The organism is Leptospira barantonii (genome assembly GCF_002811925.1).
Lineage (GTDB): Bacteria > Spirochaetota > Leptospiria > Leptospirales > Leptospiraceae > Leptospira > Leptospira barantonii.
Map to the genome: position 1 here is coordinate 223,015 of NZ_NPDS01000005.1, position 56,884 is coordinate 279,898.

The window sequence follows — 56,884 nt, forward strand, 5'->3', positions numbered from 1 at the left end:
TACGCGCGGGGGACAAACTTCCTTCCTTAAGAAAGATTTCTTTGGAAAAGAAGGTGAGCATTTCTACCGTATTGCAGGCTTACGAACTTTTGGAAAACGAAGGTTATATAGAATCGAAACCGAAATCGGGTTATGTCGTTCTCGCAAGAAAGGGAACTTCTAAAATTCCTACCATGCCCAAAAAACCGAAACTCGTTTCATCGTTCGGAATCGACGAACGGATTTCTTCGCTCATTGATTCATTACAAAATCCTGATATTCTTCCCTTAGGAACCGGAATCCCCGAAAAGGAATATCTTCCGATTCCATCGCTTCATAAAAATTTGAAGAAAGCGATTCTTATGGCGGACAGTCATAACTATCAAAATTCTCAGGGATATCCCGGCTTGAGAAAACAATTGTCCCTTCGTTCCTCGTTGCAGGGAGTTGCCACTCACGAATCCGAAATCATCGTGACCAACGGATGTCAGGATGCGCTCAATCTTTGCATTCAGGTTCTTACAAAACCCGGCGACTTGATCGCGGTTGAATCTCCCGTTTACTTCGGAATTTTACAAAGCGTTCAAAGACTCGGAAGAAAGCTGATCGAAATTCCGGTCAATCCGATTCATGGAATGAGTCTTTCCCATTTCGAGGAAGCTCTCAATCGTTATCCGATCCAATGTGTGATCATCAATCCGAACTTTCAAAACCCGACGGGCAGTCTTCTTTCCAACGAAAACAAAAAGATCTTAGTCGATCTTTGTGCGGGTAAAAATATTCCGATCATCGAAGACGATATTTACGGCGATCTATACTTCACGGCTTCGAGACCTCTTTCGTTGAAGTCCTTTGATAAAAAGGAAAACGTATATAAGATTTCTTCTTATTCTAAGATCATTTCACCCGATCTGAGAATCGGTTGGATCGTTCCCGGAAAAAAAGGTCCCGAACTTCAAAAAGAAATCAAACTTTCAAGACTTGCGCTTCCTAGCATTCCTCAAATCGCGTTGAGCGAATACTTAAAGACTTCTTACGAAAGAAATTTAAAAACCTTGAGAAGAAATCTTTCTTCCAATCTTGCAAAGATCCGAGAATCCGTTCTGAAACATTTTCCGGAATCGACTTACATCTCGAATCCGCAAGGTGGTCTTGTGTTTTGGATAGAACTTCCGGATAAGATCGACAGTCTTCTTTTGCAAAACGAAGCGTGGAAACACAACGTATCGATCGCACCCGGCCCGATTTTTTCGGGAACTGGAAATTTTAGAAATTTCCTAAGACTCAGCGGTGGGGTTCGATTGACTTCCAAGGTCGAGGAAAAAATCAAAACGTTAGGAAAGTTGGCGTCCAAACTCCGTGTTTAACGTATTATACCGAATCGACGGAGAATTTCAAAGAAGTTTCCAAGTTGACAGTGATACTCATAACAGTCATCAAGGTGGAGCTTTAAAAAGAATTAACGGACGTTCGATCCGAATCACAAAAACACAAATGAAGACTAAGATTCTAGATTATTTTTTCGGCGTATTTAAAAAAGATCCCAAAGAGATCGAATCATTAAACGGACTAAGAGCCTTTTCGATCTTAATCGTTCTCTTCTTCCATTTATGGGAGAACAACACGCATCGTTTTTTGGAAAACGGACTCGTTACCAAAACGACTCTGGAGTCGATCCTGAGTATGCGTCACTTTATGGATTTATTTTTTCTTTTGAGCGGGCTCCTGATCTACGCGGGTTTATTTCGCGTTTATGAAAAGTATTCCACGATCAACATCCGTGAATTTTATCTCAAAAGAATTTTAAGAATTTATCCCGCTTATTACACGGTCTTGATCATCACGTTTTTATTCTCGCTTGTGATCTACAACGAAATGAAAGTGAAAACGAATCCGAACGAAGTGGAATTGTTCGTGTTAAATCGCGCGGCCGAAGCGATCGCGAATCCTTGGTCCGATATTTTTCTTTTTTCCAATTACAACCCGAATCGTATGTTCGAATTCGGTTGGTCCCTTTCCCTCGAACAACATTTTTATATCGTTCTCCCGTTTCTTTGTTCGTTTCTGCTTTTTAAACTTCCGTTTCAAAAAAGAATTTTGGTGTTATTGGCGATCTACATTGTCCCTATATTCTTTCGGATCTACCATTTCTACAACGGACCGATCGGCGGAATTTATTACGCGACACATACTCGTTTCGACGCGCTTTTCGTGGGAATCATCGCATTCGAAATCTTCAATCAAAGATACTTCGATAAGTGGAACGGGTTACACGCGTTTCTTCTTTTTATAGGTTCTGTAGTTTTGTTTTTTATCGGAGTTCAAATCCGTAAGAACGAACTCTTGTCTCATACTCTGAGTTACAACGTGTACCACGTGGTTTTTATTCTTCTTACATTCTCGGCGATGATTCCATCGAGTCCGGTTTATAAATTTTTCGCATCGATCGTGTTCAGACCGATTTCAAGATTGAGTTATACGATTTATCTTTGGCACGGAGTTTTGGCGATTCGATTCGTTAGAAAGGAAATGGGATTGGACAGTCTTTCTTGGACTGGTTTCTTTTCGATCTACGTGATCGTTTGCCTAAAAATCTTTTTGGTTTGTTGGATTCTTTATTTGATTATCGAAAGACCGTTTCACAACATGAAAATCAAAATCGACAAGGTGCATCCGACCGGCGATAAGATTTAAAAATGTAGGAACTCATACAAAAACCGGATGAAGAGAAATCATCCGGAAATTTGTAAACGCACCCAAGAAACAGAATTTGTAGGAACTACTTCGTTTCGTCTTCCGAAGTTCGGTAAAAATCTCGACCGAATCAGTTAAGCCGTTTATCAATAAACGGCTCTTTCTTCCACCTGATATTCTTTGAATAAACTTTTCTGATTTCCGATTTCACTCTGAAACTCGACGGGATATTGAGCCGTAAAACAAGCGTTGCAGAATCCGCCGCCTTTGTGATCCAGAACCGCACGGTTCATAGATTCCACGGAGAGATACGCGATGCTATCCACTCTTAGATATTTGCGAATCTCTTCGATGGTATGTGTTGCGGCGATCAGTTCGTTGTGAGTCGGAATGTCGATTCCGTAGTAGCAAGGAGAAATGGTAGGAGGAGCGGAAACTCTGAGATGGATTTCTTTAGCGCCTGCGTTTCGAATCATCTTAATGATCTTTCGGCTCGTAGTCCCTCTCATGATGGAATCGTCGACCACGATCACTCGTTTTCCTTCGACGACGTTTCGAACCACGTTGTATTTGATCTTGGCTCCGAAGTCTCGAATCTTTTGGTCGGGTTCGATAAAGGTTCTTCCGATGTAATGCGAACGGATCAAACCGGATTGATAAGAAATTCCGGATTCTTCCGCATAACCCAAGGCCGCGATACTCGCGGAGTCGGGAACGGGAATCACAACGTCGGCTTCTACCGGCAATTCTCTGGCTAAGAATCTTCCCAAGTTCTTACGAACCTTGTAAACGGATTCGCCGAAGATATTGGAATCGGGTCTTGCAAAATAAATATATTCGAAAATACAAAGACTAGGAGTCGCTTTCGGGAACGGGTAATAAGAATTCACTCCGTTCTTATCCACGACGATCATCTCGCCCGGCTCCACGTCTCTTTCATATTTCGTATCCGTAATATCGAATGCACAAGTCTCGGAAGCGAATACGATCGCACCGTCTTCACGGCGGCCCATCACCAAAGGACGGAATCCGTTCGGATCGCGCACCGCGATCAGCTGGGATTTAGTAAGAATGACGAGCGAGTAAGCGCCCCTCACTTTTTTGAGCGCAGAAGAAAGCGCCGAGAGGAAATCGGATTCTCCCGAACGAGCCATCAAGTGAACGATTACTTCGGAATCGATCGTAGTTTGGAAGATACTTCCTTCTTTTTCGAGTTGGCTTCTGAGCTCCCAGGAATTGACCAAATTTCCGTTGTGGGCCAGGGAAACGGCCCCGAGATGGGACTCGACCCGAAGCGGTTGGGCGTTTCTTAAAAAGCTCGCTCCGGTGGTAGAATAACGATTGTGGCCGATCGCGGAATTGCCCTGAAGTTCTTTGAGCTTGGTTTCGGTAAAGATATTGGCGACCAAACCCATTCCGGCGTAGCGGTAGAGGTGCTCCCCGTCGGAGGAAACGATTCCGCTCGATTCCTGGCCCCGATGTTGCATCGAGTAAAGACCTAAATATGTGAAATTGGATGCTTCCGGAGAATTAAATATACCAAAAATCGCACATTCATCTTTTGGTTTGTCATCCTGGGCTTGTCTTCTTACTCTGGATTTATCGGGAATTCGACTCATTCTCTGCCTTCTTAAGCTTAAAATCTCAGGTCGCGTTTTTCATGCAAATAAATTCCGATTACATAGTCGTAGATACAATTCGAAGCCTACAACTCGTTCTCATTAATTTGAGCCAGGCAGACTCCATATCCATAGATACCGAGTCCTCCGGTTATTATACGTATTTTTCCAAGGTCTGTCTGATTCAAATTTCGGCTAAGGGAAAAAATTACATCATCGATCCGTTAAAGCTACAAAACTTAGATGGTCTTGGAACCCTATTTGAAGATAAAAAAATTCTAAAAATATTCCATTCCGCCATTGATGATATAAAAGCGCTCAAAAAAGACTTCGGTTTTAAATTCGTGAATATCGCCGATACCGGATTCAGTTCCCGTCTTTTGGATCACGAGCAATATTCTCTCACGTATCTCGTGGATTATTATCATAAAATTAAACTTTCGAAGAAAGAACAGAAGTCTAATTGGGAAAAGCGCCCACTTGAAAAAAGCCAGCTTCAATACGCGGCTTTGGACACGGTTTATTTAGAAACGATTTGGGAAAAGATGAAGGAAGAACTCACCAAGAGAAACCTCTACGAGGAAGCTCTTTCCGAGTTCGACAAAATCGCATCCGAAGAACCGGGCGGAGAAGGGAATTCCATTTCGATGGATAAATTCCCCGAGATTTTGGAATACAGCGCGGACGAAAGAAGATTCATCTATGACACTTTGGTTTTTCGGGACGATAAATCCAGAAAGTTGAATAAGGCTCCCTTTCGAGTATTCAATAACGAGAAAGTGGTTCTTCTCGTAAAGTCGAGAAGAGACATGGCGAAGTTAACCGAAATTCTCGGCAAAAAAGACGCGGAAACCCTGTTTCAGATTTACGCAAATCCGAGCGGGCCTCCGATTCAAAAGTCCGAACTTTTTAAAAAGCCGGGCGAGAATCTGACGAACGAAGAAGGCGAACGTTTCAAACGTTTGAGAATTTGGAGAGAGACGATCATGTCCATCAGAAGAATGAGTCATCAGATGATGCCTTCGAATAAAATGATCGCGGAGCTTGCGCAAAAAAATCCGAAGACTCTCGAAGAGTTAGGTGGAATGAATCTTTTTTCGGAATGGAAAGTGGTTCATTACGGTCCTTCGATCCTCGCGGCTTTGGAAAACGTACCTTACGAATCGAATATCAAAGGATTGATTCCGATTAATAAAAAATTCGAATAAGGATAGATTCAATATTTTGAATGCAGTTTAAGAATGAGATTTGATTTTCAATCGCTCAAAGATCGACTTGCAGTTCCTCAGGAAATTTTTACCGGAATTCCCACACCGCCGTTAGGAGAGGAAAAATCCAGAGCCTCTTCCGTAATTCTTCCCATCTACGAAAAATCGGATAACGAACAGGGAATCATTCTTCAAAAAAGGAATTCCAATTTAAAAGCACACCCCGGACAAATTTCTTTTCCAGGTGGAGCTCATTCCAAAACGGATAAGAATCTTTTGGATACTGCCTTAAGAGAATGGGAAGAGGAAATGGGAGAATCCAGTTCCGTTCTCGAAGTTTTGGGAGAATACGACGGCCTTTTTACACATACAGGATTTCATATTTCTCCGTTCATCGCGCGTTACAACGGATCCTTTTCCTTCAACACGAACCCGGAAGAAGTAGAACGTTCTATCCTACTCGATCTCAATCGACTGGAAACGGCTCCATTTTATTCGATAAAAATCCGAAGATCGGGTGCGAGAGAAATCGAAATTTATTATTTCGATCTGGAAGAAGGATTACTCTGGGGAGCCACCGGAAGAATTATCGTAAACTTTTTACGCGAATACGCTGGCTTTGAAAGAGAAGCAACCCTTGTAGAGCCGAATTTAGGAAGCCCTCCTTTTTTTGATCCGATCCGAAAATTCTCTAAAAAAAATTAAAAAGACATTTTTTTCTTCAGCTAGTTTGCCGTCTGAAAATTGTGGATAAGATTCTGTCGCTAAACATCGATCGACTGAATTTTGATTTTCTTATTTTGAAAAAATAGAACGAGAAACGAAAAGAAATTATACCGCGGATTTTTTGAGTCTGCCGATAATTATATAAGACATAATATTTTATAGGAGGTAAAGCTATGAAGATCATCAAAAACTTGTTTCAAACCGAAATGCGCAATTCATTCTTAAAAGAAAGTTTTCAAGAAGAAGAATGGTATCAATCCTTGATCAACCGTCCCGGCATCGAAGAAAGAATTCCTTACTTCAGGACCAAAGCGGAAAATAAAAAAACTACAGCCATTGTACGATGAACCCAGAAGAAAAAGCAAAATTATTAGAAACGCTGGATTTGATTCTGAAACACCTTCAGAATCAAAGCTCCAACTCCGGATCCGACTACAAAGTGGTTCTTTATTTAGTGCCCATCTTTGGAATCGTATTCGGTTGTTCTCTGTTGTTTTTCGTTTTTTACTGGTGGTACAGACAAAGAATCGAGATCATCAAAGCCGGGCTTTATAAAAAAGAAACCTTCGATCTTAGAACGTATTCCTTCTTTTTAGGTTTGATTCTTACCTTTGTCGGAATCGCACTTTCCATCGGATTCATTTCCGTACTAGGACAATCACTCGCAATGCTCGGCGGACTCGTTCCACTCGGAACCGGTTTGGGATTGCTCTGTTATTATAAATTCTCCAGATCTCGATGAGGGAAAACCTTCCCATTGTATGCAACCCGGAAGACTGGGAGTGCATTCAAAAAGTTTTACACGGCGACTTCAATTCCTTCGAACAATTGATGAACCGGTATCAGGGATTGGTTTATTCTCAGGCGATCAAAGCCTTTCGTAACGAAACCGAAGCCGAAGACTTCACCCAAGATATTTTCTTAAAGGCATTCGAAAGTTTATCCACGTTCCAAGGGCGATCCCAATTCTCCACTTGGTTGTTCGTAATCGCAAGAAACGAAATCATCCGAAGATACCGAAAGGAACACCCGGAAGTCGCCGGACTCGACGTTCTTCTTCTCGCCGAAAACGAAAAAGAAAAGAAATCGGAAATCTCCTCCGAACAGGAAACAAAACTCTTAAAACAGGAAAGTTACGAGAAGATTCGAAAGCTCGTAGAAAGTCTGCCGGAACTCTATCGAAAGCCGATCGCTCTCCACTATTTTGAGAATATGTCCTATAAAGAAATTTCTAAAAAATTAAACTTGAAAATGAACACTTTGAAGAGTTATATTTTCAGGGGTAAGGAAATCATGAGAGATTGGTTAAACAAGGAAGAGAATGAAAAACAAGAATGATTCCCCTTCCCATTCCGCGGCGATCGATTCAGTTCCTGCCGAACTCGAGGAAAAACTTCACTTTTTCGAAGAGGAAACGCTGAATCCGCGGGAAAACACGCCCGTTCCTCCCGATTTAAAACGAAGAGTGATGTTGCACATCGTTCCGGTTCGACACATTAAGATTATCTTATCCGGTTTGTTTCTTTTGGGATTTTCTCCTTTGTCCGTTTTATTCTTTTTAGATCTGGATTTTTTGATCGAGACCGGGATTCTTCCCTTTATTTTAGTCACGAGTAGCATTCTCTTTTGTGTTTTCGCTATTTTAGCGGGAATCTACCTTGTCCATTATAGAAACCCTTACACTAAAGAATGGAAAAATAAATTAGGTTTTTTTGAATGAATTCGAATATTTTTAAAACTTCTCTCCTTTCCCTTTTGATTCTTTTTACTTTGACGTCGACAAACAGCGTGTTTGCGGATAAGAATTCTTCCTCGACCGATTCCGGTTCAAAACCCGCGATGAGCGCGAAGGATTATCTAAACGCGGACTTGGATAAGATATTCCCGGTCATCCAAAAGATGAAAAAGGAAGAAGCGTCGATCCTAATCACTCAAATTAGGGAAGAATCCAAGAAAGAATGGCCTAACGCGGACAAATTTTATTTTTTAATTTCTCATTTGGAAAGTATCAAGGCGATCGAAGAAGAACACGAAAGATTAAAAAGTTTGAATGAAGTTTACCTCATCGGGGCTTTGTTACTTTCAGGTTTCTTAATCTTTTCCATTTTCCGTCAACGCGTTCTGATTCGTAAGATCAATTCGCAATTGGGCGATAAAGAATAACGTTTGTTTTCTCTCTGTCATTTTGTTTGAGAAGGGAGAATCGAATTTCTGTAGTTTGTAATTTTTTCGTATTCTAATTGTAACGAATTTCTGGAATATTATGGATTATAAACTTTGTCCGGTCGAAATATAAACCCGGAAAGATGAATAGGACTCATGAAAAACCAATCAGGGAACCCAGGGCAAAAAGTCCTCGTCGTTGACGATGAAGAAGACATAGCCGAGCTGATCCGATTCCACCTCGAAGAAAACGGCTACCAAGTCGACACTTGCCAAAACGGATTGGAAGTACTTCCGAAACTCGAAAAGAATACTCCGGACCTCGTCATTTTAGATCTTATGCTTCCGGGAATCGGCGGTATGGATCTTTGCAAGAAAATCAAGGAAAAGTATTCCATGCCGATCATTATGGTCACCGCCAAATCCGGGGAGACCGAAGCCGTTCTCGGACTCGAACTCGGCGCGGACGATTATGTTCGTAAACCTTTCAGCACAAGAGAATTGATCGCGAGAGTTCGTTCCGTTTTAAGAAGAACGAAAGAAGGCGAAGAAGAGGAACAATTCGAGGGAAACATCACCATCGGAAACATCTTTCTCAACTTGAAAGCGCATAAAGCATTTATAAGCAACTCCGAAGTCGATTTAACGTTGATCGAATATAAAATCCTGAATCTTTTCATGACCAACCCCGGCGTGGCGTTTACTCGGGACAAGTTATTGGATCGGGTTTGGGGAAAAGATATTTACGTTACCGACAGAGCTGTCGACGTAAATATTAAGAGATTGCGCGATAAACTCGGAGATGAAAAGGAAAGACTCGAGACTATACGCGGAATCGGCTATAGATTCAATGAGGCGTAGCTTATTTTCAAAACTTCTTCTTAGCAACTGGTTACTCTTGCTAGTTCTCCTCGTGGCCGCAGGTGCGGTTCTTTTTGTGGAGAAGTTCGTTCATTCCGATTTCAAAATTCTTCTGTTTTCGTTTTACGTTCTTTTTGCGATGTTCGGGACGTTCTATATGTCCTATTCGATCGCAAAAAGAGTGGCCGAACCCCTCGATCGAATCGAAAAAAAAACGAGCGACATCAACGCGGGTGACTTCGGTTCCGAACTCGCGTTATCCGATATTCGAGAACTCGCCGACCTCGCCTCTTCGATCAACTTAATGTCCGCAAGACTTAAGAACCAATTCGTGGATCTCACGATCGAAAAGGAAAAGTTTGATTCGGTTTTACAGAACTTAAAGGAAGGAGTTTTTGCGATCAATCCCGAAAATTCCTCCATTCTTTTTCAGAACAAAAGTATTCCGGGTTCTTTGATAGAACCGAACTCAAGATCGAGAAAGGTCGCCGACGCGACGAGAGATCCGAGACTTTTGGAATTTGTATCGAGCCATCTCAAAGGTTCCGGCGATTCCAAAATGGAATTGGATCTCGGGCATAATTTTTACACGATCAAGATGTATCCGTTGAAGACGAACGGCAAAACGTTGATGTATATCGGGGTAATTCGAAACATCACCGAAGAAAAACAATCTCATATCATCCGAGAACAATTCGTTCAAAACGCATCTCACGAACTCAAAACTCCGATCACATCGATTAAGGGATACACCGAAACGTTACTCGATCGTCTTCGTCTTTCTCCCGAAAGTCATGAAAAAAGATTCTTGGACGCGATCTCGAGAAACACGGATCGTATGGTCCGTATCGTCGAAGACATGCTAACGATCACTCGAATCGAAAACCAAACCAAGATTTCGGGCGATGAAGAATTCTCCCTCAAATCTCTTGTGGAGAATTTAAGTTACACCGTGGAAGGAGTCGTGTCTTCCAAGGGTCAAAAATTCGCCGTGGAGATGCCGGAACCTTTGATGATCGCGGCCGACTGGGTTCTTTTGGAACATATGCTTCTGAACTTGATCTCGAACGCTTCGTCTTATTCTCCCGAAGGAAAAACAATCACCCTGAAAATTCTTCCGGTAAAAACGGATCAGGTTCAGTTCCAAGTGATCGATCAGGGAATCGGAATTCAAGACGAGGACAAGAGCAGAATTTTTGAAAGATTTTTCCGGGTTGATAAGAACCGTTCTCGCAAAGAAGGCGGAACCGGTTTGGGACTTTCCATCGTAAAACATATCGTGCGTCTGCATCACGGTTCCGTAAAGGTTTACGACAATCCCGAAGGCGGAACCATTTTCGCAGTGACCATTCCCATCCGTTATCAACCCGAAGCGTCCTGAATTCTTCTTTTCGGCTGAGATAATTTTCCAAACATAGATCCAATCGACTCGAGAAAGGATCAACTTCATGGACATGCCTAAAGGCTTTTCATCTTTCGGAATCAACATCGGTATCAAAGACGACACAAAAGACTTCGGAGTCATTTATTCCGAAGTTCCCTGCAAAGCGACCGCGGTATTCACCAAAAACAATTATCCAGGCGCACCCGTGATCGTCGGAAAGGAACACGTCCAATCTGGAGTTCTACAAGCCGTCGTAATCAACTCCAAAAACTCGAATGTCGCAACCGGTGAAAAAGGAATTCAAAACTCAAAAGAGATCTGTAAGGCCATCGGAGAATCGTTAGGCATCTCCGAGACGTTAGTTCTTCCCTCGTCGACCGGAGTGATCGGCGTTCCTTTGAAGATGGAAGTCATTCTTCCGGCTTGTAAAAAAGCGAAATCGCTTTTGAAACCCGGAAACTTGGAAGAAGTCGCAGAAGCGATCATGACCACGGACACGAGAAAGAAAATTTCTTTCCGAAAAATTAAAACGAAATCGGGAGAAGGTACGATTTACGGGATCGCAAAAGGCGCAGGGATGATCGAACCGAATATGGCGACGATGCTTTGTTATATTCTTTCGGACGTTTCTCTTCCGGAAGGAACGGATCTTTATTCCGTTTTAAAAACTTCGGTCGATCAGAGTTTCAACTGTTTGACGATCGATTCCGATACTTCCACTTCGGACACGGTCGCGTTGTTATGCAACGGACTCGCCGGAGAAAGTTCCGTAGAAGATTTTTCAAAAGCTCTTACGGAAATCAGCGTCGATCTTACCAAACTCATCGCGATCGACGGCGAAGGCGCGACTAAACTGATCGAACTTACGATCACAAATGCGAAAAACGAAACTCAGGCAAGAAAGATAGGCAAGTCGATTCTCAATTCTCCTCTTGTAAAAACCGCGATCTACGGCGGAGATCCGAACTGGGGACGATTGGTGATGGCGGTCGGCAAGGTTTTCGACGAACCGATTCCGTTCGAAGGTCTTCAGATTTTTTTCGGGAGCCTTCCGGTTAAGGAAGCGAATCCCGAAACCTTGAAAAAGCTTTCCGAATATCTAAAAAATAATACTGAAATTTCCTTAAATGTAGTATTGAATGTTGGGACCGTTTCCATGAAATTTTGGGGTTGCGATTTTACGGAAAAATATATCGAAGAGAATGCTTACTACACTACCTGAAAACGAGGATACCCAACCCGGTTTTAAAGAATCGTTCCGTTCGCTTGTAACGGATTACTATCTTATCTCCGGGATCATCAATCTGTTCGCAAAGGGAATTTCGATTCTCATTGCGCTGGGTCTTTATTTTTTCGTTCTCACCGTAATTCCGACTGCGATCGAATACTACATGGAAGTAAGTCTTCTTTCCACTTTGATCTTCGCGGTGTTCATTCTTTTTCCTCTTCAGGAAAAACTCAGCGGTAAACTCAAGTCCATTCTAATTTCTGAATATTTAAGCGACGATCCGCGTTCCTCGAGATTGGCGTATCGAAAGTTCGATCACGAAGGTTTAATCAGAAACGTTTTTCCCGATTTAGTTCGTTTGACCGAAAGTAATTACGGAAAACTCGCGCTTCTCAACAACGACCTAAGAACGTTCGAACTCTACACATACGCGAAGAAAAAACAAAGAAAGGTGATCATACACGACGGGATCAACCCGGACGCAAAACTTTTAGAATACATTCTGAATAAAAAGAACGGAGCGATGATCGGAGAACCGGATCAGAACCACGAGATCAACGAGGACTTCGTAAGTCTCAGAGCGAATTTCATATTGCCCTTCGTATATCGAGAAACCTTGTTCGGTTTTCTCGCGGTCTCCAACATCCCGAAAGATTCCGTAAGACAGGACTTGAGTTTTCTATCCGGCAAATGCGGAATCGCAGTTCACAACCATATTCTTTCCTCGCAGGTTGCGGAGAATAAAAAGTATAGAAAGGAATTGGAAACCGCAGGAAAGATCCGCAAGTTTCTCGAAGCGGCCGAACCTCCGATGATCGGAAACATCCGCATCGAAGTTCTTTCCAGAGAACCGGGTGAACTCGTCGAATTTCTCAACTCGGACGGAGAAGAAACCTACTTCGTCATTCTTAAACTGGGAGTTACGAACCAGATTTCAGTATTAGTTCTTTGTTATATATTGGGAATTTTATATTCCGCGAGAACGTCCAGGTCCGTTCAGAGTTTGAATTACGTAAAAAATCTCGTGGAATCCTATCTTAAGGAAATTTCATGGAACGAAGACTACGATCTTCTGGTCGGAGTCATTCGAAGAACGGAGAATACGATATCTCTCAAAACTTCCGGAAAAAACTTCAAGGTCCACCGCAACTCTAACTTCGGTAAAAATCTTCTTTCTACGGGTTGGGAAGTGGAAGAGAACATCGAAAACGATCCGTTGATTCTTACTTGGAAAAGCAGGCCGATGATTTCCATTCATGATCTGAGGTTTCCTTCGTGAGAAACATACTTTTATTATTCATCTCGCTGATTCTTCTCAGCATCGCTTTACTTGTCGGAGTTTTACAATCTTCGTCGGAAACGTTGCGACCTCCATTCTATTATTATCCGAACGGAACGATCATCCAAAGTAACGAAGAGTTTCCGGGCATTCTCGGTAAAAAAGTGGATCTTTTGGAATTGGAAATCGCGGTAAAGATGGCGGAGTCCGGACAATCTTACGAAAACGGAATACACGTTTACGACAAGGGAGTCAGCGAAACCATTCCTGTGATTCTTGCGCCCAAATCCGATTACGCCGTCATTCAGGATTTCACAAGAGACATTCTGATTTCGCTTTTGTATCTTTCGGTCGCGATTTGGTTTTTCTTTTACACAAGAGATCTTTATATGCTCTTGCTGTTCGGATCCTTATCGTGTCTTAGCTTGTTCAACTTTTTCCTAGTCGGCTTTCACGAGTTTCACTTCCTATTTTTCTTTTTTCTCTATTTTACGGCATTCGTAATCTTGAATATTTCATTCCGTCTTCGAGGAAAGGAACTTCCAACGCGCTGGTTCGCACCGGAGATCATCTTTTCTTTGATCGCGGGTTTTGTGGGTAAATCTCAGAAAGCGGATCCGCATATTTTCGGAATCATCGCGACCAACGGAGTTTACTTTATTCTTTTTTGCTCCGTGATTTGTATCTTCTTTCTAGTTTTGGATTCGATACGGAATCTTTTTCCTCTTCAGAGTTTATTCAAGAAGTTCAGTTTGATCGTCGCCTTCAGCGCGATTTCGATTCTTCCTTTCGTTTCCGTGGAATTTTCGGAACTGATCTCCCCCGATCTTTCCAAACTTTTGATCTTGTCCGCATTTTTGATTTTTCCGGCGCTGATCATCTACGGAACGTTTACGTATTCGATCGTTCCGGTTCAGATCGCGTTCAGTTCTTCCCTTACTTCGATTTATCTGATTCTGATCTTGGCGGGCGGTTATCTTTTTCTGCTCGGAGCGTTTTTTAAATTCAATCCGATCGCCGCGGATAAGTATTTAGAGGAATTCAACATTCTCTTTTTATGTTCGAGCGTTTATACGGTGAGTTCGATCAACAGACGTCTTTCCAATCTTGTGGATACGTGGAGTTTTAAACGGAATCAAAAATTACATTCCGCTTTGGAGGAGATATCGGCGATGATCAGCGCTCCGATTTCGATGAGAGCTACGATCAACAGCTTGATGAGAAAGGTTTCCGAAGCGTTGGACATCACTAAAATTCTCGTTTTGATTCCTGCGGATAAGTTTCCGAGAACCGATCTGAAAAATATCAACTTTATCAGAATCTCCTCCAATTCCGAGATCTGGCAACATTTTGCGGCCAATACGGAGGTGATCGTTACCACACACCTCGCGTACGGACTCGGAATCCGCGAATCGGTCTATAAATTTTTGCATAACTCGGGAGTGCAACTAACGTATCCGATCTTCAATTATTCCAAGGGAAAAGAGGTTTTGGGCGTGTTTCTCGTGGGGGAAAAGAACAACAGAAAGAACTTCAACCTCGGAGAACTTCACTTTTTGAAGGAATGCACCCGAATGGCTTCGATGTTGTTGCAGAATTACGCGTTATTAGCGGAGGAAGTGGAGAAAAAAAGAATCGTACGCGATCTCAATATGGCTTCGATCATCGATAAAACTCTTCACGTTGCGGAAGGAGAACCGATCAAAGGAATTAAAATAGAATTCTTTTCGATTCCCGCAGTCGGAATCTCCGGAGACTACTTAGATCTTCAAAAATTAAATTCAAATACGATGTTGTTGGCTTTAGGAGACGTTTCCGGTCACGGATTGGGAACCGGATACCTAGTAAGTGCGATCAGAGGCATCATACAGAATCAAATTCGAAAAAAATCGGACTTATCCACGATCTTTAGAGTGATCAACTCGTTTCTTATCGAGAGATATAGAGGAAGCGAGTTCATGACTTTCATCTGCGGAGAATATAATTCTCAGGAAGAAACGTTTAAATACATCAACGCGGGTCATTCTTCTCCGATTTGTATTCGAAAAAACGGAAAAATAGAATTAAGAACCGAAACTCAAAGAGTTTTAGGCGTGTTACCTACCGAGTATAAACACTTAACGATACCGATTTATCCGGGTGATAAGTTGATATTATTCACCGATGGAGTCACTGAAACGTTCAATGATAACGAAGAAATCTTCGGTGATGAGAATTTTTTAAATCTTTTGAAGAACAATCACCAATTAAATCCGCAAGATCTAACGGATCTTGTACTAAAAACGATTCAAGACTATCGTGGAAAGAAAGATCCTAGTGATGATATATCATTTATCTGTCTTGAAGTGAACGAGAAGACTAACGATTTAAAAAGAAATCAGTCTTAGAAATAAATTTTAAAAAAAAATGTAAAAATTTATTAAAACACTTTACATTTTTATCTTGATCCATTAATTATGTCCCTAATCACGGCGTTAAGCTCTGAAAAAAATTCAGAACTTAATGTTAGTAACACGGAGGAAGAGTCAATGGTTGCAAAAAAGAAAGCAGCAAAGAAGGCAGCTAAGAAAAAAGTTGCTAAGAAAAAAGCAGCTAAAAAGAAAGTTGCGAAGAAGAAATAACTTTTCTCGCAATACACTTTCATTCTAAGAAGGGATGAAACTTTAAAACCCGCTTTTCGAAGCGGGTTTTTTCTTTTAAGGACACTCTTTCAATCGTTTTGAATCGCTCATCGATCGTAATTCGCGTTAAATTCCTAAAAATCCGGTAAGAAAACCCATCTCATCCTTCATCTCAGGCAAAATATCGCCGTAAGTCTTGATCTGTTTGGATTCTCCGTCCGAATTGATCTCGTAAAGACGATATTCTTGGTTTGTAGCGGATGATTTTTCCAACTTAAAGAAGCGAGTCGCCTTCTTAGAGAAACGATTGTATAAGGTGAATTTATGATAATAGAAGCCGTCTTTGTTCGTGTTGATCGGATAAGGAATAAAATATTCCGCGCCGATGAGCAATGAATCCGACTTCACGATCACCATTCTTGTCCAAGTGGCGAGATTGATCGGATAATTCTCGTCTATAAAGGATTTCTTGTACTTACTTTCCCATATAGAAAGAACTTTCTTACGAATTTCATTCGCTTGTTTGTGTCTCTGAAGTCCGTTTAAAGAAATTTCAAGCAGTGATAAGAGAGGAATCGTCTCATTTTTACCACTACGAGCGATTTCAAGTTGAACCATCTTCTTGGAAGAATGAAAGTCCTGATTGTATATCTCTTGCCAGATCTTTTCCTGAGCTTGTGCGCTCAATGGATCCGTACTTTCCGATAACAAGGATAACGGAAGTGTAATCCACAACGTTGCAGTGCAGATCAACGCCAATAAAAAGGCGGAATGGTCCGCATAACGTCTGATGGATCTTGTTATTTCTTCTAAAAGAATCATTTTAGATCAGAGTTTGTCTTTCCGCGTCGTGATACCAAGGATATTGTCTTTCGTTCCAGATTTGAAAGAAAGAATCGATCCCGCCTTTTTGAGCGTATTCTTTTTCCTCTTCCGAAGTCGGTAATAAGGTTAAGAATTTAACTTGTTTTCCGTTTTCGGAAACAAGTCCCGATAGATCCGGCGCATCGGATAAGGAAGTAAAACTTTCCATATCTCTGAAAAGAACGGAAGTAAAGTTCAAATACAATGCTTCCGGATCTTTGCGCGACATCGTAATCGTATGTCCGTGACCGAACCACTTCGCCATGTTCCATGGAAAACGAATCAATTCTCCGATTAAATGCGGAACCCAAGACTCCGATCTTTCCAATCCTTCCGAACCGATTTTAACCGCGAGAATCAATTCGATTCTCGAGTGATCCTCGTAGTCCTTATGAAAAAGTTCAACAGTAGGCATGTTCTGAGCGCTCATTCCGATTGTGGAATAGATTAAGATTCCCGGATATTTGTCGGATTGAAAACGTGCGATCCCTAGCTGAGGATATTTTCCTCCGTCTGCGGACCAATATTTATCATGTTTTCCGAATTTAGATTCTAAGAATGAAAGACGTTTCTCTTGAATTTCTTTCCAAGCGCCTTGTTTGGATCGAGCTTCCCAAAAATCGCGTGAAACACGCACTCGATCGGGAATAATTCCGTATTCCGAGTTTCCAAGAGGATATGCGGTGATCGATTCCACTTTTGCATGAAGAGAATAACCGTGAAACCCTTTGATACCGGACCAAGGAGGAAGAAACGCGATCAAATTCTCCTTATAAAAAAGAGCCACTCCGTCCCCTTCTTCGGTCCAGATAAAATAAAGATCCTTTTCCTCCAAAGGCGGATGAGGTTTTGTTTCGTTCACTTCGGAACGAACTAAAACGGGCGCGAGTCCGTTGGAAAGATCTTCGGCGCTTCTTTTTTCCGGAGCTTCTATACGATTACAAACCCATACGGACTTGATTCCGAATTCCGGATTTTGTTCTCCCTGAAGATAAAGATAAACGGATCTTCCGTCGTCTTCTAAATATCCCGTAAAGGTTCCGTACGGGTTCGCTTCTTGATAAATTACTTTCGGTTCGGTTGAATGAGTCATTGTCATTGAATGGGAATTTCCACGATTCTCTGTTTGAATTTTTCGAGAAGGAATCGAATCGCTTCTGCGGTTCTATGTTCGTTTAATATTTCAGGATAATAAAAAGAAGCGTTGAGAAGACCCGTAAGTTCGATCTCGTTCCAAATCTGAAAAGAATCCAATACCAACGTAACTTCGTCCGAGATCGGTTCCCGGTTTTTTTTACATCGAATGAAAGTTTCGACTGCGCGAGTGGGAGTCATCGGTTTTTTATACATGCTTTCCTCGGTCTTTAGACAAGGTTCCAGCGGAATGAGAATGTTTCAACTCTCTAAAGAAAGGAACGAATACGAGGAAACGGAAAAAGGAGGGTGGAAAAATAAAAAAACCGGGAGCGATACGGCTTTCCCGGTTTCAATGGGCTCGAAAATTAACGGTGAACGTATTGTTTCAGAGCGCGAATAGGAATTCTTTCCCGGGAAACCCTGGTTTTGTACTGCTCAAACAGAATTAAGAATAGTAGTGTTATCAGAAATAAGTTTTCCATACATACAGTTGACTATAAATCCCACGAAAAATCGATTCATTTTGGAAATTTTTTTCCAAAGTTTTCGAGAATCGTTTCGGTCATTTTGGAAAAAAATTGACTGAATTTAAAACGGATGTTTTGAAAGAGGACGAAACCGATATCAATCCTTTAGAATACTCTTTGCGGCGGCCTTAATTGAATTCTTAAGTTTCGTTCTGCTTCCCGCGCTGAGCTTTGTCATGATCTCGATCGTTTTTACGAATTCTTCCGCCGCAAGATCCACCATATCCGCAAGACGGATATCGTTTTTTTTAACGGAAGAATTTACGGGCTTTGTATTTTTTTTCGGAGCCGCTTTCTGGACTTTGGTCTTTTTCTTTTGGACCATGTTTGAATTCCCCTAGGAAAAGAATGCTGAAGACGGATTCTAACTTCGGTTCGGTTCGAATCCAGCAGAAAGTGATTCTTATTCTAAAAATATTCCCATCACTCGATAACAGTCCATTTTGTTTTCCGAGATTTCGAAAACGGATCCATCGGGTCCGACTTCCTGCAATTTAATCGTATCCGGAAAACCGGTTTTAGAGACAGAATCAGAAACTACGAAGAAGGTGGAATATTTTCTAAGATTGAGACAATTTTCGACCCTTCTTCCGTGAAGGAACATCGTTCCTTCCTGTTCGTTGGAAGTATCGGAATCCGGGATCAAAATCAAATCGGAACCGTTAAAAATCCGAACCTGACCCGTTTGAACGTTCTCAGCCTTTATGTGCATATCGATCCATTCCCTAGAGAATTTCTCTCATCTTAGAATCCACAAGAGCCCTTCATTACTTTGACTCGGATAAAACTTCGAACTCTTGGAAAATGTACTGACTTATGATCGTGGAAATTTCTTTCAGTTCAAGATAAAATTCCTTTCAAAAAACCGTTTTCATTTACGATTTTTAATTTCGAACGATCGATTTGCAGGGCCTGATCGGTTTTTAGAAGTTCTCCCTTGGAATCGAACACGTTTACCATCACATATCTTCCCGGTTTCATTTTTACGAGCGCCAAAGAATAAGGAGCCCTCGTAAAAGAACCCGGATTCATGTTTACGGTCGTGGAAGAATAAACGGTTCCGATTTCGTTTTCCTTTGCCCCGTTGTTGTTTAGAAAAAGACGTCTCGGCTTTACCTTCTTCGGTTTTAACTTGGAAGGTGTGGAAGAAAAGATCGCGACCGAATTGATGCTATCCACTCCGCCGTTTCCACCCACCAAGGATTTTCCGGGACGAGTGACTTGCACGTTCGGAACCGGACGAGAATACAATCCGTAATGCGCGGCGACGTCGATCAAACCCGTGGCCGCGGACATGGACATAGCCGCTTGGTAATTTAAAATTCCGCCCATTTCGTTTATGGAAATCGTTTTACCGTTTTTGAATGTTAATTTTCCGTTTTTTAAACTTTCGGCCGCTTCCTTTTTGGACATTCCGAAATATTCGGCGGATTGTAGAATCACCATTCCCGTAAAACAATCGTAGATCCATGCGTAATCGATGTCTTCTCTTGCGATTCCCGAAGAAGCGAATGCAATATCGCCCGCTCTTCCAGCCGGTGTCGCAAAGTCACCCTTGAGCATAAAGTATTCCGCATGTGCCGCGTGACCCGCTCCGATCAGATACATAGGATCGATTTCTTTTTTGATCTTTCCTTGCGATTGCAATTTTTTAGCCTTCTTCTCGGACATAAGAAGAGTGGCAAAGCCGTGATCGGTTACGATTGCGATCATAGGGGCCGGGTAAGGATCGGCGATCGTTCTTGAAAGTTGTTTTTCCGTGATCTCTTGTTGATAAACGCTCGCTCTTGGATTTACGATCGCGTTCGCTCTGAATTTTTTCGTGATCGTCTCCAGATCCTTTTGTGTGATTTCGTTTTCGAACATCATTCTTTTCATCAAAAGTCCGTACATCGCGATCAGAGTCGCTCCGTAGTTGAGTTCGTAAACGGGATGACAAACGGTTTCGTTCAAACGTTTCATATCGGATACTTGTTTGAACGCGGACTTCGGTATGTCGGCCGCGGCGATCAACACTACCGCTTCCGGATCGGACTGAAGAATGGTTCTCGCTTGTCCCAAGGCTCCAGTCACACTCGCTCCGCCTAGGTCCACAAGATGAGAACGAAAGCCGGTATATCCGAGCTCGTTCGCGATCCGAACGCTATGTCCGTATCCGCTTTTACCCAAGGACGCAGGTTCTATGCTCACAAAATCAGTGATGATGTCCTTGAGAGTTTCCGGTTTCATTTCCAGAAAACCGAGTAGATCCGATATTGATTTTTTATAATGTTCTAATACTTTTCTTTCTCCGGACCATTCTTTGTATTCTTCGCCAAAGTCGGAAGCGACGGAGTCGCTTATTCCCAGTAAAACAGGATTCATGAATCTTCCTTATGATTTTGAATTTTTTGAAATCGATTTCTAAGTTTATAAACTTCGTTTGCGCATACGCGGATCGACGTCGATACGAACGTTCTTATTTTTTTAAAGAATCAATTGGAACTCGGAGGAAGAACCTTACATTCTCCCTTTCCGATCGTATCCCCTTTTTGATTGGTCCAGAGAATTTTCATCTCCACCATCTTCATCTTGGGAACCTTATTCTTCACTTCGACCGTACAAGTCACCGTATCTCCGGGATAAACGGGTTTCCGAAACTTAGTCACCGTTTCCAATGCGACGGTGCCGAGTCCCGGAAGTTTCATCCCAAGAACGGGAGCGAGCAAGGAAGCCGCAAGACCTCCGTGTGCGATCCGAGTTCCGAACATCGTGGTTTTTGCATATTCTTCGTCGACGTGAAGCGGATTAAAATCTCCGCTGATTCCCGCGAAAAGATAGATATCCGTTTCCGTAATCGTTTTTGAAAAACTCGCCTTATCTCCGATTTCTATTTCTTCGTAGGATTTCCCTTTTTGATACATTCGAATTTTCTCCGTTCTGTTAAGCCGACACCGCGTTGCCTAAGATTCCTTCTTTCAGGAATTCTATACAACTTTCTATTTCTTTTTCAGGCGCGTTTAAGCTTCCGAACGCACGAAGAAGTTCGTTTACACCATTCTCATCCAATTCTTTGAGATATGCAATTCCTCGAATATACCGAGCGGTAAGATAATATGCGAGAATGTTGAGATCCCTTTCCTTATCGGAGGTTTTGTAGTGATTGCTGTCCGCAATCAAATCCCAAACACTGAGTTTTAAAATCGTTGTGGTCGTCAAAAGATCCGCGAAACCGAACTCAAGGGCCTGTCTTTTTTTTCGTTCCGGATTTTCTCCAACCGATTTAACCAAAGAATCCAAACAACGAACTAGATCTCCGATCGCGGTTCCTTTGATTTTTTGTTCGGTTGCGTTTCGAACTTCGTCGGACGCCGCGCTTTCGATGATGTTTTTAAATTTATCGTATCCGCCGTAACTTGCGGAGATGATACTTCTTTGAACTTCGGAAGTCCCTCCTCCGATCGTTCCCAACTTTACGTCTCGGAATAAACGACTTACATGAACTTCTCTCATGTAACCCATTCCTCCGTGAATCTGAACCGCATCGGACGCGATCTCTTCGCTCACTTCGGACGCGAAAAGTTTTAGAATGGAGCTTTCCATAGGAAGACTTACATCGGGTTCGTTGTCTTTTTTACGGGCAACGAAGTATAACGTTCTTCTAGAAGCGCAGAGATAAGTCCAAACCCTCGCAATTTTTTCCTTCATCGCAAAAAAGGAAAGAATGGGTTTTCCGAATTGTTGTCTTTGCCACGCGTATTGAATACAACTTTCGACCGCGTTTTCCATTCCGCCCATCAAAGCCGCGAGAAGAACGGTTCTTTCCCATTCCAAGGTCGCTTTACCGATTCTTAAAAAGCCCGAGTTCAAAGGTCCTAAAAGATTTTCATCGGGTATAAACATATCCTCGAACGAAAGTTCCGCCGTTGTCGATGTGTTGTGCCCTAACTTTTTTAAAACCTTGGAAACACGAAAACCTTTACGATGAGATTCTACGATAAACGCGGAAACACCCATCGGCCCGCGGGACTTCGTAGTGCGAGCCATGATGATGAAAATTTGGCCGATCGGTCCGTTCGTGATGAACATCTTACTTCCGTTGAGAATAAAACCGCCTTCGGTTTTTTCGGCGTAGGTTCTCATACCGGCGGCGTCGGAACCCGAATCGGGTTCGGTCAAACCAAGACCGGCGATCCATTCTCCCGAAGCAAGCTTAGGCAAATATTTATTTTTTTGCGCTTCGGTTCCTTGAAACAAAATCGGAAGAGTTCCGATGATCATGTGCGCGCCCCAGGAAAGTCCGAAACCGGAGTCCAACGAACCCGAGTTAAACGCTTCCTGTGCAAGACAACATTGAAAACAAGAACCGCCTTGTCCTCCGTATTGTTCGGGAAGAGGGATTCCTAAAAGCCCCATGGAACCCATTTCTTTCCAGAGTTCGTCGTCCCAAGTGCAATCCTCGTCCCTTTGTTCCACGGAAGGAAGCGCCTTTTCTTTTGCGAAATCCTTTACCGTGTTGTAAAAATCCTTGTCTTCGCTTTCCAAATATGGGTTTAAAAACAACATATTACTTGATTAACTCCGTTACTTCTTTTTTAAAATTTTCTAATATTTCATTTCGTTTTATCTTTAAGGTTCGCGTCATTTCACGATCGGGATCGAAAGGACGAGGAACGATATAAAACGCGTTTTGAGGAATCAACTCGAACGCCTTAAAGCCTCCTTTGCGTGAAACGCGCGAAGAGATTTCGTTCTTAAAAATTTCACGCACCTTCGAATTTTGATTCCAGAGTTTCGGATCTTCGGGAAGACCTTCGATCTCGTTTTTCATTCTATCAAAATCCGGAACGATTAAAACCACAAGATGTTTGCTTTCATGTCCCGTAACCATCACCTGATTGATAAACGGAGAATTTAACAACTGATCCTCGATCGGAACCGGTTCGACGTTCTCACCACCGGCAAGTACGATCGTGTCTTTCGCTCGGCCCGCAAAGGAAAGTTCTCCCCTGTAGTTGATACGCATGATATCGCCCGTGTCGAAAAAACCTTCCTTATCGAAAACGACTTCGTTGAGTTCTGGTCGTTTGTAATAACCCATCAAAATTTGTTTCGACTTTAGCCAAAGAGTCCCCTTTTGAGAATGTCCGTTTAAAACTATACTTCCTTTTTCGTCCTTCAAACGATATTCGTATCCTTCCACGGGAATTCCCACGGTTCCGGAAGAAGGTCGATTCGGATCTCGAATTGAAGTAACGGCGGAAGTCTCCGTCATTCCGTAACCTTCCAACACGATCAAACCGATTGCGGATAAGAATTTATCTACCACACTCGGAAGCGCGCTCCCCGCAGAAACAGAAACTCTGAGTTTTCCTCCGAGAGCTTTGTGAACGGATTGAAAAATTCCGATCGCGCCTAACTTTAAAGGAGATAACAAAATGAGTTTTATCAAGGCGATCTTTCTTTTGAAAAGTTGAGAGAACCAGGAAGGTTTTTCCAATTGAAAGTCGTAACCGAACAGAATCGATTTGTTATGCGACCAGATCATTCCTACTTTTAAAAAGAAATGGAATAAGTTTCGTTTGAACGCGGATTCTTTCGAAACCTTTGTCATGATCCCGTTGTAGAGAGATTCCCAAATTCTCGGGACGGATGGAAACAGAGTCGGACGGAACTCCTTCAGATCATCTCTCAAAGACGTAATATTAGAAACTAAGAATGTAACTCCCAGTGCGACTGTGCAGTATTCGATAGCTCGTTCGAACGCGTGCCAAGGGGGAAGCAAACTTACGCCGGAATCTTTCGAAGTCAATCCGACGAAACCGATCACCTTTTCCACAGCGGAGATCCAACCGGATTGATTGAGCATAACTCCCTTCGGGGCGCCGGTCGTTCCCGATGTATAGATCAAAGTCGCGAGTTCATCCGGGGATTTTTCGTTCAAACGAGTACGAATCGCGTTCGGATTTTTTTTGAGATATTCTCTTCCCGATTGAATCAAACTCGAAACACTTTCAGGTCCCGATTTTAATTCTCCCTGATCGTCCTCCAATACGAATATTTTTTGGATGCTTGGAATTTTAGAAGCAAGCGCGACGAGCTTTTGTTTATCTTTTTCTTTTTGAACGACCGCGTATCTGCTTTCGGAATGATTTACGATGTATAAAATATCCTCGTCGACTACATCAGTGCCTCGAGGAACACAAACCGCGCCGGAACTGATGATCGCCAAATCCGCTAAGAACCAGTTCACGCTCGAATCGCACAAATAAAGAATCTTATCTTCTTTCGTAATTCCTTCTTCGATCAAACCCGCGGTCATCTCGTCGACTTGTTCTTTCAACCTTGCGAAGGTTCTTCCCTGAATTCCGTTTTCCGTTCGTTTGCAAAAAGTTTCCTTTTCCGGAAATCGTTTCGCTGAACTTTCTAAAAAGTCGTATAAATACTTAAACTCGGCTTTCAAATGCTTTCCTCAAAAGAAACATCTCTTTCGGCAGAAAGAATAGAATCGGAATTCACTCGATCAAGTTATTTTTAGAATGTTGGATTAAATCGAAAAGAAATGAATCTTCGTTCATCGCAAATAAATAAACATTTGTTCATAATTAAACGACGTTCGTTGAAGAAAAAGGAAAGGTCGAAGCAGAACGGCAAAGAGTTATAAGTCGAATATAAGTAATCTGGATCCTATGGCTGTGTTGGGCCAAGAATACGATTCGATTGATACGTAGTTGGGGGATTCAAAAAATTCTAAATCGGATTTTTAAAATCGATCTTGAAAGACTTCAACAAATCCAAGAATTGTTTTTCGTCATAGACGGCGATTCCAAGTTCATTCGCTTTTTCTAATTTAGATCCTGCACCCGGTCCCGCCAACAAATGAGTCGTTTTGGAACTTACCGCGCTCACCTTTCTGCCGCCGTAATAAACGATCAGATCCATAGCCTTGTCTCTGGGTTGAAAGTTTTCAAACGAACCCGTAACACACCAAGATTGATCGGCGAAGGGTTGTTGATCCGCGACTTTTACCGGATCGGCTTTCATCTTGAGTCCGGATTTTTTAAGACGATCGATGAGTTTTAGAATTCTCTTATCGGAAAAATTCTCCTGAAACGCCTGAACCGTGGAAGGTCCGATTCCCGGAATTTCCAAAAGAGAATCGATTTTGTTTTTATCCTTGGATATGGAAAGAATCTCGTCCATCGAATCGATGCCGTGTTCGATTAACAATTCGGTGACCTTATGTCCGAGTTCGGAAAGCCCGATCGAAGGAAGAACAAAACGAAAATCCTTTTGTTTGGATTGTTCGATTCCTCCGAGAATGATCGCTACGCTTTTTTCTCCGAAACCTTCTTCTTCCATCAGCTTATCTTTTTTGTTTTTGAGTTCATAAAGATCGGCTACGGATTTTATATAATCGTGATCGTATAAGAATTCGATTTGTTTATCTCCGAGTCCTTCGATGTCCATTTGTTTTCTTTGGCAATAGAAGATGATTCCGTTCTTAACTCGATCGGGACAATCCGGGTTCGGACAAAATAAATCCACAAGACTTTCTTTTTTGATCGTCTTCGTTTTGCACGAAGGACAACGATCGGGAATTTGAAACACGTCTTTACCGGGCGTAACAACTTCTTCCACTGCAGGAATGATTTCTCCCCGCTTAGCGACTCTTACGATCGCTCCGATTCCGACTCCGAGTTCGTCTATGTAATCCTGATTGTGAAGAGTCGCAAACGTTACGGTGGTTCCCGCAAGACTTACCGGTTCTATCTCCGCTCTTGGAGTGATCTTTCCCGTACGACCGACCGCATACGTGATGTCTACGATCTTACTTTCCTTCATCACCGCGTCGAACTTATACGCTCTCGCCCAACGAGGAGAATGAGAAGTATAACCGAGCGCGTCCCGTTTGGAAACGTCGTTGAGTTTGATGACGAGTCCGTCCGTGGGAAATCCGAGCTTATCCTTTTTCTTTTTAAAATCCTGGATCGTCTTTGCGATCTTAGGTCCGGTCGCAAAAACGGTGTCAGGCGGGACCGGGAAGGTAAGTTTTTCGAGCTTGTTTAGAATTTCCTGATGTGTTTTGAACTTTTTGGCCACATCGGGAAACGTCGCGTCGTATGTAAAAATTCGAAGAGGACGTTTTGCCGTATCCGTAGAATTTTTTTGTTTGATCGATCCCGCCGACAAGTTGCGCGGATTGGCATATTTCCCCGAAGAAAGTTCGTTGAATTCTTCGAAGTCCTTAAAGGTCATAAAAACCTCGCCTCGAAGATACACGGTGATCGGTTCCGGCAAACGCAAAGGTATATTACGAATCGTGCGAATATTATCGGTTACGTCGTCCCCGATTCCCCCGGACCCGCGTGTGACCCCGTTTTGGAGTATTCCATTTTCATAATACAATACGATGGAGGCTCCGTCGATTTTCCATTCCACGGAATAAAGCCCTTCGGGATCGGTCTTATTGACCCAATCCAAGAGTTCGTCGTCGTTGTACGTGTTGATCAAAGACAATACGGGAAGTTTATGTTGGAATTTTTCGAAGTCCTTGTCCAAATCCGAACCGACAACCAACGTAGGACTGGCCGGGTCCTTAAACTTCGGAAATTCTTCCTCTAAATCCTGAAGTTTCCGAAACAACTGATCGAAGTCGTAATCGGAGATCTTCGCCTGATTTTTAACGTAGTATAAATACTGATGATTGCGGATCTCGTCGGAGAGTTTGGCGATTGCTTCCTTAGCCTCTTTCTCCGAAAGAGTTTTTTTAGAATCGTCTTTTTTCTTTGGCATATCGACTCCGGATTGAAATCAATAAACGGGGACTTTGAGATAGTCCATCGGATCGGTTCGATTGGATTCTCCGATCCAAACTTCATAGTGCAAGTGAGGGCCGGTTACGTTTCCGGTGGAACCTACGGTCGCGATCAGATTTCCTTTTCGAATCTGTTGTCCGTCCCTTACGAAAATTTTCGTACAGTGACCGAAAAGGGAAAAGTAACCGTTCGCGTGTTGGATCACGATATGATTTCCATAACCGCGATTGGAATAAATCACACGATGAATTCTTCCGTTACCCGTCGCATAGATCGGAGTTCCGGGAACGTTCGCAAGATCGATACCGTCGTGGTATTCCATATAACCGGTCGTAGGCGAACGTCTCGTTCCGAAGTAAGACGTGAGATTGTAAGAATACAAAGGCTCCCCGAAAGGAATCGCATCCATCACGTCGTATCTGAGATTTAGAAAATCATAAACGCTATCCATCAACGGACGATGTTTGTCCATATAAACGCGGGCAGTACGATAACCGTAAATTTCGGAAAGATAACTTCTTCCCAACATCAAATCCTTATCGGCCGCTTCTTCGGTTTTGAGTTCCGTGAGCGCGATCGTTTCTATGTCGGATTCGTCCGGAAGTTTCAACATCTCGTCGCCTTGTCCGTCGATGAGAGAATAGATCTCCTCTAAATTCTCCGTTAACGCGAGAAAATCATCCTGAACACCTTCGAGTTGTTCGGAGTATTCGATATACTCGTCGAAATACTTTCCGTAAACCTGAGCCAAAGCGTTGATCTGCTTTCTTGTATTGTTGTATTTTACGATTCCGAAAACCGCGATTCCTAAAATGGAAGCCAGAAGCCCGAATAAAAAGACGATCGTAAAAACAGAAATTTGAAAATGAAAAGATTTATCAAAACCGTGAGGAATGAGAAGAACGGTCAGGCGCTGGTGACCCTTCTCCTTAACTTTATCTATACGTTTGCGGATTTCTTTTTCCATGGGAATAGACTCCAAATAAAGAGTCTATTCCAGTGAAGTATAGGTCAAGTGGAAACCAGATCCATTAACATTCCGTACTTGGGTCTTAATGTGACTAAAGGTTCCAATTCGACCTTATGACCAGGGACGGGCTTTAAATCGTATTTTCGAGCGATCATACTTAGGATTAGAATTCCTTCGGTCATCGCAAATACGTTTCCGATGCAGATTCTCGGACCGCCTCCGAAAGGAATGTATGCATACTTCGGTCTATCTTTTGAGTTTTCTTCGGAGAATCGTTCCGGCCAAAACTTTTCCGGTTCCTTCCAAAATCTCGGGTCCCTGTGAATCGAATAGATACAAATCGAAACGTTGGTTCCGGTTGGAACGTGATAGCCACCGACCGTATCCGGTCCGAGCGCGGAACGTTCCACCGTCCAAGCGGGAGGGAACAAACGCATCGATTCTTCCAAAACCATTCTTGAATAGGTGAGCGAACCTACGTCCTCAAGGGAAGGAATTTTATCTCCGAGAACCCTCTTCGATTCCTCTTTGAGTTTGGAATAGATTTCAGGGTGATTGGATAAAAGATGAAAGGCCCAAGTCAACGCGTTAGCCGTCGTCTCATGACCCGCGAGCAAAAGAGTGATCGCTTCGTCTCTCACTTGTTCGAGACTCATCTTCTCGCCTGTTTCTTCGTCTTGAATTTCCAACAACATACTGATCAAATCATTGGAAGAATTTTTTCTTCTCTGCTCGATGAGTTCGTAGATGACCTCGTTCATCGCGTCGATCGAATTTAAAAGTCTTCGATTTCCGGGCAAAGGCCAATGAACCGGAGGAGGAAAAACCATCGTCAATCGTTTGGTCAATTCTTCCATCGCAGTTTCCACGTTCTTCGCTATGATTTCGGAATATTCTTTTACATCGGATCGAAAGAGGGTTTTTCCCACGATCGCGAACGTAAGTTTCATCATCTCTTCCGAAAGATCGACTCGAAGAGTTTTGTTCTTTTCTTTCGAATCCCATTCCTTGAAAAGATTGGCGGTTTCGTCGGCCATAATATGAGTAAATTCTGATATTCTTTGTCTATGAAACGCGGGTTGAATCAGTCTTCTTTGTTTTTTCCAAAAGTCGCCCTCGGAAGTCAAAAGACCTTTTCCCAAAACACGTTTGAGTTCGCGGTAGAATACGCTCTTATGATAATTGGAACTGTTCTCCTGAAGAACGTGACGCACGTCTTCCGGGCTTTGAATCATAAAGATTCTGGTTCTTCGGATTCCGAAAAGAACCACGTCTCCGTGTTTCTTTTTCATGTCCTCGAAAAATCCGATGATATCTCTGCGCATTCTCGGCAAATGACGAAGCGCAAAAAAACCGTAAGAACCGGGAGGGGTTTTGATTTTAGGGGCGTCCTTTTTAGGGGAACGACTGGAATTCAAGGTAAACATTGGGATTCTACAAGTTTAGTTTTATTTCCGGAAAACCGGATATTCCAGCCGAGACACTCGAATGCGGAACGGCAAAATCGCGTTCCGCTTTATTTATAGGTTTGAACGAAGAATTTTAGAATTCTTTAATATACCGTTTTATCTCCGATCCAGAGAAGCCTCGATCAAAGTATCCACATCCAAGGACACTGGATCGTTCGACATAGATTCTTCTTTGTAGAAGGAATTTTGCAATACCTTGGTTTGAGCTTCCACGGTCGCTCCGTAAATTTGTTCCTGTACCCAGGAATGCAATTCGTTACGCGCGATCGCGGATCCTTGATTTTCAAAAAAAGTCAACCAAACGATGGAGCTGGAAAAGAACGCGGATAAGAAAGTGATCAGCGCTAATTGAACCATTCTCCAGCGACGTTTTTTATAAACCGCGTCGCAGATCTTAGAACTCCAAACCTTACTGCAAAGTCTGTCCGAGATATCTTTGTCGAATCCGTTCGATTTCATACTGGCTTGATCCTATCTCTCACTTATCTACGAAAATTTTCTTTAACATTTGTTTTCCTCGGAAGGCCCTAGACTTTACGGTCCCCTCGGGAATACTCAGCTTTTCGGCGATCTGTTGTTCCTTGTAGCCTTCGCCCACAAGACTCAAAACCGATTTGTACTTCCAAGGAAGCATAGCCAATAGATCTTTCAATTCAAAATCGGTGAAACTGACGGAGACCGCCTCTTTTTCTTGAATCGAGTTGTCCAAGATGACCTTCTCTTTCAGCTTGCTTGCAAGCGCGGTTTGTCTGGATCTTTTTTGATTCATTCTCAAAGATTCGTTTCTTGCGATCGTATAAAGCCAAGTGCTTACGGAAGAATCTCCGCGGAACTTATTCGCGGATAAACTTTTGTACGCTCGGAAATACGTTTCTTGCACCACGTCGTCGATGGAATCGTGAAATTCCTCGAATAAATTCTTTTTAATCGCCGAAAGTACGATGTGTTTTGTCGAATCGATCAATTCGGTAAATTCTTTCTGGTCCATTGATACCTCAGTGTAAGATTCCTTGTATAGGAAGGATGATTCTCTCCGGAGAAAAAAGATTCACGGGGAATCCGGGCTCCGGTGGAGCGGAAGGTTCTTTGATTTTGGATTTTTGATCCTGGGTCAGTATTTTTTCGATAGCAAGACGATGTGAAATTTGATTGATCCGAATTTCGGCGGTGTATTTTCCGATCTCGACCAAAAGCCTGCGGATTTTCGTCAAATCAACGTTAGGTTCCATCAAAAGTCCTTCGAGTTCGATCTCGATCGGGGAAATTTTTTGAAGCCATCTAAAATGTTCGTGTTTGTGTTTCTCGTTGATCTTGGAAATTTCATCCAATTGTTTTTCGGAAAGAGAAAAACGTTCTCGGACTACGTCCACGTTTCCGAATACGAGACCGAAACTTCTGAGCTGGCGAATGGGCGCCAACTGTCGCATCGGTGGCGGATTGTTAGAATCTGCGCCGGAACGAAGCCCCATCAATTCCTGGGAAAAAATACCCGCCGGAGCTAGGACGCAACCGGCGACAGTAATTCTGACAAATGAATTCAGGAGATTCATGAGGTATTTGCTCAATCGATAAGACCCGTACTGCAATGGTTTGTTTCCTATTTCTAAAAATTTTCCCGATTCCGATTCGTTGGAAAGAAAAAAAGGACTTTCTCGTTTGAATTTGGCTTGTAAGCCGGAAAAAAAACCTTCCTGATTTTGACGGATTCCGGATTTCGTGTTTAGCCTAAATTTTCTCAAAAAATCGAAATTTTATACCCGAGCTTTTTTAATTCTTTGTTTGATTCTCGCGGCGCCGATCGCGATCGATTTTAGCTTCGAAGAATCGTATCTCCACACCGAAAAATATCAGAATTATAGATCCGCGAGACCTGCAATGGTCGCGGTCGTTCCAGGCGCCTCGGTTTATAAAAACGAACCTTCCGCCGTCTTAAAGGACCGTTTGGATTGCGCTCTGGAATTGTATCATCAAGGCAAAGTAAGAAAAATTCTCCTATCGGGCGACAACGGTTCCATTTACTACAACGAAGTGAAGCCGATGTTGCTCTACATTCTTAAGAATGAAGTAAACGAAAAAGACATCTTCGTCGATCACGCAGGTTTCAGAACGTTAGACACATTGGTAAGAGCGAAGGAAATCTTTCAGGTCAAGGATTTGATCTTTGTCAGCCAAAGAGTGTATCAACCCCGTGCCGCGTTTTTGGCGAAAAAGATCGGTTTGAAATTTCAGGCCTTCGAATCCGATCGAAGAATTTATACAAGCGGACCGTTCAGTCGATTCCGAGAATTTTTTGCGCGGACCCTGGCTTGGGTTGATATGAATCTTTTCAAAACCAATCCGAAATATTTGGGCGATCCGTTTCCGATCGAAGGAAGCGGGGTTAAAACTTGGAAAGGTTCGGTGCTTTAGAGTTTTATTATATTCGGAGATTGTAGGAGTTACGACAAAGATTGTGGGTCAGGATTTTACTTGCGTAAAGTATGATTTTCTGATATGGAGGATTTGTCTGGGTCTTCCCACCACCCACCCCTCCACCCTAAACGCGGGCGGGGCCGCAAAAGTTTTACTACAAAGTTGTAGGAGTTACGACAAAGTTGAAATCCACTTGTAAACGTCGCGAACCGTATCGGTTAAACCGAACTGCGGCTCCCAACCGAGTTGTCTAAGTTTTCCGCTGTCTCCGAAAAGACGTTTCATCTCGGCCGGACGAAAACGAGAAGGATCCACTTCAACCGGAATCGTTTGACCCGAAACGGAAATGATATTATCCAACACATCTCGGATCACAACTTCTTTACCGGAGCAGATATTGTAAATTTCTCCGGGTTTTCCCTTTTCGGAAAGGATTCGATAAGCGCGCACAACGTCTCTCACATCCAAAAAATCTCTCGTGGAAGAAAGATCCCCGACTAAAATTCTTCTTTCCGATTCGGATTTTTTAAGAGCTTCCAAAACCTGAGAACAAAAATTAGGAATTACAAAATTAGGATTTTGTTTCGGACCCGTGTGATTGAACGGTCTTGCAATCACAACTTCGAGTTCGGGAATCCATCGATGATACTGAAGGCAATAAATTTCCGCGCAGGACTTCGAGGAAGAATACGGATTTAAAGGAGCAGGAACGACCGATTCTTGAACTGGAAGAACCGATTCGGGAACGTTACCGTAAACATCCGAAGAGGAGATGTAAACAAAACGAACCTTCTTTTTCAAAGAACGCAAAGATTCTAATATATTCAACGTTCCGTGTACGTTGATGTCCAAGGTTTCGCCCGGATCTTCCACGGCTCTGGGAACGAATGGTTGTGCCGCGAGATGGAAAACCGTATCGGGCGCGAATTCATGAATGATCTTTCGGACCTGCTCAAGATCGCGTATGTCGCATACGGAAGAACGATACGATTTAGGAAGTTCGGAATCTTCTTCTACATTCGGTCCGGGCACGACTCCGATTCCTAAAAATTCGGTATAGGATTGTTTCAGTTCCTTCAGAAGGTAACCGCCTACGAACCCCGCCGCCCCCGTTATCAAACACTTCATAGAATTCTTTGTTTTCCGTAAAAATACTGTTGTTTTAGAAAATGAATAAAAAACAATCGAATAAAATTCTCTCCCCTTTTGAGCATGGAAGATAAATTTCAGGAACTATTCGAAATCAGAGATTCTCGGATCAACATCCGCGAGATCATGGAAGAAATCGAAGCCAAGCTCAAAAAAAATCCTTCCACAAAAGAAGATATAGAGAAACGCACTCATTGGAAATTTTCACCGCCGAGCCCGGAAGGTTATCGGGATTTTGATCCGGCGGAAATCGCGCATCTTTTCGAGAAAGGGATTTCTCCTCCCAAGTTTTCCAATCCGAAACTTTGGTTCGTACGCGGACCTCTCAAATGGCTTTTGATTCGGTTCTCCGAATTCTATTCTTTTTTGGATAAGAAACTTTCCGAAAACAGAACTCGCGCCTTCTACAGCGTGTTGCACGAACTCATTTTGATCCGTTCCGAAAATCAAAATCTAAAACGAAAGATGGAATCCTTTTATTCCGAATTTTTGGAATGGAACCAAGCCATCGGAAAAGAAGTCAGACCCGAATTTCTTTGGGCCAACGAAAATCTTTACTCGGAAAATTCCATAGAGGAAAGCGAGAACTTCCTGTTGGAGTCGATCAATCCTTCCGAAAAAGTTTTGGTTTTATCTCCGGGTTGGGGAAGAATTCTCAAACAACTTCTGAAGTTGGGTTCTCAGTTCGATTCGATCAGTTGGAATCGATCCTGCGTCGAATTCATTTCCGGTTCCGTGACGACGAACATTCGTCTGGAAGAACCCGGAGCGATCCCGAAGGATTGTTCAGAATATTCTAAAATTATAATATCCGAAAATTTATCGATCCATCCTCATTGGCTGATTGAAAAAGCCCTTCGAACTTTGAGCCTTCGAGCGTCTTCGGGAACCGAAATCCGTTTTCGTTTTTCCAACGAGAATTCGAATTACCCTTCTCCGTTTTTGCCTTTGAGACTTACGAAAATCCAAGAGCCGTTGATCCGAGATTATCTCAAACAACTGGGTTTTAGAAACATCATAGAAAAAAAATCGGAAGACGGTTTCACCGTTCTTTCTTTTCGAAAATGAAAGTGTATCAGCACGTCACCGAATTTAGGGACGGCGACGGAATCGGAAACGACATCAAAGGAATTCGAAACGTTCTCGAAAACTTGGGAGTTGCAAACTCCGTCGTCTGTTTAAAAAATTTTTCAAAAGAATCGTTTTCGATCGAAACACATCCCGATGTTTCCAACTTTTCAAAAAACGACGTGCACATTCTCAACTACGGCGGTTGCGGTTATCCTCTGGATTGGTTTCGCGATCTTCCCGGAAAAAAAATCGTTCGTTATCAGAGTTTTACGCCGTCGATCTACTTTAAGAATTTCGTAAGTTCCGAAATATACAACACTCTTCAGCTCGAAGAAAAACGATCCTTGCTCGAATTGTATTCCCTTAAAAACGAAACCGATTTGTTTTTGCCTTCTTCCGAATTCAACGCGAACTTTTTGCAGTCGCTCGGAATTTCGAACGCGCTCGTTCTTCCCATCGTAAAAAAATATTCGATCCGGGAAAAAAGCATAAAAGACAAACGCGAATTCACGATCGGATTTATCGGAAGAGTTTCTCCGAATAAAAAGATGGAAGACCTTCTTTCTTTACTCGAGTCGGTTTTGAAATTCAGACAAAACGTCCAGCTTCTGATCTGCGGAAGTGTTCCTTCCGTTTTCGAAGAATATTATAATTTCCTAAAGAAGACCATTCTTCGCAAACGTTTGACCGGAAACGTTCAAATTCGTTTGAACGCGAACGATTCCGAAATGGAGAATTTTCTAAACTCAATGGATCTTTACGTTTGTATGAGCGAACACGAAGGATTCAACATTCCCGTTTTGGAGGCGTTCGGCGCCGGTATTCCCACGATTTCGTATCACGCGGGTGCGACGCCGGAAACCATGAAAACCGGAGGAATTCTTTTTAAGAACAAATCCGATTCGGCAATGAATCTACTCGCAGGTTTGATCGACAACCTTCTTGAAAAGAAAACGTTACGCGAACAGATTTCCGAAAACGAAAAGGAAATCGTAAAACAATACAATGCGTATCCGTTCGAGAATCTTTTTAAAGAGAAAATTCTGGCATGAGACAGATTCAACAATTTTCGGCGGGCTTTAATCCGGGCGACGCGATCAGCAACGAAATGTTGGAGATTCGCAATCACTTAAAGGATTTAGAATATAAAGGAGATATATTTTCCGAAAACATAGGCGCGTCGAAACTTCCTTTCGTAAAAAAATACAAGGCCTACGGCAAATCCTCAAAGGACGTTTTATTCTATCATCATTCGATCCATTCGGGGGTTTTCAACTTTTTGAGAAGTTTCAGATCGCCTCGAATATTAATTTATCATAATGTTACTCCGCATCATTTTTTCGAACCCTACGACTTAAAGATGAGCTATCTTTTGAAAAAGGGAAGGGAAGAATTGACGGAGATGAGAGACAGATTCGATCTCGTCTTTGCCGTTTCAAAATTCAATCAAAAAGAATTGGAAGAATTAGGATTTCAGAATGTGGGAATTCTTCCCATCACGTATCAATTGTCCGAAAATTTTCCTAAGATTGAAAAAACCGAAACGCCGATCAAAAAGATTCTTTTCGTGGGAAGAATCACTCCGAACAAAAGACAAGACGATTTGATTCGACTTGCTTACGCGTATAAATCCATGTTCTCGGACGAGTTTCAGTTTTATCTGGCGGGTTTCAATTCGAGGGAACTGTATCTTTATCGCGAAGAACTCGAAAGGATGTTGGATTTTTACGATCTTAGAAAGAACGTTTTGATCACAGGTTTTCTTTCGGACAACGAACTCAACAATCTCTATCAAGAGGCGGACGTATTCGTTTCAATGAGCGAACACGAGGGCTTCGGCGTTCCTTTGATCGAAGCTATGGTGCATAGAATTCCCATTCTCGCTTTTGCCGGAGGCGCGGTCCCCGAAACCTTAAACGGAGCCGGCGTTCTTTTTCGGGAAAAAAAATTTCCGGATCTCGCGATTCTCATAAATAAGATTTTGACCGATTCTTCCTTTAAGGATCAAATTCTGAAAGGCCAGGATCTGCGTCTGGAAGAATTCAAAATGACGGATTCGAAATCAGTTCTTAGGAAAACGGTTGAAACCCTCTCTTAAAAAGATCGCGGTCGTTTCTCCGATTTTTTCGGACAAGGTTTCCGGCGGTTCCGAAAAACTCATCTTTCAATTCGTGGAATTGTTGGCGGCCGATTTCGAGATCACGGTTTTGACGACTCGAAGTCTGGATTATATCACTTGGAAAAATTCGATTCCTCTTACCGAAAAAAATTTCTTTCAAGAATCCGCAAATCCTTCCAAGCCGATTCTTTTTGAGGAAAGAAATTCTTCTCTCGGCGGAAAGTATAAGGTCCTTCAGTTCACCGTTGAAAAACAAAGAAACATAGAACGGTTCGATCGGCTTTCCAAAAAAATTTTGGAAGAACCTTCCCTTCAAAATAAGGAAAACGTAAATCATTGGCTCCAAGAACAAGGCCCTTACGTGCCCGAGTTGGTTCAGTTCATAGAATCTCGTAAAAGCGAGTTCGACGTTTTTTTCTTCGTGAGTTATCTTTATTATCCGTTGGTTTTCGGAACTCCGTTGGTCGCGGAAAAATCGATCGTCGTTCCCACGTTCCATGACGAAGCCCCCGCTTATCTTCCCGTATATAAGGAAGTTCTAACGGACCAAAGTTCGTATTCGTTCAATACTCCGGAAGAATTGGAAGTGTTTCAAAATATTCTCGGGTTTAAACCGAGCACGTATTCGATTACGGGAATGAACCTGAATCTGGATCGTTATACGAACAAATCCTCAAAAAATTCGGATCCCACGATCGGCAAAACGAATTCGTCCGGTTCCGAAGAAACACCATTCTTACTTTATGTAGGCCGTGTGGATCAGGGAAAGGGTTTTCTCGAAATGGCGGAATGGTTCGCGGAATGGAAAAAGAACACGAAACTTCCGCATAAACTTAGAATCGTAGGCAAGATCAACTCCAAAATTCCGAACAAAATATTAGAAAATCAGAATATAAAATTCTTAGGTTTTGTGGACGAAGCCGTCAAACTCGAACTGCTCGAAAGTTGCGCGTGTTTGGTCAATTCTTCGCCTATGGAAAGTTTTTCTATAGTTTTGATGGAAGCTTGGTTGAAGGGAAAACCGGTTCTTGTAAACGGAAAATCGGACGTTCTCAAAGGGCATTGTCTTCGGAGCAACGGCGGACTTTTTTATTCGGATCGAAAAAGTTTTTTCGCGACTCTCGACTACATTCTCGATCATCCTCAAGAATCGACCGTGATGGGCGAAAACGGAAAGAGATACGTGGAACGAAATTTTAATCCGACCACGGTTCGTGAAAAACTTCTTCGTTTGATCGAAAAGACGATTCAAAAAAAATACGTGGGGCTTTAAAAGCGCTCGCATTAACTCAGCAAAACGCTCCTTACGGGTCGCTCGACAGGTCGCGTTTCAAGTCGGGATGCGAAGATACTCCTGCATTCCTTCCATCATCTTTTCGTGAAGTACTCCGTTGCTCGCAACCACGTTCGGAATATAAGGTGTGAACGTATTGCCGTCATATGTGGACATTCTTCCCCCCGCTTCGTTTACGATCACCGAAGGCGCGGCCATGTCCCAAGGTTTCAAACCTTCTTCCCAAAACGCGTCGAACCTTCCTTCCGCGACCCAACAAAGATCCAAACCCGCGGCTCCGGTCCTTCGAACGCCTCTCGTCTTCAATAAAAAGTTTCTGTAATAAAACATGAGTCGATCGATTTTCTTTTCACGATCGTACGGAAATCCGGTGGATAACAAGGACTGCTTTAATTCTTTCGTTTTCGAAACGGAAATTCTTTTTTGATTTTTAAACGCGCCGTGACCTTTGCGAGCGTGATAAATTTCGTTCATACCCGGAAGAGGAACGATTCCCATCACGGCTTCACCGTTCTCCAAATTTTCCAAACCGATACAAGCGCAGTATAAAGGAAGTCGATGAGAATAATTCACGGTTCCGTCTAACGGATCGATGATCCACTTGAAAGACGATGTTCCTTTTTTATCGGTTCCTTCTTCTCCGAGAATGGAATCGGCAGGAAACATTCTATCAATCTCGTTGATAATTTTTTCCTCGGAACCCTTGTCCGCTTTTGTAACGAGATCGATCTCACCTTTATAGGCGATGTCGAGATCGGATTCTTCTTGAGTGGCCGCTAAAAATTCCATAACCTTCGGAAGAAAGTTTAGAAAGTGTTCGTATCGGATTTTAATTTCGTTGTCTAAGCTCATTCGTTTTCCAGAAATTTTCTGGCCTTCTCTCTGTGTTCTTCTCGGATCGCGGACTGAACACTTGCCAGTACGGCCGCGATCACGCCCGCGTCATCCAGAAATCCGGCGCCGGGAATAAAATCGGGAACCGCATCTAATGGAGAAATGAAATACGCCAACGCTCCCGCGATGACAAGTTTGGTTTTAAGCGGGGTTTCCGGGTCCAACATAGAATAATAAAGCGCTATCAAATCTTCCGTAAACGGAATCTTGGAAATCACGGACTTCAATTTCGGCCAAAATTCCCTTTTTACCTTTTCGATCAAATCCATGAAAGACTCCTTTTCTTTCTCGTTCGATGATTTCTCTCTTGTCCCAAATTCTACGTTCAGGTATCAAGAAAGAAAGATGATTTTTATTTCCGTCGCCCTTTTCCCGGAGGCAAAACCCCTGATTGAATTTTTGGGTTTGAAAATTCTTCGGGATCAAAATCCGTTTCCGGTCTATCAAAACGAAAGCCATACCTTGGTCGTTTCCGGAATGGGGAAAATTTATTCGGCGATGTCGGTCGCATTTTTGTTAAACGAATTCAAAGAATCGATCAATGATTCTTCCTGGATCTTCAACTTCGGAATCTGCGGCGCTCCGAAGGAGTTTTCCGAAATCGGAAAATCGTTTTTAATCCATAAGATCACGGACGAAGGTTCGCAAAGAAACGTTTACCCCGATATTCTTTTCAAATCGCCTATTCCTGAGTCGACCTTGTTGACCGTGGACAAACCCGTTTTTGAAAACGAGGCCTCCGTGCTTCCAAACACGTTAGTTGACATGGAGGCCTACGGTTTTTTTCAGGCTTCCCGAAAATTCTTTTCCAGCGATCGGATTCGAGTCGTAAAAACGGTTTCGGATCACTTTACAAAATTAGAATCTACGCAAGGACTCGGAGTTGCGGAAACAATTTCTCTGAGAATCTCGGAGGAACTTCCGAATCTTCTCGCGATTTTGTCGACTCCGATCTCGAACCACAAAGAAATCGATCTTGAAAAAGAAGAAAGCGCCGCGCTTTTGAAAATGACCGAAATTCTGCGCTTATCGGAAACGGAAACGATTCAGTTGAAGGATTGGATGATCGGCTATAAGATCAAAACCGGAAATTCTCCCGCACCGGGAATCGAAATTTTAAAGAATTATAATATACTTTCGGACTTAGGCGATCCGCAAAAGGCGAAGGTCAAAACCAGGGAAGAAGGAAAAAAAGGATTGTATGCGCTCCGACAATTTTATCAGTCCTAAAAGATTCTCCCATATTTACGTGGAAGAATCGGCAAAGAATCATCGGAAGACATTGGAGATTCTTTCCAAATTTCCCGAATCGATCGTAGTTCCGATCGATTCCTACAAGGAAGTTTTCAATCCTTCCGCTCAGAATTTTCAGGTCCAAAAAAGAAGCCCGAAACTCATATTAGCGAAACGCAAAGAACAGTTTCTCTATTCCGGCTCGGGCGTCGCACCCGACTTCGGTTATCGTTTTTTTTACTACAACGCACTCGTTCTGAATTGTCTTTACAATTGTTCGTATTGTTATCTTCAAGGGATGTATTCATCCGCGAATCTTGTCGTTTTTGTAAACAACGAAGACTATATTCGGGAAACGAAGGAACAACTCGAACTTTCCAAACCGCTTTATCTTTGTATATCCTACGATACGGATCTGCTCGCACTTGAAAACACATTAGGATATTGTAAAGAATGGATCCTGTTTGCGAACGAGAACCCTGATTTGATCGTGGAACTCCGGACGAAAAGCGCCAATTTCAAATCCATTGCGGATCTAAAACCGACTTCGAACATCATTCTCGCTTGGACGCTTTCCCCCGAATCTGTGATCTTGGAACACGAACCGTTGACTCCGAGACTTTCTTCCCGATTGAAAAACATCAAGGACGCCTTGAACGCGGGCTGGCAGGTTCGTCTTTGTTTGGATCCGATTCTCAACGTTCCGAATTGGAAAACCGTTTATCAGGAATTCGTTCGTGCGATCTTTGCGGAAATTCCCGGAGAAAAACTTCGTGAAATCAGCCTCGGAGTTTTTCGGATGAATTCGGATTATTTTAAGAACTCCAAAAAAAGAAGATCGGATTCTTATCTTTATTATCTTCCGATGGAAACTCACGCCGGAGTCAAATCCTACCCCGAAGAATTGGAAAGGGAAATGTTCGATATGGTCGAAAAAGAATTGGAAGTCTTTGTTCCTCGGGAAAAAATTCACAGACTCGTCGCAAGCGAGATGGAAACAAAATGAAAACGAAATCGGAACCAAACAACGATTTGGCGATCGTAACCGGCTCATCCAAGGGAATCGGACAAGCGATTTCCGAATTTTTGATTTCCCAAGGTTATAAGGTCGTTGGGATCGCGAGAACAAAACCGAAATCGCGGATCTTAAACGATTCTCCCTTGTATCGTCACGTCGAATTGAATCTTTCGAACACAAAGGAAATCACATTCAAATTACAGAATATTCTAAAGGAAGAGCCTCCTCTCAAAATTCTCGTGAACAACGCCGGAATCGGCAACTTTGCACCTCACGAGGAAATCCCTTTCGACGATTTGGAAAGAATGCTCGTAGTGAACTTCGTTTCTCCGATTCTGATCACAAAACTGCTTTTAAGAGATTTAAAAAAGAATGAAGGTTGGATCTTTCAGATCCATTCGGTTTCCGCGTTTAAGGAATCCTTTCGAGGTGCGGCTTACGCGGGAACCAAGGCCGGTTTCAGGCATTTCGGATTAAATTTATTCGAGGAAATCCGAAAATCCGGAGTCAAATTGATAAGCATCAATCCGGACATTGCCGATACGGATTTTTATGAACGGCTCGATTTCGAAAAAGACTCCGATCCGAATTCTTATTTGAACGTTTCCGAAATTCTGAAAGCGTTCGAGTATGCGCTTTCCGGTCCCGAGAATTTGGGTTTTACCGAAATTACGATTCGTCCTAAACTACATCGTGTTTCTAAAAAACCGTTCGTTCGTAAGAATGAAAACGAAGAAAAATCCGATTCTTAACTCGATTGACGATGCAAAAAATGTTTCTGAGGAGAATGGAAAAAATTGAATCCCGGTGAACTCAACGTGGCTCTCGTTCAATGCGATCTTTCTTGGGAAAATCAAGACGCGAATTACGAACATGTTCGCAAATTGATCTATTCCACTCTCGATCGAAATCGCGGAGAAAAACCGGATCTGATTCTTTTACCCGAAACGTTCGCGACGGGTTTTACGATGAGATCCGAAAGAATCGCCGAACTCGACGAGGGGCCGACCGAAACTTTTTTAAGGGAGATTTCCAAAGAAACAAACGCGGTCGTTTGTGCGGGTTGGATACGGAAGAATCCGGACGGAAAACCGTTCAACACCGTCAGCGTTGTAAATCCGGACGGCGAAATTATATTACGATATTCTAAAATTCATCCGTTTACGTTTGGCGGAGAGGACCGTCACTACAGTTCGGGCTCCGAAATTATAAGTTATAATCTCAACGGTTTCCGCATAACTCCGTTTATCTGCTATGACATTCGTTTTCCGGAAATTTTTCGAAGACTTGCGGGCGAAACGGATATCTTTACGGTTCACGCGAATTGGCCGATTCCGAGAATTCATCACTGGGAATTGATCCTCAAAACAAGAGCGATCGAAAATCAGGCTTATGTTTTCGGGGTCAATCGAATCGGAATCGCAGGTTACAACAAAAGCGTTCATCACAACGGACATTCTCTCGCCGTGGAACCGAACGGCGAATTTGCGGACGCCGGTGAAGAAATCGAAACGATTCTATTTCACATGGCTTTCAAAAAATCGATTTCGGATTATAGGGAGAATTTTCCGGTTCTTCCCGATCGCAAGGACCCGACACAAATCCGGGTTAGAATTGCGGAGCATTCTTCTCAAATCTAAGAAACCGTTCGCTGAGCGGAAGAGTGGCTTCTATTTTTTCACCGGTAAACGGATCTTTAAATTTAAGAGAATAAGCCATCAATTGTAAGCCGTAAGATTCGTATTGCGCTCCCACTCTGGAATACAATAAGTCCCCGACTACAGGACATCTTTGACTTTGAAAATGAACCCTGATTTGGTGGGTTCTTCCCGTCTCCAATCCGACTTCCACAAAACTGAATTTTCTTCCGGAGCGAGAATTGATATACTTTAGTACTTTATAATGAGTTACGGATCTTCTTCCTTTGGGAGAAATCGTCATCTTCAATCTTTCAACCGGATGTCTGGAGATCGGCAAGTCGATCGTTCCCGCTTCGTCGGGCGGATGTCCTTGCACCCAAGCGTAGTATTTTTTTTCGATTTCTCTCTTCCGAAATAATTCGGACAGTTTTCCGTGAGCTCGATCGTTCTTCGCGATCAGAATCAGACCTTCGGTTGGTTTGTCCAATCGGTGGACGATTCCGGGTCTCGCTTCTCCCCCGGCCTGTGATAATTCTTTAAAATGATAGAGAAGTCCGTTGACCAAACTAGGAGATCGATCTCCGGGTCCGCTGTGACTTGCGATTCCAGCAGGCTTGTGGATGATTAGATAATTCTCTTTTTCTAAGATGACAGGTAACGCCATCTGAATCGGTTCTAAATTGAGAGGGGGTCTAGGAGGAATCGAGAGAAAGTATTGCTCGCCGGTTTTCACCTTCCAGGAGCTTTTATTGAAAACTTTTTCTTCGTGATTGCGTACATATCCCGATTCGATCCACTTTTGTATCGAAGCCCGGGAAACTTCGTCTCCAAAAGAGAATTTCAAAAACCGATCCAATCGATTTCCGGAAAATTCTTCTGCGACCTCTGCTTTTAGTTCTAAGTTCATTGAAAATAAGGAAAGGATTCCAGATTTTTACTTCGCGTGTTTTTAGCACTCTAAAAAAACAGTTTCCATTTTCCTTCCTAAGCCTTATCATGACACACTGAAACCAAAACCCCTTAGATCTAAGGAAGGATAGAAACATGGTCAAAAAGATTTTGAATCTGATTCTGCTCGGTGCAATTGCATTTTCATTCACTCTTTGCTCCTCCGCTGAAAAAAAAGAGGAATCTGCCCCTGAGCCCTCTTCACAAGAGCAATCTGCCGCGGCAAACAGAAACGTTGATGTAAATTCTCCGCAAGCAATCGCTGACTCCTTGAACGATAAACTGAAAGATTTCAGATATCCGGACGGCTTAACTCGTCCAGGATTCAGCTACAAAAAAGCGGACGTAAACGCTGGTGATTTCAGCGAGTGGTCAAAAGTAAACGCTCCAGTGATCAAAGAAGGTCTCGGAAAACTTCCTGATAGCTACGCTCTTGAAATTACAGGTCACACCGATGCGGTAGGTCCTGAACAAGCAGAAGGCGACAAAAAAGGAAATATCTTTTACTCTGAACTTCGCGCAAATGCGGTTAAACAAGCTCTGATTAAACAAGGAATTCCTGCGAATCGTATCGCTACGAAAGGCGCTGGTTCTTCCGAGCCTGTTTCTGGTTTGGATGCAAAAGACGCTAAAAACAGAAGAGTTACCTTCCGTTTCGCGACTTCCGCTCCTCAACAATAATTCAATAATCAGTAATCTGATTCAAAAGGGGCGATGAGAAATCATCGCCTTTTTTATTTTGGAGAGGGGTTTTATATTTTTCCAAACTCGTTTATAAAACCCTCTTTACAAACACATAAGGAAATGCTGATAGACCTCGAGCATCGGTTGTTAAACCAAATCTGAGCGGGGCATAACTCGAATCAACTGTAGGTCCAGCCACACTTGTTGAAGGATAACCATTGAGCTGTACTCCACGTGGAATTCCATCACCGATAGAACCTGCGGCTATCAAAGAACCTGCGCCCCCACCCGCACCCCCTTGCGGTATATCAAATGAAATGGATGTAGAAGCAGCGTGTCTGTGACCCTGGAACCGATCTCGTCTCCTCAATCCTCCGATCCATTCACCGTCTGAATCCATTACGGAAACGAAGCCGCGCCCTTGAACTGCAAAGTGACGAATCTGGTTCGTAATCGTAGTCCCTTGGACTGCATCCGGAAGACGATGTTTATAAAACCTCACCTTAACCCCGGAGAGCGAGCCACTCGAATTTGCAGCGGCGCAGGTAAAATTAATGGTTCGACTCGAAGTGGAGATTGCAGTAATCGCCAATGTTGTATTCGCCGGAACCGCGCCTACAGCCTGCAAAATAGTTCCTGTTATCCAATTCGTAAAAGAACCATGAACTAAATTTTCCTCCGCGAGAGCATTGATCATCTTTTGACAGGGAGTCGTATTCGCAAATGTCACCGTAAGAACATTGCTCGCAATCGTGTAACTAACCGCATCAAAATCGATTACGTTCGTTCCGAGCGGATCATAACGTAACGGCTTATTCAACCAATACGAAACTAAGTCCGGCATTCCACCCGTTCCGCTTGCATTGATCAATTGATCAGGGGAAGCCAAACAAAACGCAGGAAAATCCGTAGACGGCACTCGAAGCTCGTCCATCCAGAACATCTCTCCTAAGTATTTTTTCTCCTGCTTAAAAACGGTATCCGTGAAATTCTTAAAGAAAAGATAAACCTGATTGATCCCCTTCACAAATTTCAACGGATTGTTAACATCCGGGTTGATAGCTGTCACGATATCCGAATGCAAATCCGTTAATAGGCCAGTCTTAACCGAAGTAGATTGTTTTCCCTCGGTTACTTCGTTATCTTTAATGCGAAGACCTCTGATCCCTCGGTAGACTCTAAGATCGTTTCCTAAAGTTACGACACCGGAAACATTTGTAGAAACCGCTCGTAAAGCAATATCACCGGAAATCAACGCGCCTTGTCTTGCGATGATCTCATAAGAATTATCTCTCCAAGTGATCGGGCCATCATCCGGCATATTCATAGGACTAGTATATGCAGTTTCTTGAAATTTGTGCCTGACCACCAAAGTACAAGAAGCATTATTCGGAACTAAAATACCGATCGTTGGCGGCACTACGATTCGTTTTCCATCCTCATCATAAGCGACGAGTGAATCGGTTAAATCTACTTTGCTCGCCGTCGAACTAATTACAATTGTTCCTCCACAATCGATTCCTGAACCGAACGCATCCAAATCTCGATTGATAATTTCCTGACTCTTAGATTCCTGTTCTTTCTTCCAATCCTCTGGAAAAACTCGTTTTCCTAAACTTGGAAATTCTATTCCTGATAATTTATCCATAATTATAAGACCCTCTTAACAAACACATAAGGAAAAGCTGATAGACCTCGAGCATCGGTGGTTTTGCCAAGTCGAGGAGAACCATTTGTTCCGTCGGATTTAGCTTCTTTTACTATCGATTGTCCGATTGAACTTCCAGCGGTATCACCACCTTGAATATAACTTCGCGATACAGTGATATCCTGGCTCATAAAATCCCCGCCGATCGTATTGTGATGGTGTCCTTGAAATCTATCCCTTCTTCTCAAACCACCGATCCAATCGCTATCCGCATCCATCACCGAAACAAAGCCGCGTCCTTGAATTGCAAAATGACGAACCTGATTCGTGATCGTGGTTCCCGGCGTTATATCCGGTAATCTGTGTTTGTAAAAACGAACTTTAACCCCTGTTAAAGAACCGCTCGAATTCGCCGCTGTGCAAGAAAAGCTGATCGTTCTACTTCCGCTATTGATCGCCGAAATCACCAAAGTTGCGTTAGCAGGAATTGCTCCTATTGTCTGCAACAAAGTTCCGGTCATCCAATTCGTAAACGAACCGTGAACTAACTGATCTTCAGCTAAGGCGTCTATCATTTTCTGACAAGCAGGCGTATTTGTAAAAGTCAACGTAAGGACATTACTCGCTATTGTATAACTCGTGGCATCAAAATCGATTACGTTTGTTCCAAGTGGATCGTAACGTAATGGCTTATTCAGCCAATAGGAAACTAGGTCCGGCATTCCACCCGTCCCGCTTGCGTTGATCAGCTGATCCGCAGAAGCCAAACAAAACGCGGGAAAATCAGTCGACGGTGCTCGAAGCTCGTCCATCCAGAACATCTCTCCCAAAAACTTCCGTTCTTGTTTAAAGACGACTTCCGCGAAATTCTTAGAATAAAGATAACTCTGATTGATTCCTTTCACAAGTTTGAGCGGATTGTTCGCGTCCGGATTGATGAAAGCAAGCAAATCGGTATGCAGATCCGTAACAAGCCCCGTTTTTACGGATGCGGATTGTTTTTCTTCCGTTACTTGCCCGTCTTTGATACCGTTTGTGGAAACACCTCTCCAAATTCTTAGATCGGTTCCAAGTGTGACCGCACCGGAAGCGTTAGACGAAATTGATCTCAACGGAATATCGCCCGAGACAAGAGAACCTTGTCTTGCTAAAATCTCGAAAGAATTATCTCTCCAAACGTTCGGGCCGTCGCTCGGAAGATTCGAAGGACTATCGTATAACGTTTCCATAAACTTATGACGAATCACAAGCGTACACGTAACGTTATTCGGGACGGGAATACCCGCGACCGGAGCGGCTTCGATTCTTTTTCCTTCCGCGTCGTAAGCGACGATCGTATCGATCAAATCCACTCGATTCGATCCCGAACCCACGACGATCGTTCCACCCGATTGTAATCCGAAACCGACAAGATCCAAGTCTCGATTGATGATCTCCTGGCTTTTCGATTCCTGTTCCTTCTTCCAATCTTCAGGAAAAACCCTTTTGCTCACGCTTGGAAAAGTAATACCCGACAATTTATCCATGAACAGCTCCTTCAAAGGAAGGAAAATCGATTTCGATCGCTTCCAATTCGTTATAAAGAACGTTTACGTTCGTTTTTACGTTATTCTGAATTTGAGTGACTAACTCTCTTTTGATTTTTTTGCAAACGCCGCAGTAAGATTCGTATGAGTTCGCTTTAGCAAGAATTGAACTTGCAAGTTCCGTAATATCATCGTCTTCCATCGTTTTTGATTCGCTTACAAGCGCGATTAAGGAGGACTTTAAATTCTCCCTTTCCTGAGAATTTGCAGAAAGCCATTGTTTAGCTTGAGGACTTAAAATCGGCCAAGAAAGAGGTTCGCTTTGGGGATACCTGCAAAGAATCTGATCCAAGGCTTCGTCGAACTTAGAATGAATTTTTCGGATCTTTTTTTCTTTATAAGAAGAGATCGTTAAAAGACCGCATTGAAGAAGTTCAAGCTCCGACTTCGGAACGAGTCTTTCATCTTCGATCTTCATGTCTTCCGGAACGGAGATCAAACCTCGATCCGCTTTTTCGGAAAGGGAGAATTCCTTTAACTCGCCCGCTTCGAACTTATATCCTTCCGGAGGAAAGGAAATTCCCTGGTGAATTTTTTTCTTCAGACTCTCCGACTTGTCCCGATTAAAAAGTTCGATCTCCAGTTCTATCGAAGACAAATTAGAGCTCGGATATTCTTCCAGACTTTCGGAAGAATAAACAAATATTTTTTCCATAATTGCTCCTAACGGAGCGATCGAGTAGAGGCGGATAAAAACATTCCGCTTTTTATATATTTAATAGATTGAATATTCTTTTAATTTTTCAGCCCTGCGCGAATGAAACTTGTTCGATACGGAGCCGCCCATGACAAAAGGTTCGAACGTCCCTTGTTCTTCCCAAAATTCGCAGACGTTACCACCCACATTCACATTCTCCATAGAACGAACCAATTCGGCTCGATCGAACGAATCTGAAAGTTTCGGAAACAAAAATCGATAACGAAATAGAACGTATTTGCGAGACATCATTCTTCCGTCGATCGGGCCGCCCATAACGAAACAATTTTTTGATTCTTCCGTTTCATAAACTTTGGAATATCGGATTTCGCTCGAATCGAGTCCGGTGGAAAATTGAACGACCTGTCTTTTCGAAGAGACCGACGCGATCGACATTTTAAAAAGTTTCGCCATTAAAAGTCTGTTTCGATACAGCTCGTCTGTTTCTCCCGGAAGTTTTGCGATCTTATACCTGGCACCCCACAAAATTAATCCGAAACCGTCGCTGGTTTCAAGCCACATCTGTCTATACAACCAACTCAGCCTCGCCGCTCTTTCGTTTAGAATGGAAAGAATGGATTTCAATAACTTATACCATAAGCTGGATTGTCCAAGTTTTCGAATGAGGTTTCTCTGATTTTTCCAAACAACGGAATCGAAATCGAATATGAATTTATCAGACATACACTGCGCCTATCGTTTGAAATCCGGGACCTGCGTTCGCCAACGAGCCTACGGGAACATCAACATTTCCTAATGGATTGAATTCCACATCGATACAATTGGGAAGAACTTGATACAAAGCCTTCAATTGCGCGTCCACGAAATCCTGTCCTTCGCTCAAAGAAAGAAAGTATTCGTCCTTGATTTGATCCAAAACGACCTGGCTCGGAATCGTATCCGAAGAAGAGAACTTCACCGTAACCGTTTTGTTCACGAGTGTTTCCGAAATATTATCGACTAACACGTGTGCTACGCCGCCCGGATCGTTTTCCTCCGAATTAAAATGATCTTTTACTTGATCGAGTTGAGAAACGTTCAACGTTCCCACGGTTCCTTGCACAAGAACTTTCACTTCCCCGTCCGTCTTCAACGTCTTCGCACTTTTGAAGATCGCTCTTTTTACGAAAGAAAAAGTTTCCGCTTCTCCCTTATACCAAGCAGGGGTCCATTTCGATGAAACACCTTCAGCATTTTGCAAGCGAGCCCTTACCGAAGTTCTGGTTTCCCTATACTGACCTTGTTGAATCGGATTGATTTCTATGTTGGAAACAAAGTTGATTCCATCCGGTGGGTTTTCGATCAAGTTGATTGCACCCGCAACCACGTTTCCGATCGGACCGTCTACCGTACATTGAACAAGAGCTTCGACCGTAAACTTTTCTTGTGTATCGGCGGCGGTTCCCGCAGGAAGAATCAAAGCGTCCTTAAGAAAGAATCTTATTTTCTGATCTTCGTTACCGGAAGTCGTAACGATCAAAGACTGAGGGATTTCCCGATCCACCGAAGGTTGAACCGAAGATCCGATTCTCACCTTGAGAATCGAAGGAAGCGCCGGTTTCCATTGCATTCCTCTTCGAATCAAGTGTTCGTGCAACGCGTCGTCTTCCGCAGTATGAGGATGAATCGCTTTCTGAACGGAGATAAGATCCGTATCTATGAATAAAAAAACCGCGTTGGAAACCGCGCGTAGAATCGAAAACGTTTTCGAAGTTGGACCGAAAGTATGATTCTTCAATACTCCGGAAGCCTTTACGCTTTGAAGATGATCCGTAAGAACCTGTTCTTTAGTAATGTTTAAATTCATCGATTGCCTCCATATTACTTCATTAGAATTCCTTTAACCGATTCTCCCGTTTTTAATCGGAAATCGACAACGATCCGACTTTCCACGTCAAGTGTCACGTCGATCGATTTCAAATCGATCGCGGGATGTAACCTTAAAATCCTTTCGGCGTCTCGGATTCGAGCCGCCTGATCCCCGTACTCGGTCGAGTTCAACGCGATTCTTTGTCTACTATAGATCTCGGGATAGTCGATATCGTCGGCGACGGTCATCTCGAACATTTCCCGAACCTCCGATAAAACGATTCTTACCGAGTTCGCGTCGCTTAACAAATCGTCGTCCGAAGCGTCCAAAGTCAAATCTCCGAATCGAATCGGATCGTTCCCAAAATCGATCATCAGGTTCCTGCCTTCGGTTTACTCGAAACGGACGGTCCGACCGGGGTATCCACGTAATCCGTCAAGTGAGACGATAAACCCACCGAATTGGAAGATTCCGCAAACGCGGTGATTTCTTTTTTTGCATCCAACTTTCCGGTAGTTTTAAAATCGCCTTCCTGTTCTACGTTTCCGCGGATCTTGAACGTTTTTCCCCCGAGATCCAAAAGAAAACCATCGTCTTCGAGCGTAACCTTAATTATATTTTTATAATTTATATAAGCCTTATGTTCTTGGATTTCCAGTTCGACCTGATCCGCGACCTTCGTTTTGATCGAATCTATCTTTTCGAACGCAAACGCTGTGTATCTTTTTTCAAGATTGTCCCTTGCAATCAAAAGACATTTCGAACCCGTTCTCGGAACCACCGGCTCCGTCCAAGTTACGTTATAGATGAAGTCTTCTGAAACTTTTACGGTTAAGAGTTTATTATCCGAGTCCACGGAATCTATGATTCCGGACTTCGCGAAAAACATCGGAAATCCGATCTTCCATGCTTGAACGATCGCTTGTATGAGAGTTCTATCCGCCATTCTTCCCCTTTATTTTCCCCGATTCGATTTCGAACTTCCGCTCTTCGGCGGCTCGTGATAAAAGCCGGGATAAATTTCCTGACGATAGCCGTTCATATTAAATTTTTTGATTACACGATCCACGAAAGCCTTTGCGCTTCTGGAAGAATCTTCAGGGTCTTGAATATCGATGATCTGAGAATGTGTGATCGAAGGAAAACCGAAGGAAAGAAATTTCCCTTTGAATCCCGAGCCGCATTTTTCGTCGAAAATTTCCTTTGCTCTTTTTTCTGCGCCTTGAGAATCCAAACCGTCGATTTCGTAATAACGTGATTCTCCCTGTCCGTGTTCCCCTCTGTATGTTTGTCCCGTTTTCGGATTTTCACCGCGAACTACGATTTGGAAGGGTTTGCTTTCCTGCGGAGTCAATTCATCTTCTATAATATTCTCTCCGAATCGAAAGATCGGAAATTTTTCCTTTTTCGAAGACGCGCTTCCGCTTTGAGAATTCGATCCGCTCGTTTTCGAAGTAAGACTCAAATCCGGGTGAGAATATGCTTTTTGAACCACCAATTTCCAATCGTGAAAGAATACATCGACCCCGTGCGTTTTCTTGAGTTCCGATAGCGCATAACGCGCTGATTTTTTCGCGCATCGAATATCCACCGTACGTTTGATATCCGAGTCCCTTACTAAGATCGAAATATCCGATTTGATCTGTGGATGAATACAATCGTTTAGAAACGTCATCAACGGCTTTTGATGATAGTCCTGAGTCATGATTTTTCTCTGACAAAAGAAGAACGGATCCACACATTTCAATTCCAGCGGAACCTTAGGACTGATTTCCAAAACATAGCCGTTGAATTCCGGAAAAAGTCCGTATCTCGTATATCCCGCCTTCCAAGTGACCTTCGAGAATTTTACGATCGAATCCTTTTTCAAATTCTTATATTTAGGAAGTTTTATCTTCAATATGTCCGTGGGAATTTCACGAGAAGATTCCAACGTCACCTCCGTGACGGCGGGAAACTTAGCATTAGAGATTTCTAATTCTTGAATCAGTGTGAACATCAGGCCGCCGTCCTTTTTTTAGCGTTGGCGAGTTCGGTTTTTGAAACGAGCGCTTCTATGTATAAAGTGGAACCCACGTTCTCATACGGCTGAATGTTCGAATTGTCTTCCCTAATCTTTCCCGAAAAATGTTCGGTTCCGTAATGAAGCGCGCTAATGGATTCGTAGGTTTCTCCGTTTGAAATCGTATGGAAACGATTCTCCGTCAAAGGATCGGGGATTTCGATCAAGATTCCCGACTCAAGATTTGTCCAATCATCAATTTGAGGGTTCATATCCAGGATCAATCTCCATATCTCCCACTTTCCGTAATAACGAGCCGAAAGTCTCTGAAGAGTATCATTGTTTCTTAATACGTAAAATTGACTCATAAGGATGACTCCACAGCGCTGTTTTTAGATTCCACCGAAGCAAGATCCAAATCGTATTCTTCATCGGATAAAAACGTAAGCGTGATCGATTGGCTGTATTGAATCGGCCCGTCCGGCAAATCGAAACTTTTACAAACTACATTCTTAATTCCTAATGCGTTTAACATAGAATGATTCAAGTAAAGCGTTTCGTTCGTTTCCCAGAGTTTCTTCAATTCCCTTATCTTTTGAATCATACTTTTTACCAAAGGATTGGAAGGAGCCGCCAAAATTCCCGCGCCATACGTTGCGGCTAAAAGCGTGAACTCGACCGTGACCGTCCAATCACCGAATCCTGTAAGTTCCTTTACGGTTCCCTTTCCGCCTGGAATCGATGTGACTTCTATTTTCTTTTCTTGATTCGCTCGAATTTTTGTACCGGACGGAAATTCATATTCACTGGAAAGATCGAGACCGATCACCAATCGATCCGTATCCCCCGTTATGATTTCAGGCGGTATGTATCCTGCCGGAAGCGCAGGCGGCGTAATTCCTCCGATCATGCTAATTCCATCTCCTCGAATCGATCCAACTCTTGAAAGATCGCATCGGTTATGATTTCACCGATCTTTTTCTTATTGTTCGTTCTATCTCCCACAACGAGTTGCCCTATGATCGATCCTATCGATAAGGAAGAACCGTTTTGTTTTCTTCCCGAACCCATCTCCGTAACCTCGGATGTTTCGCTCGTTCTACGTACGACTCTCTTCGAATCCGAATCGATCGTTTCGTTAAATCTTTGTAAGACAGGATTTTTCTTAGGACGTTCGGAAGAAATTCCTGCTTCATTCAAATTTCCTAATGAAGAATTTCGACTCCTCTTGTTTGTCGATAATCCTCCGGCATTGATTCCTTGTGTCTGCATCTGATCCAACGTGATTCCCGGTTGTTTTGAAGTTTGCACCTTGAGTTGCAAACCCGGAACGGAAATTTGTTTCGAAGCGGGCGGAACTTTAACGTTGTTTCGAAGACCCGGAACGGGGGAAGAATTCGGACTTGAACCGTTCTTAAACCCGAGCAGTTTGCCAAAAGGACCTTGATCCTGTTTGGAACCTCCCGGTAAAAAACTTCCGAGAAATCCCAAACCTTCTTTGATGGGTTGTGTTATAAAGTTCAATCCCGCGAGAATTCCGTTCCCCAACGCTTTCATCAAATTCCATCCCGCCGTCTTTGCGGATTCCGGAATCGCATTCCAGATTCCGTTCCAAATCGCGTTAAACTGCTCCATCAACCAAGGCCCGATTGAAAGAAAGGTATTCCAAAACTGATTCAAATTCTCTAATATTAAATTTCCGAATCCGATAACACCTTCTACCAAAATGTTCCAAAGATTGGAAACGTAAGCCGCGATGCTACTCGCCAAATTCGAGATATCATCCCAGTAATTGTAAATCGTAAGTCCGATTCCCGCAAACAAACCTAAAAAGAGTGTGATCGGTCCGAGAATGACTCCCGCGATCACCGCAACGAGCCCTTTGGCCCAATCGGGCATTTCCATCCAGGCGCCTTTGACAGTGTCCCAAGCCGACGTAAGAAAATCGACAAAGGAATTCAATTTTTCTAATATATAGTCCACTGCGACCAAAGTCGCGGCTTTGATCTCGTCCCAATACGTTATGATCAATGCCGCACCGGCCACAATTCCAACGATGAAAAGCCCGACCGGATTTGCCGCGATCGCGGCTCTTAATAGTGAAAAGCCGACTTTAAGCGCGGCTAACGCTCCTTTTAACGTGAACAAAGCGGGAGCGATTGCTCTAAGAGCCGAGATTCCACCTGTGATTACTTTGAATGTTCCGATTCCATATAAAACGGCCGTTCCTAACGTGGTGAAATTTCCGGCGAATTCCAGTAATTTCGGATTATTCAGTAAAAAGACATTGAGAGTTTCAACTCCGTCGGCAACAAACCTGAAAATTTTTGAAAGCGCGGATTCTAAGATTCCGAACTTAACGAGCGCGGAGCTTTCGATCCCACTCCCTAAATGTTTTTTAAAATTTTCCCAAGCATTCGAAATTCTTCCGAATTGGGTGGAAGATCGATCCAAAGCCTCGGTGGCCTTTGCGAAATCATCTATATTACCGAAGTTTAATTGATTGAGATCGCCGTTAAAACCTTGAACGGATTTTCCGGCGGAGATGATTTGATTCGTAACTTCATCGAAACTGTTTCCGGTCGCGAGAACGTTATTTGTCACCGTTCCGACCATCGCGTTTAAATTGACCGCATTGAGATCTTTGAACGAAGATTTGATCTTGAGTGCGTTGGAAAGTATCTGTTCGACCGGAATCCCCGTTTCACCCGAAAGTTTAAACGCATTCTCTTTGATGGAAGCTACGTCTTGAACGCTTACTCCCAGTTTTTTAAAACCGTTCTCCAATTTGGAACTTTCACTTCTTGCATCGTATAAATATTTTGCGATCTTTACGAACTGAGTCGCGAGTTTTAACATTCGATTTCCGGAATCTATTTTTTCAACGGCCGCACCCAATTGAATCGCTCGATCTTTATTCTCGCCGATCAATGTTCGCATCGTGTCCCATTTCTTATTGATCTCGTCGATTTTACTGGAGGCGAGATCCGCTATCGTAAAAACAATTTTCATTTCGTTCGTGTTCGTATCAGCCATATCCCGCCTCTGGTAACATCTAATCTCCGTTAAACGCTTTTACGATCGCTCGAGTCAGAGTGTTAATCTCAATCAACCGCACGAATTCCAATTCGGCGGCCAATTGAGTTTCATAACTTTCGCGTTCGTCTCCGTCCAACGGATATTCCATCTTTCTTCCCGGGAAATAGTACATCAGAAGAACTTCCAATGCACCATTCCCGGCTTTAAGAAGCTGAAGCTTCTCCCCTATAGCTTTTTTGCAGTCACCTCTTGGGTCGTCGCAGTAAGCTCGATCAGTTTATTGCTGATCGGAATAAAAATTCCGGGAGAATCTTGAGCCCAACCGTTCACCACGTCGAAACTCGGATACAAACAACACTGACCCGTGAGACGTTGTGCGACATCGGTTTGTTTTTCCTTTCTCGCCTTTTCAAGGGTATCGTCCACCTGAGTCTTGTTAGGTACTCTGCAGATAATCTTTCTTCCTTCGCCCGCATCCAAAACGTGAACTCCTCCCTTATCCGCAAAATGTGATTTGATCGAATCGATCGCGTCCTTATTGCGTGTGATAAAGTCGTCGTCTATGTTCTGATAAGGCTGAGGAAGTTTTTCAAACGCTTCCTTTAAAGCCGGAATTGAACTGATTAATGGATTCATCTTGTTTCCTTTTTCCTTTTACGAAAATTCTCAACGATCTTACGCGAACGTAATGACCGGAATCGACAACAGCGCGATTTCCAACGGAACCGCAATCGCTCCCGAGTTTCCGCTTTTGATATCCGCGTTGTATTTCGTGATCTTAACCGCAGGTGCGATGTATTTAAAGTCCGGTCTTCCTTCCGCTTTTAAAATCGCGGTTAACGGTGCCGGAGGAAGCTTTTCGATCAAACCGCCGTAAGGCGCCGCAAGAAGAATCAAACGATCCAGCTCTTCGAAATAAATTTCAGCGCTGATGCTTCGTTTGTAATTCTTTGTCGTGTACCCTACGATCTCACCCGCCTTTCCGTATGTGAGTTCGATCTCTACCGCATGATCGAACGTGAAAGAGGAAAAGTTCACCATATCGTAGCCGAAAAGTTTCAACTCGAGATTGGTAAAGCTATAGTTTTCTTTTACTACTTCTAATGCCATTGGTTGCTCCTATTTAGGTGTGGCGAAAGAGGTTTCCCACTCGATCGCTTTAGTTCTATTGCTGACGTACATCTTGCACTTCGCTTTGAGAATACGATCGGTGTTGAAGGTTTTATTCGGATCGAGAATGATCTCGTGTCCCGAAATTTCCTTTCTACCCGGAGCTTCCATCTCGGCGGAGATTTTAGAATCGATGTATGTTTTCAGATAATCAAGACCGCCCGAGCCTGAATCGACTTCCGTATCCATATTCAAAAACTGAAGCGATTCGCGATAAAGAATGCGGTGCATTTTATCGGCGCGTCTACGTTCCGGAAGTTCCTTAAAGTCGGAATCGCTCGAAGCCTTGATCTTATCTCTTGCGATGAAGATTCCGTCGTAGTCGTCGTATTGTTTGAGAACCATCAAACCCATATCATGAAGCAGATCCATGTAGTTCCGATATCCGTTATCCCAGTAACGAATTTCGGAGAACGTCAACGAACGCATATCCTTCACATATCCGATCGAAACGTTTACCGGCGCGGCGGCGATCTTAGCGGTCGCCATAGTCGCGAAGTTTCTCCAAACTCCGATGGAATCTCCGGCGGACTTAACAGCGGAATAACCGCCGGATGCGTTGACTCCGCCTTTGATATAACGGGCCTCGCCGACTGCGATCATCACTCTTCCCTTAGGAGAAGCGAAAGGTTCGAACTCGTCCTGAACGTATTGAAAATATTCCGGAAGAGTTTCCGATTGATTCTTACCTCTCGCCTCCAAAATGATAAACGAAGGAAGATGATGTTCGGTTTCCATCTCCTCCAAAATAACGTTGCACGACATCGCGAACGCTCTGGATGCGGGACCCAAAACGTGGATCCAATACGCGCCGTATTCCCTTTTTAAAGCCTCGATCGCAGTCAACTTGGACGCGTTAGACGCGCTCGGTCCGTTGATCGTAAAGGTGTAAGTATCACCAACTTTAAAAGTGTTTGCTGGAGTGGACGCGGCCGTAAAGGTC

Annotated in this window: 59 protein-coding genes and 1 pseudogene (2 of these 60 running past the window's edge); 25 read left to right on the plus strand and 35 right to left on the minus strand. The window is 43.1% G+C overall.

Annotation, left to right across the window (positions count from 1 at the left end; translation table 11 throughout):
• Together CH367_RS12875 and CH367_RS12880 are read left to right on the plus strand one after the other, a co-directional pair.
• Positions 1-1,346, plus strand: partial view of an aminotransferase-like domain-containing protein gene (locus CH367_RS12875; RefSeq protein ID WP_165783288.1) — the 3' portion only. The gene continues 85 nt to the left of window position 1, outside the view; the window shows 1,346 of its 1,431 coding nt (coding positions 86-1,431); the start codon falls outside the window, past its left edge; its stop codon occupies positions 1,344-1,346.
• A gap of 127 nt (positions 1,347-1,473) precedes the next feature.
• Positions 1,474-2,673 (plus strand): acyltransferase family protein, encoded by a 1,200-nt coding sequence (locus tag CH367_RS12880; RefSeq protein ID WP_125226128.1) that lies wholly within the window; start codon positions 1,474-1,476, stop codon positions 2,671-2,673.
• A gap of 146 nt (positions 2,674-2,819) precedes the next feature.
• Here CH367_RS12880 and purF read toward each other — a convergent pair whose 3' ends face one another.
• A complete protein-coding gene (gene purF / locus CH367_RS12885; protein ID WP_100762907.1) occupies positions 2,820-4,292 on the minus strand; it encodes an amidophosphoribosyltransferase in 1,473 nt (490 codons plus the stop codon).
• Positions 4,293-4,333: 41 nt separating this feature from the next.
• Between purF and CH367_RS12890 the strand changes: the two genes are divergently transcribed.
• From CH367_RS12890 to CH367_RS12945, 12 genes are all read left to right on the plus strand, one after another.
• Positions 4,334-5,500, plus strand: coding sequence for a ribonuclease D (locus CH367_RS12890; protein ID WP_100762908.1), 1,167 nt, complete (start codon positions 4,334-4,336; stop codon positions 5,498-5,500).
• 33 nt (positions 5,501-5,533) lie between these two features.
• A complete protein-coding gene (locus tag CH367_RS12895; protein ID WP_100762909.1) occupies positions 5,534-6,205 on the plus strand; it encodes an NUDIX hydrolase in 672 nt (223 codons plus the stop codon).
• Between the two features lie 194 nt (positions 6,206-6,399).
• Positions 6,400-6,573, plus strand: coding sequence for an LIMLP_16695 family PerRB-regulated protein (locus CH367_RS12900; RefSeq protein WP_100762910.1), 174 nt, complete (start codon positions 6,400-6,402; stop codon positions 6,571-6,573).
• Positions 6,570-6,968: a hypothetical protein gene (locus tag CH367_RS12905; protein ID WP_010572920.1), complete on the plus strand. Its 399-nt coding sequence runs from the start codon at positions 6,570-6,572 to the stop codon at positions 6,966-6,968. Before CH367_RS12900 ends, CH367_RS12905 begins: the two co-directional genes overlap by 4 nt.
• Positions 6,965-7,564, plus strand: coding sequence for an RNA polymerase sigma factor (locus CH367_RS12910; protein WP_100762911.1), 600 nt, complete (start codon positions 6,965-6,967; stop codon positions 7,562-7,564). The genes CH367_RS12905 and CH367_RS12910 overlap by 4 nt, the downstream gene beginning before the upstream one ends.
• Positions 7,548-7,946 carry a hypothetical protein gene (locus CH367_RS12915; protein WP_100762912.1) on the plus strand — a complete coding sequence of 133 codons (399 nt, stop codon included), beginning with the start codon at positions 7,548-7,550 and terminating at the stop codon, positions 7,944-7,946. Before CH367_RS12910 ends, CH367_RS12915 begins: the two co-directional genes overlap by 17 nt.
• A complete protein-coding gene (locus CH367_RS12920) occupies positions 7,943-8,389 on the plus strand; it encodes a hypothetical protein (RefSeq protein ID WP_100762913.1) in 447 nt (148 codons plus the stop codon). The genes CH367_RS12915 and CH367_RS12920 overlap by 4 nt, the downstream gene beginning before the upstream one ends.
• A 156-nt stretch (positions 8,390-8,545) precedes the next feature.
• The gene (locus CH367_RS12925; RefSeq protein ID WP_100762914.1) at positions 8,546-9,250 is read left to right on the plus strand and encodes a response regulator; all 705 of its coding nucleotides are present in this window, start codon (positions 8,546-8,548) and stop codon (positions 9,248-9,250) included.
• On the plus strand, positions 9,240-10,631 hold the full coding sequence (locus tag CH367_RS12930) for a HAMP domain-containing sensor histidine kinase (protein ID WP_100762915.1): 1,392 nt from the start codon (positions 9,240-9,242) through the stop codon (positions 10,629-10,631). The genes CH367_RS12925 and CH367_RS12930 overlap by 11 nt, the downstream gene beginning before the upstream one ends.
• 73 nt (positions 10,632-10,704) lie before the next feature.
• A complete protein-coding gene (gene argJ / locus CH367_RS12935) occupies positions 10,705-11,856 on the plus strand; it encodes a bifunctional glutamate N-acetyltransferase/amino-acid acetyltransferase ArgJ (protein WP_100763030.1) in 1,152 nt (383 codons plus the stop codon).
• The gene (locus CH367_RS12940; protein ID WP_100762916.1) at positions 11,837-13,141 is read left to right on the plus strand and encodes a hypothetical protein; all 1,305 of its coding nucleotides are present in this window, start codon (positions 11,837-11,839) and stop codon (positions 13,139-13,141) included. Before argJ ends, CH367_RS12940 begins: the two co-directional genes overlap by 20 nt.
• Complete coding sequence (locus tag CH367_RS12945; protein ID WP_100762917.1) at positions 13,138-15,528, plus strand: PP2C family protein-serine/threonine phosphatase; 2,391 nt, start codon at positions 13,138-13,140, stop codon at positions 15,526-15,528. The genes CH367_RS12940 and CH367_RS12945 overlap by 4 nt, the downstream gene beginning before the upstream one ends.
• Before the next feature lie 360 nt (positions 15,529-15,888).
• Here CH367_RS12945 and CH367_RS12950 read toward each other — a convergent pair whose 3' ends face one another.
• Genes CH367_RS12950 through CH367_RS12960 form a run of 3 tightly spaced genes read right to left on the minus strand, consistent with a single transcriptional unit; the run spans position 15,889 to position 17,976 of the window.
• Positions 15,889-16,584, minus strand: coding sequence for a hypothetical protein (locus CH367_RS12950; protein WP_100762918.1), 696 nt, complete (start codon positions 16,582-16,584; stop codon positions 15,889-15,891).
• A gap of 1 nt (position 16,585) precedes the next feature.
• Positions 16,586-17,719 (minus strand): suppressor of fused domain protein, encoded by a 1,134-nt coding sequence (locus tag CH367_RS12955; protein WP_100762919.1) that lies wholly within the window; start codon positions 17,717-17,719, stop codon positions 16,586-16,588.
• A gap of 2 nt (positions 17,720-17,721) precedes the next feature.
• Positions 17,722-17,976: a hypothetical protein gene (locus tag CH367_RS12960; protein WP_100762920.1), complete on the minus strand. Its 255-nt coding sequence runs from the start codon at positions 17,974-17,976 to the stop codon at positions 17,722-17,724.
• 40 nt (positions 17,977-18,016) lie between these two features.
• Here CH367_RS12960 and CH367_RS20835 point away from each other — a divergent pair, with 40 nt between their 5' ends.
• Positions 18,017-18,163 carry a hypothetical protein gene (locus CH367_RS20835; protein ID WP_165783280.1) on the plus strand — a complete coding sequence of 49 codons (147 nt, stop codon included), beginning with the start codon at positions 18,017-18,019 and terminating at the stop codon, positions 18,161-18,163.
• A 224-nt stretch (positions 18,164-18,387) separates the two neighbouring features.
• Here CH367_RS20835 and CH367_RS12965 read toward each other — a convergent pair whose 3' ends face one another.
• The 12 genes from CH367_RS12965 to CH367_RS13025 form a co-directional block, all read right to left on the minus strand.
• Positions 18,388-18,615 (minus strand): hypothetical protein, encoded by a 228-nt coding sequence (locus CH367_RS12965; protein ID WP_100762921.1) that lies wholly within the window; start codon positions 18,613-18,615, stop codon positions 18,388-18,390.
• A gap of 78 nt (positions 18,616-18,693) precedes the next feature.
• Entirely contained in the window at positions 18,694-19,002 is a 309-nt protein-coding gene (locus CH367_RS12975; RefSeq protein WP_100762922.1) for a hypothetical protein, read from the minus strand.
• Between the two features lie 128 nt (positions 19,003-19,130).
• A complete protein-coding gene (locus tag CH367_RS12980) occupies positions 19,131-20,654 on the minus strand; it encodes a thiolase C-terminal domain-containing protein (RefSeq protein WP_100762923.1) in 1,524 nt (507 codons plus the stop codon).
• Between the two features lie 110 nt (positions 20,655-20,764).
• On the minus strand, positions 20,765-21,193 hold the full coding sequence (locus tag CH367_RS12985) for a MaoC family dehydratase (protein WP_100762924.1): 429 nt from the start codon (positions 21,191-21,193) through the stop codon (positions 20,765-20,767).
• A 19-nt stretch (positions 21,194-21,212) separates the two neighbouring features.
• Positions 21,213-22,835 (minus strand): acyl-CoA dehydrogenase family protein, encoded by a 1,623-nt coding sequence (locus CH367_RS12990; RefSeq protein ID WP_100762925.1) that lies wholly within the window; start codon positions 22,833-22,835, stop codon positions 21,213-21,215.
• Between the two features lies 1 nt (position 22,836).
• Positions 22,837-24,732, minus strand: a complete 1,896-nt coding sequence (locus CH367_RS12995; protein ID WP_100762926.1) for an AMP-dependent synthetase/ligase — start codon at positions 24,730-24,732, stop codon at positions 22,837-22,839.
• A gap of 287 nt (positions 24,733-25,019) precedes the next feature.
• The gene (gene ligA, locus CH367_RS13000; protein WP_100762927.1) at positions 25,020-27,065 is read right to left on the minus strand and encodes an NAD-dependent DNA ligase LigA; all 2,046 of its coding nucleotides are present in this window, start codon (positions 27,063-27,065) and stop codon (positions 25,020-25,022) included.
• Positions 27,066-27,083: 18 nt separating this feature from the next.
• On the minus strand, positions 27,084-28,055 hold the full coding sequence (locus CH367_RS13005; protein ID WP_100762928.1) for a M23 family metallopeptidase: 972 nt from the start codon (positions 28,053-28,055) through the stop codon (positions 27,084-27,086).
• 44 nt (positions 28,056-28,099) lie between these two features.
• Positions 28,100-29,485 (minus strand): cytochrome P450, encoded by a 1,386-nt coding sequence (locus tag CH367_RS13010; protein ID WP_100762929.1) that lies wholly within the window; start codon positions 29,483-29,485, stop codon positions 28,100-28,102.
• A gap of 138 nt (positions 29,486-29,623) precedes the next feature.
• Positions 29,624-29,986: a hypothetical protein gene (locus CH367_RS13015; protein WP_100762930.1), complete on the minus strand. Its 363-nt coding sequence runs from the start codon at positions 29,984-29,986 to the stop codon at positions 29,624-29,626.
• A 19-nt stretch (positions 29,987-30,005) separates the two neighbouring features.
• Positions 30,006-30,515, minus strand: coding sequence for an RNA polymerase sigma factor (locus tag CH367_RS13020; protein WP_100762931.1), 510 nt, complete (start codon positions 30,513-30,515; stop codon positions 30,006-30,008).
• A 7-nt stretch (positions 30,516-30,522) separates the two neighbouring features.
• Positions 30,523-31,077, minus strand: coding sequence for a Spy/CpxP family protein refolding chaperone (locus tag CH367_RS13025; RefSeq protein ID WP_100763032.1), 555 nt, complete (start codon positions 31,075-31,077; stop codon positions 30,523-30,525).
• A gap of 166 nt (positions 31,078-31,243) precedes the next feature.
• Between CH367_RS13025 and CH367_RS13030 the strand changes: the two genes are divergently transcribed.
• Positions 31,244-31,936 (plus strand): SanA/YdcF family protein, encoded by a 693-nt coding sequence (locus CH367_RS13030; RefSeq protein ID WP_100762932.1) that lies wholly within the window; start codon positions 31,244-31,246, stop codon positions 31,934-31,936.
• Between the two features lie 174 nt (positions 31,937-32,110).
• Here CH367_RS13030 and CH367_RS13035 read toward each other — a convergent pair whose 3' ends face one another.
• Positions 32,111-33,067, minus strand: coding sequence for a GDP-mannose 4,6-dehydratase (locus CH367_RS13035; RefSeq protein ID WP_100762933.1), 957 nt, complete (start codon positions 33,065-33,067; stop codon positions 32,111-32,113).
• 84 nt (positions 33,068-33,151) lie between these two features.
• Between CH367_RS13035 and CH367_RS13040 the strand changes: the two genes are divergently transcribed.
• Genes CH367_RS13040 through CH367_RS13055 form a run of 4 tightly spaced genes read left to right on the plus strand, consistent with a single transcriptional unit; the run spans position 33,152 to position 37,551 of the window.
• Positions 33,152-34,156: an LIC_10202 family protein gene (locus tag CH367_RS13040; protein WP_100762934.1), complete on the plus strand. Its 1,005-nt coding sequence runs from the start codon at positions 33,152-33,154 to the stop codon at positions 34,154-34,156.
• Complete coding sequence (locus CH367_RS13045; protein ID WP_100762935.1) at positions 34,153-35,211, plus strand: glycosyltransferase family 4 protein; 1,059 nt, start codon at positions 34,153-34,155, stop codon at positions 35,209-35,211. The genes CH367_RS13040 and CH367_RS13045 overlap by 4 nt, the downstream gene beginning before the upstream one ends.
• Complete coding sequence (locus CH367_RS13050) at positions 35,208-36,257, plus strand: glycosyltransferase family 4 protein (protein ID WP_100762936.1); 1,050 nt, start codon at positions 35,208-35,210, stop codon at positions 36,255-36,257. The genes CH367_RS13045 and CH367_RS13050 overlap by 4 nt, the downstream gene beginning before the upstream one ends.
• On the plus strand, positions 36,241-37,551 hold the full coding sequence (locus CH367_RS13055) for a glycosyltransferase family 4 protein (RefSeq protein ID WP_100762937.1): 1,311 nt from the start codon (positions 36,241-36,243) through the stop codon (positions 37,549-37,551). The genes CH367_RS13050 and CH367_RS13055 overlap by 17 nt, the downstream gene beginning before the upstream one ends.
• 57 nt (positions 37,552-37,608) lie before the next feature.
• On the opposite strand, the gene CH367_RS13060 is transcribed toward CH367_RS13055, so the two are convergent.
• Entirely contained in the window at positions 37,609-38,424 is an 816-nt protein-coding gene (locus CH367_RS13060) for an inositol monophosphatase family protein (protein WP_100762938.1), read from the minus strand.
• Complete coding sequence (locus CH367_RS13065; protein WP_100762939.1) at positions 38,421-38,735, minus strand: YkvA family protein; 315 nt, start codon at positions 38,733-38,735, stop codon at positions 38,421-38,423. Before CH367_RS13065 ends, CH367_RS13060 begins: the two co-directional genes overlap by 4 nt.
• 76 nt (positions 38,736-38,811) lie before the next feature.
• Here CH367_RS13065 and CH367_RS13070 point away from each other — a divergent pair, with 76 nt between their 5' ends.
• From CH367_RS13070 to CH367_RS13085, 4 genes are read left to right on the plus strand one after another with little or no spacing between them, the layout of a single operon-like run.
• Positions 38,812-39,696, plus strand: a complete 885-nt coding sequence (locus tag CH367_RS13070; protein WP_100763033.1) for a 5'-methylthioadenosine/S-adenosylhomocysteine nucleosidase family protein — start codon at positions 38,812-38,814, stop codon at positions 39,694-39,696.
• A complete protein-coding gene (locus CH367_RS13075) occupies positions 39,668-40,705 on the plus strand; it encodes an SPL family radical SAM protein (RefSeq protein ID WP_100762940.1) in 1,038 nt (345 codons plus the stop codon). The genes CH367_RS13070 and CH367_RS13075 overlap by 29 nt, the downstream gene beginning before the upstream one ends.
• Positions 40,702-41,469 carry an SDR family NAD(P)-dependent oxidoreductase gene (locus tag CH367_RS13080; protein WP_100762941.1) on the plus strand — a complete coding sequence of 256 codons (768 nt, stop codon included), beginning with the start codon at positions 40,702-40,704 and terminating at the stop codon, positions 41,467-41,469. The genes CH367_RS13075 and CH367_RS13080 overlap by 4 nt, the downstream gene beginning before the upstream one ends.
• A gap of 45 nt (positions 41,470-41,514) precedes the next feature.
• Positions 41,515-42,357, plus strand: coding sequence for a carbon-nitrogen family hydrolase (locus tag CH367_RS13085; protein WP_100762942.1), 843 nt, complete (start codon positions 41,515-41,517; stop codon positions 42,355-42,357).
• On the opposite strand, the gene CH367_RS13090 is transcribed toward CH367_RS13085, so the two are convergent.
• The gene (locus tag CH367_RS13090) at positions 42,326-43,264 is read right to left on the minus strand and encodes an RluA family pseudouridine synthase (RefSeq protein ID WP_100762943.1); all 939 of its coding nucleotides are present in this window, start codon (positions 43,262-43,264) and stop codon (positions 42,326-42,328) included. The genes CH367_RS13085 and CH367_RS13090 overlap by 32 nt on opposite strands.
• Positions 43,265-43,401: 137 nt before the next feature.
• Between CH367_RS13090 and loa22 the strand changes: the two genes are divergently transcribed.
• Complete coding sequence (gene loa22, locus CH367_RS13095; RefSeq protein ID WP_100762944.1) at positions 43,402-43,986, plus strand: OmpA family outer membrane lipoprotein Loa22; 585 nt, start codon at positions 43,402-43,404, stop codon at positions 43,984-43,986.
• 91 nt (positions 43,987-44,077) lie between these two features.
• Here loa22 and CH367_RS13100 read toward each other — a convergent pair whose 3' ends face one another.
• From CH367_RS13100 to CH367_RS13165, 15 genes and pseudogenes are all read right to left on the minus strand, one after another.
• Positions 44,078-45,637 (minus strand): hypothetical protein, encoded by a 1,560-nt coding sequence (locus CH367_RS13100; RefSeq protein ID WP_100762945.1) that lies wholly within the window; start codon positions 45,635-45,637, stop codon positions 44,078-44,080.
• Between the two features lie 211 nt (positions 45,638-45,848).
• Positions 45,849-47,163 (minus strand): annotated as a pseudogene (locus tag CH367_RS13105) (hypothetical protein); the annotation flags it as partial.
• The gene (locus CH367_RS13110; protein ID WP_100762947.1) at positions 47,156-47,878 is read right to left on the minus strand and encodes a hypothetical protein; all 723 of its coding nucleotides are present in this window, start codon (positions 47,876-47,878) and stop codon (positions 47,156-47,158) included. The pseudogene CH367_RS13105 and the gene CH367_RS13110, both read right to left, overlap by 8 nt.
• Before the next feature lie 60 nt (positions 47,879-47,938).
• A complete protein-coding gene (locus tag CH367_RS13115) occupies positions 47,939-48,604 on the minus strand; it encodes a hypothetical protein (RefSeq protein WP_100762948.1) in 666 nt (221 codons plus the stop codon).
• A complete protein-coding gene (locus CH367_RS13120; protein WP_100762949.1) occupies positions 48,597-49,727 on the minus strand; it encodes a baseplate J/gp47 family protein in 1,131 nt (376 codons plus the stop codon). The genes CH367_RS13115 and CH367_RS13120 overlap by 8 nt, the downstream gene beginning before the upstream one ends.
• A 14-nt stretch (positions 49,728-49,741) precedes the next feature.
• The gene (locus tag CH367_RS13125; protein ID WP_100762950.1) at positions 49,742-50,104 is read right to left on the minus strand and encodes an LIC10183 family protein; all 363 of its coding nucleotides are present in this window, start codon (positions 50,102-50,104) and stop codon (positions 49,742-49,744) included.
• On the minus strand, positions 50,104-50,676 hold the full coding sequence (locus CH367_RS13130) for a hypothetical protein (protein WP_100762951.1): 573 nt from the start codon (positions 50,674-50,676) through the stop codon (positions 50,104-50,106). Before CH367_RS13130 ends, CH367_RS13125 begins: the two co-directional genes overlap by 1 nt.
• 9 nt (positions 50,677-50,685) lie before the next feature.
• Positions 50,686-51,729 (minus strand): hypothetical protein, encoded by a 1,044-nt coding sequence (locus CH367_RS13135; protein WP_100762952.1) that lies wholly within the window; start codon positions 51,727-51,729, stop codon positions 50,686-50,688.
• Positions 51,729-52,100 carry a LysM peptidoglycan-binding domain-containing protein gene (locus tag CH367_RS13140; protein ID WP_100762953.1) on the minus strand — a complete coding sequence of 124 codons (372 nt, stop codon included), beginning with the start codon at positions 52,098-52,100 and terminating at the stop codon, positions 51,729-51,731. Before CH367_RS13140 ends, CH367_RS13135 begins: the two co-directional genes overlap by 1 nt.
• Positions 52,097-52,642 (minus strand): DUF6046 domain-containing protein, encoded by a 546-nt coding sequence (locus CH367_RS13145; protein ID WP_100762954.1) that lies wholly within the window; start codon positions 52,640-52,642, stop codon positions 52,097-52,099. Before CH367_RS13145 ends, CH367_RS13140 begins: the two co-directional genes overlap by 4 nt.
• On the minus strand, positions 52,639-54,768 hold the full coding sequence (locus tag CH367_RS13150; RefSeq protein WP_100762955.1) for a phage tail tape measure protein: 2,130 nt from the start codon (positions 54,766-54,768) through the stop codon (positions 52,639-52,641). The genes CH367_RS13145 and CH367_RS13150 overlap by 4 nt, the downstream gene beginning before the upstream one ends.
• A 19-nt stretch (positions 54,769-54,787) precedes the next feature.
• A complete protein-coding gene (locus CH367_RS20840) occupies positions 54,788-54,943 on the minus strand; it encodes a hypothetical protein (RefSeq protein ID WP_164477014.1) in 156 nt (51 codons plus the stop codon).
• A 53-nt stretch (positions 54,944-54,996) separates the two neighbouring features.
• Positions 54,997-55,407, minus strand: a complete 411-nt coding sequence (locus CH367_RS13155; RefSeq protein WP_100762956.1) for an LIC_10177 family protein — start codon at positions 55,405-55,407, stop codon at positions 54,997-54,999.
• A 39-nt stretch (positions 55,408-55,446) separates the two neighbouring features.
• Positions 55,447-55,881 (minus strand): hypothetical protein, encoded by a 435-nt coding sequence (locus CH367_RS13160; RefSeq protein ID WP_100762957.1) that lies wholly within the window; start codon positions 55,879-55,881, stop codon positions 55,447-55,449.
• 9 nt (positions 55,882-55,890) lie between these two features.
• Positions 55,891-56,884: the 3' portion of a DUF2586 family protein gene (locus tag CH367_RS13165; RefSeq protein ID WP_100762958.1), read on the minus strand. It continues 494 nt past the right edge of the window; only the last 994 of its 1,488 coding nucleotides appear in the window; the start codon falls outside the window, past its right edge; it ends in the stop codon at positions 55,891-55,893.

What these genes read in the sequence shown, in the direction of transcription:
- CH367_RS13140 (WP_100762953.1), bottom strand. Translation starts at nt 52,100, where the DNA reads ATGAGTCAATTTTACGTATTAAGAAACAATGATACTCTTCAGAGACTT.
- CH367_RS13160 (WP_100762957.1), bottom strand. Translation starts at nt 55,881, where the DNA reads ATGGCATTAGAAGTAGTAAAAGAAAACTATAGCTTTACCAATCTCGAG.
- CH367_RS13040 (WP_100762934.1), top strand. Translation starts at nt 33,152, where the DNA reads ATGGAAGATAAATTTCAGGAACTATTCGAAATCAGAGATTCTCGGATC.
- CH367_RS13005 (WP_100762928.1), bottom strand. Translation starts at nt 28,055, where the DNA reads ATGGAAAAAGAAATCCGCAAACGTATAGATAAAGTTAAGGAGAAGGGT.
- CH367_RS13150 (WP_100762955.1), bottom strand. Translation starts at nt 54,768, where the DNA reads ATGGCTGATACGAACACGAACGAAATGAAAATTGTTTTTACGATAGCG.
- CH367_RS13100 (WP_100762945.1), bottom strand. Translation starts at nt 45,637, where the DNA reads ATGGATAAATTATCAGGAATAGAATTTCCAAGTTTAGGAAAACGAGTT.
- CH367_RS13145 (WP_100762954.1), bottom strand. Translation starts at nt 52,642, where the DNA reads ATGATCGGAGGAATTACGCCGCCTGCGCTTCCGGCAGGATACATACCG.
- CH367_RS12910 (WP_100762911.1), top strand. Translation starts at nt 6,965, where the DNA reads ATGAGGGAAAACCTTCCCATTGTATGCAACCCGGAAGACTGGGAGTGC.
- CH367_RS13090 (WP_100762943.1), bottom strand. Translation starts at nt 43,264, where the DNA reads ATGAACTTAGAACTAAAAGCAGAGGTCGCAGAAGAATTTTCCGGAAAT.
- CH367_RS12965 (WP_100762921.1), bottom strand. Translation starts at nt 18,615, where the DNA reads ATGGTCCAAAAGAAAAAGACCAAAGTCCAGAAAGCGGCTCCGAAAAAA.
- CH367_RS13130 (WP_100762951.1), bottom strand. Translation starts at nt 50,676, where the DNA reads ATGGCGGATAGAACTCTCATACAAGCGATCGTTCAAGCATGGAAGATC.
- CH367_RS12905 (WP_010572920.1), top strand. Translation starts at nt 6,570, where the DNA reads ATGAACCCAGAAGAAAAAGCAAAATTATTAGAAACGCTGGATTTGATT.
- CH367_RS12985 (WP_100762924.1), bottom strand. Translation starts at nt 21,193, where the DNA reads ATGTATCAAAAAGGGAAATCCTACGAAGAAATAGAAATCGGAGATAAG.
- CH367_RS12920 (WP_100762913.1), top strand. Translation starts at nt 7,943, where the DNA reads ATGAATTCGAATATTTTTAAAACTTCTCTCCTTTCCCTTTTGATTCTT.
- CH367_RS13050 (WP_100762936.1), top strand. Translation starts at nt 35,208, where the DNA reads ATGAGACAGATTCAACAATTTTCGGCGGGCTTTAATCCGGGCGACGCG.
- CH367_RS13155 (WP_100762956.1), bottom strand. Translation starts at nt 55,407, where the DNA reads ATGAATCCATTAATCAGTTCAATTCCGGCTTTAAAGGAAGCGTTTGAA.
- CH367_RS13110 (WP_100762947.1), bottom strand. Translation starts at nt 47,878, where the DNA reads ATGGAAAAAATATTTGTTTATTCTTCCGAAAGTCTGGAAGAATATCCG.
- loa22 (WP_100762944.1), top strand. Translation starts at nt 43,402, where the DNA reads ATGGTCAAAAAGATTTTGAATCTGATTCTGCTCGGTGCAATTGCATTT.
- CH367_RS12925 (WP_100762914.1), top strand. Translation starts at nt 8,546, where the DNA reads ATGAAAAACCAATCAGGGAACCCAGGGCAAAAAGTCCTCGTCGTTGAC.
- CH367_RS13070 (WP_100763033.1), top strand. Translation starts at nt 38,812, where the DNA reads ATGATTTTTATTTCCGTCGCCCTTTTCCCGGAGGCAAAACCCCTGATT.
- CH367_RS20840 (WP_164477014.1), bottom strand. Translation starts at nt 54,943, where the DNA reads ATGTACTATTTCCCGGGAAGAAAGATGGAATATCCGTTGGACGGAGAC.
- CH367_RS12900 (WP_100762910.1), top strand. Translation starts at nt 6,400, where the DNA reads ATGAAGATCATCAAAAACTTGTTTCAAACCGAAATGCGCAATTCATTC.
- CH367_RS12950 (WP_100762918.1), bottom strand. Translation starts at nt 16,584, where the DNA reads ATGATTCTTTTAGAAGAAATAACAAGATCCATCAGACGTTATGCGGAC.
- CH367_RS12930 (WP_100762915.1), top strand. Translation starts at nt 9,240, where the DNA reads ATGAGGCGTAGCTTATTTTCAAAACTTCTTCTTAGCAACTGGTTACTC.
- CH367_RS13025 (WP_100763032.1), bottom strand. Translation starts at nt 31,077, where the DNA reads ATGAATCTCCTGAATTCATTTGTCAGAATTACTGTCGCCGGTTGCGTC.
- CH367_RS13060 (WP_100762938.1), bottom strand. Translation starts at nt 38,424, where the DNA reads ATGAGCTTAGACAACGAAATTAAAATCCGATACGAACACTTTCTAAAC.
- CH367_RS13035 (WP_100762933.1), bottom strand. Translation starts at nt 33,067, where the DNA reads ATGAAGTGTTTGATAACGGGGGCGGCGGGGTTCGTAGGCGGTTACCTT.
- CH367_RS13135 (WP_100762952.1), bottom strand. Translation starts at nt 51,729, where the DNA reads ATGTTCACACTGATTCAAGAATTAGAAATCTCTAATGCTAAGTTTCCC.
- CH367_RS12990 (WP_100762925.1), bottom strand. Translation starts at nt 22,835, where the DNA reads ATGTTGTTTTTAAACCCATATTTGGAAAGCGAAGACAAGGATTTTTAC.
- CH367_RS12980 (WP_100762923.1), bottom strand. Translation starts at nt 20,654, where the DNA reads ATGAATCCTGTTTTACTGGGAATAAGCGACTCCGTCGCTTCCGACTTT.
- CH367_RS12915 (WP_100762912.1), top strand. Translation starts at nt 7,548, where the DNA reads ATGAAAAACAAGAATGATTCCCCTTCCCATTCCGCGGCGATCGATTCA.
- CH367_RS20835 (WP_165783280.1), top strand. Translation starts at nt 18,017, where the DNA reads ATGTTTCAACTCTCTAAAGAAAGGAACGAATACGAGGAAACGGAAAAA.
- CH367_RS13065 (WP_100762939.1), bottom strand. Translation starts at nt 38,735, where the DNA reads ATGGATTTGATCGAAAAGGTAAAAAGGGAATTTTGGCCGAAATTGAAG.
- CH367_RS13080 (WP_100762941.1), top strand. Translation starts at nt 40,702, where the DNA reads ATGAAAACGAAATCGGAACCAAACAACGATTTGGCGATCGTAACCGGC.
- CH367_RS13120 (WP_100762949.1), bottom strand. Translation starts at nt 49,727, where the DNA reads ATGAATTTAAACATTACTAAAGAACAGGTTCTTACGGATCATCTTCAA.
- CH367_RS13075 (WP_100762940.1), top strand. Translation starts at nt 39,668, where the DNA reads ATGCGCTCCGACAATTTTATCAGTCCTAAAAGATTCTCCCATATTTAC.
- CH367_RS12955 (WP_100762919.1), bottom strand. Translation starts at nt 17,719, where the DNA reads ATGACTCATTCAACCGAACCGAAAGTAATTTATCAAGAAGCGAACCCG.
- CH367_RS13115 (WP_100762948.1), bottom strand. Translation starts at nt 48,604, where the DNA reads ATGTCTGATAAATTCATATTCGATTTCGATTCCGTTGTTTGGAAAAAT.
- CH367_RS12895 (WP_100762909.1), top strand. Translation starts at nt 5,534, where the DNA reads ATGAGATTTGATTTTCAATCGCTCAAAGATCGACTTGCAGTTCCTCAG.
- purF (WP_100762907.1), bottom strand. Translation starts at nt 4,292, where the DNA reads ATGAGTCGAATTCCCGATAAATCCAGAGTAAGAAGACAAGCCCAGGAT.
- argJ (WP_100763030.1), top strand. Translation starts at nt 10,705, where the DNA reads ATGCCTAAAGGCTTTTCATCTTTCGGAATCAACATCGGTATCAAAGAC.
- CH367_RS12890 (WP_100762908.1), top strand. Translation starts at nt 4,334, where the DNA reads ATGCAAATAAATTCCGATTACATAGTCGTAGATACAATTCGAAGCCTA.
- ligA (WP_100762927.1), bottom strand. Translation starts at nt 27,065, where the DNA reads ATGCCAAAGAAAAAAGACGATTCTAAAAAAACTCTTTCGGAGAAAGAG.
- CH367_RS13125 (WP_100762950.1), bottom strand. Translation starts at nt 50,104, where the DNA reads ATGATCGATTTTGGGAACGATCCGATTCGATTCGGAGATTTGACTTTG.
- CH367_RS13015 (WP_100762930.1), bottom strand. Translation starts at nt 29,986, where the DNA reads ATGAAATCGAACGGATTCGACAAAGATATCTCGGACAGACTTTGCAGT.
- CH367_RS12940 (WP_100762916.1), top strand. Translation starts at nt 11,837, where the DNA reads ATGCTTACTACACTACCTGAAAACGAGGATACCCAACCCGGTTTTAAA.
- CH367_RS13010 (WP_100762929.1), bottom strand. Translation starts at nt 29,485, where the DNA reads ATGTTTACCTTGAATTCCAGTCGTTCCCCTAAAAAGGACGCCCCTAAA.
- CH367_RS13020 (WP_100762931.1), bottom strand. Translation starts at nt 30,515, where the DNA reads ATGGACCAGAAAGAATTTACCGAATTGATCGATTCGACAAAACACATC.
- CH367_RS12960 (WP_100762920.1), bottom strand. Translation starts at nt 17,976, where the DNA reads ATGTATAAAAAACCGATGACTCCCACTCGCGCAGTCGAAACTTTCATT.
- CH367_RS12975 (WP_100762922.1), bottom strand. Translation starts at nt 19,002, where the DNA reads ATGCACATAAAGGCTGAGAACGTTCAAACGGGTCAGGTTCGGATTTTT.
- CH367_RS12880 (WP_125226128.1), top strand. Translation starts at nt 1,474, where the DNA reads ATGAAGACTAAGATTCTAGATTATTTTTTCGGCGTATTTAAAAAAGAT.
- CH367_RS13045 (WP_100762935.1), top strand. Translation starts at nt 34,153, where the DNA reads ATGAAAGTGTATCAGCACGTCACCGAATTTAGGGACGGCGACGGAATC.